This is a genomic window from Paenibacillus sp. PAMC 26794 (assembly GCF_000316035.1).
GTDB lineage: Bacteria > Bacillota > Bacilli > Paenibacillales > Paenibacillaceae > Paenibacillus.
The window spans coordinates 288,357-346,027 of the sequence record NZ_ANHX01000004.1; the positions used below are offsets into that span (position 1 = coordinate 288,357).

Genomic DNA, 57,671 nt, shown 5'->3' on the forward strand with positions numbered 1-57,671 from the left:
TCAAGTGATTCAACGAAATGGCTATACAGGTCATGATGAATGTTTTGGCTATGGAAATGCTGATCAATAGTCTGGAGAATGGGAAACGGTTCACAAGTAATGGCAAAGTGAGACCTGCTATTATGCGTGCAATGATCTGAATAAGTGGAAACATTGCAGCAGAGAGTACCGATCCAGTGAGACTGTATATATACGTAGTAATGACCATGATATATATGACATTAATAAGCGAGAGCAGCGTTTTGGCGGCCCAGTATGGATAAAATGCGATGTTCATGCCAATGGTGTCCTTTCCGAAACGATATATCTATATTACGGGCATTGTCATCATTGCACCACAAACAAAGTTATCATTTTCCCGTCATTTCACCACAAAAAAACTGCCCAACAGGGCAGTCATCTTCTAATGCCTATAGTTCATGCCATAGCGAGTGTGAAGGCGATAAGCAACATCAGCAAGCTGGTCGTTCTGACCATAGTCATATAAGGCCTGCTGGGTTCGTCTTTACCCCGGGAAATCCAGCCATAACGCAGATACCAGCCGAATTTTGGGAAACAGAGATTGATGATACAGAGTACCATGAATATAAAAAAGAGGGTTCTCATACCCATCTTCCTTTCTAACTTACATAACGGATCTTATCTTAACGTTTGCGTCTGGTAAAAAAGACTACAATCAAAATAATAATGATGATAACTAACAGAAATTTCATGTATGTTCCTCCTGATGAGTAGTTAGGTTATTGTTGAATGTTAGTTATCAACTATTACCCATGAACCACATGACTTGAATAACTATGTTACAATTAAAATATATTGAATTTATTTCAACACATTCCGTCTGGTTAGTTTTATCTCCTTATAAACGATTGCAGAATATATAAACATTAACGTGTGTGAGATGAGGGAGGAAGGCATGAGCCAACATAATCAACTCTCATTACAATGGGAATTTATCATCTCAAAAGTGAAATCCTCCGTGACGGTGGTCGATGCTACCTTGCCTGAGCTTCCGCTCATGTATGTAAACGAACACTTTACCCGGCTGACAGGATACACGTATGAAGAGTCTGTCGGACACAATTGCCGATTTTTGCAAGGACAGGATACAGACCCCGAAACGGTAATGCAGATTCGTGATGCATTAAAGAAACAACAGTCCATTAAGATTGATATCTTAAATTATACAAAAAATGGCCAGAAGTTCTGGAACGAACTGAATATTGATCCGATCTTTAATGAATCTGGAGAGTGTTTGTATTTTGTGGGGATTCAATACGATATTTCAGAACGGAAGTATGCCGATCAGCAGCTGAAGCTTGCAACTTCCATGGCTCAAATGAACAGCAGAGGGCAATTGGAATTCATCGGCAAGCTGAATCACGAGCTTCGTACCCCGCTTAACGGCATTATGGGCATGATCGAACTTGCTGGTATGGGTGAAACCACGGATGAGCAGAAAGAATATCTGGAGCTTGCACGTCAATCGAGTGAGGCACTGCTGAACATCGTTAACAATAGTTTGGATATGGCGAAACTGGGAAGAGGTAAAATGGGTGTTGAAAACATTGAGTTTCAACCTCTGAAGCTGATTCAACAGATTGTGAAGACACATGAGCCTGCGGCGCAGAGTAAACAAATACGGTTGCTCTGCCATGCTGATCTGAATGTTCCTGATGTACTGATGGGTGATCCGCTAAGACTTCGGCAGGTATTGGATAACTTGCTGAGTAATGCGATCAAGTTCACAGAACAAGGTGAAGTGCAGTTACAGGTGGATGTGAGGCAACAACTGATGGATACCGTTGTGTTGGTATTCTCTGTGCGTGATACGGGAATTGGCATTCCTCAGCATCAGATCGAACAATTGTTTGATGCATTTACCCAGACCGACATCTCCCATGCGCGCCGATTTGGCGGAAGCGGGCTTGGTCTGACCATCTGCAAAGAACTGCTGGAACTGATGAATGGTCAGATTTCGGTAGAAAGTACAGAGGGGAAAGGTACACAGTTTGAGGTGACACTGCCCTTGCTGCGCCAACAGGCCATTCCCAATGTAGGATAATTAAACAAGCAGGACAGCCGGGCGGTCTCGGCTGTTTTTTTATTGTATTGGATTGTTTTACGAACGGGCGTTCTGTTATAATGCAAGTGTTGAATGGGGGAGACACAGCATGAGTAAGAGACGCACAAGAAGAAAACGTAAAGGTAAGCAAGGTTTCAAGAAGCAGGTTCTGACGCTGGTAGCGATGCTGCTGGTAGCCCTCTATGCCTGGGCTGGGGGAGAATGGCCGGAGGAGATACCTAATCCATTCGGTGGGACTAATAAGAGTGTAGACCATACCATTACGTTCCCTTCAGAGCGTTATCCCGAAACAGCCAAACATATTAAAGCTGCTATCAAGGCAGGGCATTCGGATGTATGCACCATTGATCGTAGTGGAGCCGAAGGTAATCGGGATTTATCACTTAAGGGTGTTCCGGTCAAAAAAGGTAAGGATCGGGACGAGTGGCCCATGGCGATGTGCGCTGAGGGAGGAACAGGTGCAGATATCCAGTACATTACCCCGAAAGATAATCGCGGTGCAGGTTCATGGGTAGGGAATCAGTTAAGTACATATCCGGATGGAACACGAGTGAAGTTTGTAGTGAAGTAACAACAGGATATGGTTAGGCAGAAACAAGGATAGTAAGGCCTTTGTTGTGAGGTCAGTGGTAGCGTGGTACAGGATAAGTAGAAGAGAAAAACCAGACGTGCATGCGTCTGGTTTTTCTGGTATAAAGTGCTGCCATAAATAGATCTAGTTAACGTATCTATACGGGAACTGGAGTTTCTAGGATTACAGAGCCGACTAAACGAGTTGCATTCCGCTTAAATGATGAGACCGGATGCTTAACAGACGCGTAACATGTTCCACCTCATCAAACGGTATCCACAGACTTCCGTGAACGGTACGTAAGGAGAGAATGGATGTATCAGCGGTGCGCTCGGGAAAACCGGTTACCGTCTGACCGCTTGTATTACGAACCATAATCTGTTGTTTGCGCCGGATGGCAATTTCTACCTCTTTTTTCATAAGTCATTGCTCCTGATTATGAGATGTTAAATACATATGTCAATGTTTTCAATGGTTAATTTGTCTTCTTTATCTAGTCTATCAGAACTAGGTATAGATTTCCAGAAGAGAAATCAACATTCTTCTAGGTGATTTGTCTTAGCTGTGGACGATCCGTTTTTGAATGCGGATTACGGGGTTATATTAGGGTAAAAGGAGGGGAACGGAATGACACAATTGATTATTGGGCTGGCCCGTACCGAGAACGAGGCTATATTGATGCTGAATCAGGTGAAAGAGGAAGGTATTAAGGATAAATATTTGGGAGCGGTGGGGAAGGAGCAGCTTAATCTGGAGCTGGTGAGCGAAAAGACGGGGCTGCCCAAACCTTTGAAGGGTGCCGGAACAGATGGTGCCTTTGGCGCTCTGAAAGGCATATTGGCTGGTCTGGGGAAACGAATGGATCAGACGATGTCGATCGGAAATGCAGTGCGCAGGCTCGCTGGTAATGAGATTGGGAGTGAGACCGATGATTTGGTGCTTACACTGACTGAAGCGGGGATCTCGGAAGAAGACGCGCGGTATTACGAAGATTGGCTGTTAAAGGACCATATCTTGGTTATCGTGGAGTGCAGTGAGGAAGAAGCGGCTCGTGTTCGACCTATTTTACTTTTTTAGTTTAATTTAAGGCTGATTTTAGGTTTCTTTAATGTTGGGGAGGTATTCTTATCTCACACCTCCCTTAATATAGATTGGTTTACCGGAAGTCCGGGACCGCAACTCGGACTTTCTAGGCACTGTGAGCTGACGCTTGCAGTGCCTGTTTCATTTATATAAGTCGAACTAAAGATTATTTACACTGACACTCCGATGACAGAATAACCTTCTAAACGCTGTTATCACCAGATTTTTTCGATTTCCTTTTCTCAAGGGAAAATCCGGTGATAGCGTATGCTTCCGATGTAGCTTTCTTTCAGAAAGCTTTTAGGCGAACGCTTCGCTTTTTCAGTTTTTTCTGTCCTCTCCGTTATCGTGTAAATCATTAGTTAAACTTATAGTTGGATTATTTTATATAAAAAGTGTTGCAAAGTTAATTAGTTCATGGTAAGATATTTCTTGTCGCCAAGAAATACATAATCATGCCGGGGTGGCGGAATTGGCAGACGCACAGGACTTAAAATCCTGCGGTAGGTGACTACCGTACCGGTTCGATCCCGGTCCTCGGCATCTATGATTTATAAGGTTTTCTCGGAAGGAGAGAACCAAGAGAAGATCGCATGACTCTCATGAACTATTGAGGGTAATGTGATCTTTCTTTTGTTGAAAGATCAGAATCAGAATACCGCTCATTCAGATTGGCAGGTTTTTCTTTCTCATGTAAGAACGTAGCCCAAAAAGCCTGCACAATTGCAGGCTTCTTTAAATTAGGCAAACATATATGGGGAGCCCCGGAAATCAGAGGATACTTTGTTAGACTCCAACTTTATTGACTCCGCTGAACAACGGACTGGACAGCCCGCTTCCAGCCGGTGTAATAATTGTTTCGGGTGACTTCATCCAGCTTTGGTTCGTATGTTTCGTATAATATTAGATGGGCTGCAAGCTGCTCCGGGTCAGACCATAGACCTGCGCCGAGCCCGCCTAGATACACTGAGCCCATGGCCGATAGCTCAGCACAGGTGGAGCGGGCCACTACGCTACCCAGGAGATCGGCCTGAAATTGCATGAGCCAGGCATTGGAGGAGGCACCACCGTCGGTCCGCAGACCGAGCAGTTGAATGCCAGACTGCCGCTCAACGAATTCAACCGCATCTCTGACTTGATAAGCAATACTCTCCAGCGCAGCTCGGACAATATGGGCTTTAATGGTTCCGCGGTTCATGCCGGTAATTGCCGCCCTGGCAAACGGGTCCCAATAAGGCGCACCCATGCCAACAAAAGCGGGGACAAGATAAACACCGTCGTTCTCTGGAACGCTTTCAACCAGTTCCTGCATTTCCGCAAAGGTAGAGAAAAGCCCCAAATTATCCTGCATCCATTTGATGCTGTCTCCGGTGGACCGAATGACGGCTTCCAGCGCATACGTAACCTGTCCTCCGGCACCCCAGGCGATCGTCGTTACAAGGCCGTCACCACCATCAATCGGATGGTCGCCTACATTCATCAATACAGAGGTGCCGGTACCAAAGGTTGCTTTGGCGCTTCCGGGCTTAAAGCAGAGATGGCCATACAACGCGCCCTGGGAATCCCCGATCACCCCTGAGATCGGCACCTTTGCCTCAAAAAGGCTGTTATCCGCCGTATAGCCGAATATGACATCGGACGGCTTTACCTCGGGCAGCAGGGAAGAAGGGACGTCGAACATCAAGGCCAGCTCTTCGTCCCATTCCAAGGTGTGAATATTGAACAGCGAGGTGCGGCTGGCGTTTGTGTAGTCGGTAGCATGTGTGCTGCCCCCCGTAAGCTTCCAGATCAGCCAGCTGTCCATGGTTCCTGCGAGCAGCTTGCCTTCGGCGAGCAGTTCCGCGGCTCCTTTTGCATGCCTAATGATCCACCCCCATTTGGCGGCGGAGAAATATGGGTCGAGCATAAGTCCTGTTTTGGCGCGGATGGTGTTCTCGTGCCCCGCTTGCTTCAGCCCGGCGCATAGGTCCGCAGTACGCTGACATTGCCAGACGACGGCATTGTATACCGGCTGGCCTGTTGTCTTGTCCCACATCAGTGCGGTTTCGCGCTGGTTGGTAAGGGTCAGGGCAGCCAGTTCTGCCGGATGGATGCCGGTTTGCTCTAGCACACTGCGGGCCGCCTTTATGACATTGTCATAAATTTCGAGCGGATCATGCTCTACCCAGCCGGACTGGGGAAAGTACTGTTTATGCTCCATTCCGCTACGAGCGATGACTGTTCCTTCAGCATTTACAAGAAGTGCTTTGGTGCCTGAAGTACTCTGATCAATGGCCAATATATATTTCTGATTGTGGTCCATATGCTTCGCCCTTTACTTGTTGATCAATTCGAGTGCAACCTGTTTGATATTGTCGCCCGTAAGGCCGTAGTGGTGGAATACCTCCGCTGTTTTGCCAGCAATAGCGGGTTCATCTGGGATGCCAAGCACCTTCATCGGAACGGGATGGTGCTGTACGACAACCTCAGCCACAGCAGCGCCGAGGCCACCGTAAATGCTGTGCTCCTCAACCGTAATAATGCGCCCGGTCTCTCGTGCCGCAGCAATGATGGCCTCTTCATCCAAGGGTTTAATCGTATGCATGTTGATGACTCGTGCGGATACACCATTTTCGGCAAGTTCCTTGGCGGCATCGAGGGCAATGCGTACAGTTTCACCGGCGGCAATGATCGTAACATCGGAACCTTCCTGTACAATTACAGCCTTACCTATCTCAAACGGATAATCGTCGGATTCATATACGTCCTCGACCGGGTTACGTCCGATCCGTACATATACGCCGCCATCATATTTAACCAGCGCTTCGGTCAGCTTCTTCGTTTCGTGGCGGTCGGCGGGAAGCACAATAGCCAGTCCAGGAATGGCACGGGCCACCGCAATATCCTGTACAGAGTGATGGGACATGCCGAGCGCACCGTAGCTTACGCCGCCGCTAATCCCGATTAGCTTCACATTGGTCCGCGAATAAGCGACGTCAACTTTGATCTGTTCAATGCTGCGCATGCTCAGGAAGCAGGCAGGTGAAGTGACAAATGGTTTCTTGCCGCTGTGGGCCAATCCCGCCGACATGCCAACAATGTTCTGTTCTGCAATGCCAACCTCGACGAATTGCTCTGGAAATGTATTGGCGAATGGAGCCATCGCGGCGGAACCACGTGAATCACTGGCGAGCACCATAATATCCCGATCTTCTTTGGCCAGTTCCAGCAGTGTGTCACAGATGACTTGGCGGTTAGGAATTTTGTTCATGATTATTACACCTGTCCTTTCTGTGTCAATTCCTCAATGGATGCACTCAACTCAGCCAGCGCCAGCGCCAGCTCTTCATCGTTAGGAACATGGTGGTGCCAGGCGGGCACATTCTCGGCGAAGGATACGCCCTGGCCTTTGGTCGTATTGGCCAAAATGAGCGTAGGTTTGCCAGCTACTTCCGGTGCGGCTCGGAATGCTTGCAGCAGTTCTTCCATATCGTTGCCGTTGATGGAAACAACATTCCAGCCAAAGGCAGCCCATTTCTCATTGAGTGGTTCCAGGCCCATGACCTCTTCGGTAGTTCCGCTGATTTGAAGCTGGTTGCGGTCGATAATGCCGACCAGATTATCCAGTTTATAATGGGCGCCTGCCATGGCTGCTTCCCAGTTAGAGCCTTCGGCTTGCTCGCCGTCTCCCATCAGACAAAACACACGATAAGACCGTCCGTCCCGTTTGGCCGCCAGTGCCATGCCAACGGAAATGGGCAGACCATGGCCGAGGGCGCCAGTGTTCATCTCAATCCCGGGAACCTTGTTGTTCGGGTGGCCGATGAGCCGGGTGCCGAACTGGCTATAAGTTTCCAGTTCTTCGCTGGGGAAGAAACCGCGGTCAGCTAGAACACACCATAGTGATTCTACGGAATGGCCTTTGCTGGCAATGAAACGGTCACGATCTTCCCATTTTGAATGAGCCGGATCAATATTCATAATTTCATAATATAAGGCGGTTAAAATGTCCGTGTTACTCAAAGATCCCCCTGTATGCCCCGTTTTGGCGCGGTGAATAATAGTCAGCAAATCCATTCGAATTTGTGCGGCTTTGACTTTCAGTTCTTGAATATCCATAATATCCTCCTCTGATAGATGCCATTGAACTTGGCCTTGATCGAGTAGCTCTATTCTTTACACGTGCAGACCTGACTGATTAGTGCGGGCAAGATCAGAGCCTCTAAGCCAGCTTTGGATTTCCTTTTCCGTAGGGTCTACGGGGTCCGGCGTCAGACCGGGGATATAATTGCAGGCCTCATAGATGGCCGGAATAACATTGGCATGGATGCCTACGGAGTGATGAACATAAGGACCTTTGACGAGCTTTTCTTCCCACAGTGGCCAATCGTTCACTTCCACCCATACATAGGAGCCGCGAGTATAAGGGCCTTGTATGCCACGGGCCTTGCCTAGGAACATGGAGTATTCGCCGTTGTCGCCGTCAAATCGGGCAATGGTCATGCCGCCACCACGGATTTCGCCTTCATGAGTTCCGGGAGCATGGTCGTCAAAGAGAAAGTGCTTGCGCAGCTTCGGTTTCTGCTCCACAGAAAGCGAAACAGGGAAATTTCCACAGTGGAATAGTAGTTCCCCGTTGTCGTTTTCGGGATGGCGGATGGTAATGTCTGCAAAAAAGGTTGGGCATTCATTCATCGCGGCTGCTTGCACCATAATGGACGTAATGGCTCCATGGATGTCTGTTTCACAGGTGACCGGAATTTGTTCATCTGTCAGGATCGCATTGGCCAGACACGGCATGATCGACATGGCCTCTTGCAATGACGACCAGCACTGAATAGCGATAGCAGTGCTTCCCGTCTCATGGACGAAAGACTTCATAGCAACTTTTAAAGCGGCGATTCGCCTGATGTCGTCTTCGGTCACTTCGCTGTAGTCGAGCTTTTCTTTAATGTAATCCATCGTATCAAGTAGTTCGGCGCTGCTGCTGGCCGCAATTTTTCGAGTGCGGAGCTGAATATCGACAAGGGTAATCGGATGGATCTCAATGCCAAAGCGTTCAAGCAGTTCGCCCTCATTGCACATCATCGTCCAAAACGAAGCGGGACGTGGACCGATCTGGAGAATGCGCAGGCTTTTGAACTGGCGTACTACATTGGCAGCAGCGATAAAGTTGGTGAAGCCTCGCTCGAATACGGGATCATTCACCCAACTGTTGGTTACATAAGTGAAGGGAACGTTGAATCTGCGCAGCACTTTGCCTGTGGCGAAAATACCGCATTGAGTATCGCGAAGGCGCATACCGTCCGCAAGCGGAGCTTCATCCCGTGGCCCCCAGAGCAGAACAGGCTTGCCAAGCGCTTTGCCAACACGAGCTACGGTGTCTTCGGTGCCGAAGTTACAGTGTGGAAAAAATACGGCATCGACTTCTTCCTCTTTGAACCTCTTGGCTATCAGGTCGGCATTAATATGGTCGTCGTACAGCAACCCTTCCTCGTTAAGGCCTTCCAGGTCCACGATATCAATATCCATTCCAAAGCTCTCAATTTGCTTGCGAATTTCTACTTTGTACTTAAATGCATCCTCAGCGCTGAATGTAAAACGCCGTGTTGGGGCATAGCCCAACTTTAATTTCTTCATCATCATTTCTCCTCGGTATGGAATATTTCAGCCTTGTTGAATGAAAATAATAACTAAACAAAATGGGTATAGTTTAGTTATTTAAACTTAACTGAATATATTTTTCAGCTTTGAGGTCATGTTAACATTGCGTTTAAGTGGTGTCAATGAATAATTTAGTATTATTTAGCTATAATAACTAAACTTATAACTAAACAATTCAAACTTAATTCAGCTAAACATTGCATCGAAACCAGATTCGGTGTAAACTTCACGTATTACCTTGTTATGTTGTTACCTTATTAAGAAATGGAGAATCAAGGCATGAAGATGGAAGATATCGCTAAACTGGCTAATGTATCCAAAGCAGCCGTTTCGTTGGCCTTCAGTGGCAAGCCGGGTATCGGTCCGGATACGCGAGAACGCATTCTCCAAGTAGCCTATGAAGCGGGATACAGCCCCAAGAGCAGGGAAGTAGCGACTACAAAAGTAGATAAATCGCTGCTTTTTCTTGTATGTACTAATTCAGGAATTGTCCTTGAAGAATATTACCAGCAGCCATTTTTCAAAGAATTGATTCATTTTATTGAAGAACGCTGTCGGCAGAAAGGATATTCCCTAATTTTTTCAACGGTAGATGTAGAATTTTTCCAGCGGGATATCCAAGTGGTTGCTGATGAGAAACGCAGTGTTGGAACCATAGTGCTGGGCACTAATTTGACCCGCGAACAAATCAGGGATATTCATGCCAAACTGCCGAATCTGGTTGTGCTTGACACCTGCTTTGAGACGTTACCTGTACAATTTATTCAGATTAATAATGTAATGGGTGCCTATCAGGCCGGGGTCTATTTAAGCAACATAGGGCACACCTCGATCGGTTATATCGCTTCCAATGTGCGAATTCATAATTTTGATGAACGTAAACGCGGTTTTATGGCGGCGCTTACGGAGCGAGGGCTAATGGTGCCCGAGGCAGCACGTCTGTCCGTGGCGCCAACTATTCTTACTTCTCAGGATGATCTGAAACGGCAGTTGACCACCTATTTGGAGAACGGGCACAGTATGCCTACAGCCTGGTTTTGCGAATGTGACTATATTGCGATCAGCGCCATGAAGACAATGAATGAGCTGGGCATCCGGGTACCACAGGATACTTCTGTCATAGGTTTTGATAACATTAACGAATCATTGGTTGTCACTCCGGAGTTGACTACGATTCACGTGGATAAAGAAAGAATGGCCAGTCTAGCCGTTGATCTATTGACTGATGCATTGTCGCAAGGGACAAGTAAAATTATCGTAGACACCATTTTTGTGGAACGGAATTCCTGCGCGGCTCCTGTCGATCCCGGGCTTGCAGGACAAAAGCCTGATAACTCCGGGCAGGACTAAATTCGTATTGCATTGTATCAGAACAGGGGGGAGCTTGAATGAATTCACGCATGGTTTCGATTTTACAGCATCTGCTTGCTGCGGACATCCCTGTCAAGAGCGAGCATCTGGCAAAATTGATTCAGGTTACTTCACGCACCGTACGCAGTGACATCAGAGAGCTGGATGAGTTCCTGGCCAAGCATGGAGCATCGGTTCAACCTGTTCGCTCAAGAGGGTATGAACTGAAGATTACAGACGACAGCAGCTTTCGTATGCTTTTGCAGCAATTGTATATGAACAATGAACCGGAAGATTCGGGATCACCTGAATACCGGCAGCTTTACTTAATCAGACGCCTCCTGCTTGCCGGAGTGTATTTGAAGCTTGAAGAGTTGGCAGATGAGCTATATGTCAGCAAGTCCACGGTTCAGAACGATTTCAAGGGGGTTAAGCAGACATTGCTTGCCTACGGGCTTGGCGTAGACAAACGCCCCAACTATGGCATTAGGCTGAGGGGGGATGAAGTCCGGCTGCGTTTGTGCATATCTGAATTCGTTGTGAACCGCTCGGATGAAGAACGCACCGGAATACAGGATGCACAGCGTATTGTCTCTCCCCGCGAGATGACGCTCATACGCAGCATCATTCTGGAACAGATTCAGAAGCTTGGCGTGAGCCTGTCAGATGTTGCCTTCAGCAATCTGACTATTCATATTGCGATCGCCTGTAAGCGAATTCGTGACGGTAACCGGGTCGCGTTGCTCTTGGATGAGAAGGAAGAATTCCGGGCCGCTGAGGAATTTCAGGCTGCCGAGCAGATTGTCGCGTTGATTGAACGAGAACTGGACTTATCTTTTCCCGAAGATGAGGTTGCCTATATAGCCATGCATCTGGCTGGAAACAAGTGGTTTGCGGAGGTAAACGGGGAAGAGATGGAACAAGGCAGTCCCGAGAAGATGCTGGACCGCGGGATTTATGAGCTGGGGAAGGAAATTCTTGCTCGAATTGACAGGGACCTTAACCTGAGGATCAGCAGGGATCAAGAGCTATTATTGGGTATTTGCCTCCATTTGAAGCCTGCGCTGAACCGTGTCAGATACGGGATGAGTATCCGCAATCCGATGCTGGAGCATGTGAAGAGCAACTATCCCTTGGCTTTTGAGGCAGGGGTCATCGGAGCCAAATTGATTGAGAGTAAACTCAATCTGTTGATTCCCGAGACGGAAATGGGCTACCTGGCTATTCATGTCGGAGCGGCCATGGAAAGACAGCAGATGGATACCAGGCCCAAACGTTGCTTGGTCGTATGTACCTCGGGTGTAGGCAGTGCGCGTCTGCTATATTACAAGCTAAGGAGCAAGTTCGGCGAGAGACTGGAGGTTGTGGGAACGACCGAGCTTTACAATCTGCATCAGATTCCTTTGCATAACATTGATTTTGTGTTAAGTACAGTCCCTATCCCAAAGCCTTTGTCTGTTCCTGTGATTGTTGTGCAGACCCTCCTGGGCGGTGGGGATATGCATAACATTGAGGATTTGATTAATGGGGAGAAGGCGTATTCCTTCCGCTACATTATGGAAGAACTTGTGTTTCTGAGACAGCGCTTTACCTCGAAGGAAGAGATCATTACTTTTACGGGAACAAAATGTCTGAACTCGGGTTGATCCGCTCTTCCGAAGGCTTCATCGGTCTGGTTCTGGAGCGAGAAAATGCTGCGCCGACAGCCTATGGGAATTTGGTGGCCATTCCTCATCCAATCATTCCGCAAAGCAACCGCACGGTATGGGCGATATGTACACTTGAGTCTCCGATTGACTGGTCGGGCCGGCCGGTACAATTTGTCTGTCTCCTGAGTATTGACAAGAGTGGCGAAGAGCCTCAGGTGAGAATGTATCAACATCTGATGGGGCTGGTCGACGATTCCGAGATTATTCAGCAAATGCTGGAATGCAAAACGTATGGGGAGTTTGCCCAAATTATTGTCAGACATAAACTGTATTGATTGTCCAAGGCTCTGTATGGCGTTTGACCGGATTTTCGGCCAGACGGCGGTATGGAGTCTTATTCATTTTCCGGGAAATAGGGTATGGCATTCTGCTGTTGGCGTTAAGTACGTACGGATATAAGTTTTTCCGCTTGTAGTGGAAAAGGATTGCGTTTAGATGTGAGTTGTAATCGTATACACTGATCTTGTAAGACAAAGAAATGGAATGTAAGAGGTGGATGCAATGGATGAGTATCAGGAAATTATTATGGGGATTATAACCAATGCAGGGTTCGCCAAGAGCAAGGCTATGGAAGCCATTGCCCTTGCCCAGAAAGGCCATTCGGAGCAGGCGGCTGCATGTCTGGAGGAATGCAAGAAGGAACTGGTGGGTGCGCATAAATCGCAAACACGGTTGATCCAGCAGGAAGCGGGAGGAGCCACGCATGAAGTGACACTGTTGATGGTACATGCACAGGATCATTTGATGTCAGCCATTACGACGAAGGATTTGGCGGGGCATATTGTGGAGCTATATGACAGATTGAACCGCTATGAAGTGGCGGTTGGACATAACACTACAACTAGGGAGGACTAAGAATGAAACAAATTACTCTGGTATGCGCAGCAGGAATGTCAACAAGTATGCTGGTACAGAAAATGCAGAAGGCAGCCCAAGTCCAAAATATTGAGGTGGAGATCAGAGCCACCTCCGAGAGTTCTTTCAAGGAGTACGCAGACAAGACGGATGTGCTGCTGATTGGGCCACAGGTTGGCTATCTGGAAGGTGATTTTAAAAGCAAATATGAACCTAAAGGCATAAAAGTAAGCGTAATCAACCGAATGGATTATGGCATGATGAATGGTGAGAAAGTGCTTGCCGATGCTCTAAACCTGTAATCATTTTTTCATCAAATGGAAGCGTTCTCTAAATGGTGTTTATCGATGAAATTCTAAAGCAGGAGATGAACGGATATGGCAAATGAACAAAAGCTATCCCACAAGCTGCAAAGATTCGCAGGTAAAATTCAGCAAAATCGCTATATGAGCGCTATTTCGAATGGGCTGATGTCGACACTTCCTTTTCTGATTGTCGGGGCGTTCTCAACGCTGTTTTCCGCACTTGCCTGGGAGCCTTATCAGAACTTTATTGCGCCGGTAAAGGGAATTATTGGTTTGGCATCAACCATGACTACGGGGATTATCGCCCTCTATGCCGTATTCTTCATTGCTTACAGACTGGCGCAGTCCTTCGACAAGGACCCGTTGGTTCCCGCAGCGACTGCGCTGCTCTCCTTCCTAATCCTTACGCCGGTAGAGACTTTCGACAAAGTCCGGGCATTGCCGCTGCAATGGCTCGGCGCTCAGGGATTGTTTGTAGCCATGTTTGTAGGTTTGATCGCCGCGAGATTGTATATATGGATTGTTGACCGCAACTGGACCATTAAAATGCCGGAGGGAGTTCCACCTACGGTCGTCAAAACCTTTTCGGGCCTTATTCCAGCCATATTGGTCGCCGTTCTTTTCGTTGTCATATCCGGATTGTTCATGCAAACCTCTTTTGTTACAGTCCATCAATTTATATATACCTATCTGCAAGTGCCGCTGGAAGGGCTGGGCGGATCACTGGGGGCCCTGATTATTGCGCTGATCATCATGCAGGCACTCTGGATGTTCGGGATTCATGGAGCCATTGTCACTTTGGCTATCGTTAAGCCCATCTGGATGAGTCTGGATCTTGCGAACCTTGAGGCATTTCAGGCCGGTGCCCCGTTGCCAAATATTATTGGACTGGCGTTCTGGTACATCTATGCCAATTATGCACCCATGCTCGGATTCGCACTGTTGCTGGTCTTTCTCGCCAAGAGCAAGCAACTGCGTACGATTGGGAAACTTGGCCTGCCGGGGACGTTCTTCTCGATACATGAGCCCCTGATCTTCGGCATACCGGTCGTTCTAAATCCGCTTTTGGCGGTTCCGTTTATCGCTTCACCTATCGTTTGCGCAGTGCTGGGTTATTTTGCAACCACCATCGGCTTGCTGCCGGCACCTATCGGAATATATCCTGCATTCGGAACGCCGATATTTGCTTTGGGATTCATTGAGGGCAGTTGGAGGCTTGCTGCTGCACAGCTTGTGCTCATTCCCGTTTGTATGCTGATCTATTATCCATTCTTCAGAATACTCGACAGACAAGCGCTGGAGAGGGAATCTGAAGCACTGGAGAATTCGAAACAAGAAGGGACAGCCGGAATCAATGCCGGTGCAGTTACCTCATAAGTGCGCATTAAACTCGTAAAACGGCGTTTACAACGCCGTTTTCTGTTATGACTCGCGAGAGAGGAGAGGTTGTATGATCAAGCTTGAGATAGCGGAGAATAAACGTCATTTCATCAGCGGGGGGGCTCCGTTTTTCTATCTGGCCGATACAGTTTGGAGTGCATTTACCAATATCTCGATGGAGGAATGGAACTATTATCTGGACTACAGGAAAAGCCAGGGATTTAATGTCTTGCAAATTAATCTGCTACGGCAGTGGGATGCCAGTGGCAGTGACTTGAACCAGGAGCCTTTTGCCCGGTGTGAAGATGATGGTACTTATGATTTTTATTCGCTCAATGAAGAGTATTTCAAAAGAGCAGAGCAAATGGTGGAAAGAGCGGTGGACAAAGGGTTTGTACCAGCGCTTGTCCTGCTCTGGTGCAATTATATTCCCGATACCTGGGCGTCCAGAATCCGTGAAGATAAGAAGATGCCACTGGATGCTGTGGAGCCGTACGTGCGTTATGCAGCGGACCGCTTCTCCAAATACTATCCAATCTATATCGTGAGCGGGGATACCGACTTTCCGTCTGAACGGGCGAATGCATACTACCGGACCGCACTTCATGCTGTGAAAAAGTATAGCCCGGAGTGCTTGACCACCTTGCATATTCAAGGACGACTTGCGGAAGTGCCAGCCGAATTCATAAACGATGGTGATTTGGATTTCTATATGTACCAGTCCGGCCACAATTCCCAGTTTCAGCCTACGGCCTACACCTTAGCTATCGAATTCAGCAGCAAGCCGGTAACACGACCAGTGTTAAACTCGGAGCCTTGCTACGAAATGATGGGGTACAGCCGTCAGAATTACGGCCGGTTCAGTCGTGTCGATGTGCGCAAGGCTGCCTGGCAAAGTCTCTTATCCGGAGCGGCCGCTGGTGTAGCCTACGGGGCGCATGGAATCTGGAGCTGGCACAAAAAAGGCAAGCGATTCGGAGTTACAGGAGAAGGGTTTGACAGCCCTTATGATTGGCAGGCCTCCCTCAAGTTTGAGGGGGCGTGGGATTATGGATTTGCTAAATGGCTATTCCAAATGTACGGGCTGACTGATTTGCAGCCGTGGAACATTGTGCTTAAGAACACGGAAGAGATTCGGGCAGCGGCAACCGCCAGCATGTCCAAGGTCGCCATTTATATGCCTGTTAATACAGTGCTGAGGTTGGACGCGGACCTTGGTGAATACGAGTTTACGATTATCGACCTTGAACACCGCAGATTTGCGGCCGCTGTCATCACTGTTCAAGAGAAAACGACAGTTATAGATATGCATGATTTCGAAAGTGATGTTCTTGTAATGGGTGTGAAAAAATAATATGAGGTGATCTGGAATGGGGTTAGGTCCTAACTTTCTGTGGGGGGGCGCAAACGCGGCAAATCAAAGTGAAGGCGGATATAATCTAGGAAACCGCGGTTTAGCCAATGTTGATTTATTGCCTATAGGCAAAGATCGGGCAGGAGTAATGACCGGGAAAATAAAAATGATTGAACTGGATGATCAGCACTTTTATCCGGCTCATGAAGCTATTGATATGTATCATCAGTATATGGCTGACATCAAATTATTCGCTGAAATGGGCTTCAAAACGTATCGTATGTCGATATCTTGGACTAGAATTTTTCCCAATGGGGATGATGAGCAGCCGAACGATGAAGGTTTAACCTTTTATGAAAATATATTTCGGGAGTTACGAAAGTACAATATTGAGCCACTGGTAACGTTAGCGCATTTTGATGTACCCGTCACTCTTATTCAACAATACGGGTCATGGCGTAATCGTAAAATGATTGGTTTTTTTGAGAACTATTGTCGTACCGTATTTAATCATTACAAAGGGATGGTAAAATATTGGTTGACCTTTAATGAAGTGAATATGATATTGCATGCACCGTTTTTGGGCGCGGGCTTATGTTTTGAAGCAGATGAAAATGAAGAACAGGTTAAATATCAAGCCATGCATCATCAATTAATAGCCAGTGCAATTGCAACCAAAATAGCGCATGAAGTTGATCCGGAGAACAGGATTGGCTGTATGCTGGCAGGAGGAAATAACTATCCGTATTCTTGTCGTCCGGAGGACTATGCAAAGGCAGTCGAAAAGGATCGGGAAAATTATATGTTCATTGACATTCAATCCCGGGGAGCCTATCCGAGTTATGCATTGAAAAAATTCGAACGAGAACATATTCATATTGTTATGGAACAGGGAGACCAAGAGCTGTTAAGACAACATACAGTTGATTTTATTTCATTTTCCTACTACTCTTCCCGAGTTGTTGCTACCGATCCATCTGTTGCTCATGAAACGGCTGGGAATATATTTAAATCTATTAAAAATCCTTATTTGAAATCTTCCGAATGGGGATGGCAGATTGATCCCTTGGGATTGAGGTCAGCGCTGAGTATTTTATATGACCGCTATCAGAAACCATTATTCATTGTGGAAAACGGGCTTGGTGCAGTGGATACGCCTGATGAAAATGGCTATGTGGAAGATGATTATCGAATCGAATATTTGCGTGAGCATATTAAGGCATTTAAAGCGGCAGTCCTGGAAGATGGCGTTGAGTTGATGGGGTATACGACTTGGGGAAGTATCGATCTGGTGAGTGCGACCAAGGGCGAAATGAGCAAGCGTTATGGATTTATTTACGTTGATCGTGACGATGAAGGTAAGGGTACTCTGAAACGTAGTAAGAAAAAATCATTTTATTGGTATCAAAAAGTTATCCAAAGCAACGGTGAAGATTTAGATTAAATCGGATTCAAAACCAAGCCCTTTTATTAAAGAGGGAAAACCAAATAATAGTTTATATATAACGAACTGTTAATATAAGTTTAGTGTAAAGCAAATTTTGAGTTAACTAGTGTAAAGTTCAATGAGACCTTCTCCTTTATCGCTTTATCGGAGGGTCTTTTTTCATGAGTTAGATAGAGAAACCTAAGGCGGTTAGAGATCAAATGTTCAATCTCTTGGAAGGAAGTCTAATTTCAGAATTAGGCACTAGAAGAGGCCTCAGTTGGGCGAGTTATGAAGACATACAACGATGGTGTATACTATCCATAGGCATTAATTACCTTTACCTTGCTGAACGATATAGTCACAAAACCAATAAAACAATCTTATGGACGGAGGACTCAAGTTTATGTTGAAACAGCTTAAGCCATACAAGGTGTTACAGGAGCGCAGAATCGAAGAACTGAAATCGGATGCGTATCTGCTTGAACACCAGAAATCCGGAGCCAAAATTGTACTTTTGTCCAATCAGGACGACAACAAAGTATTCAGTATCGGTTTCCGCACACCTCCGGAAGATGATACAGGGGTAGCCCATATTCTCGAACACTCCGTGCTATGTGGGTCCAAGAAATTTCCGGCCAAGGATTCTTTTGTTGAGTTGCTGAAAGGTTCATTGAATACATTCCTTAACGCCATGACGTATCCCGATAAGACGATCTATCCGATCGCGAGTCGTAATGATCATGACTTCCATAACCTGATGGATATTTACCTGGATGCGGTATTGAATACAAATATTTATGAGAATGAAAAGATATTTCTACAAGAGGGCTGGAACTACAACCTGACCTCTGCTGACGATGAGTTAACCTACAACGGAGTTGTATATAACGAGATGAAAGGGGCCTTTTCTTCACCAGAACGAATGGTGCGCAGAGAAGTGTTGAACTCTCTTTTCCCGGATACCACATACTCCTCCGAGTCTGGTGGATTCCCGGAAGCTATCCTGGATCTAACTTATCAGGGGCTGCTGGATTTCCACACGAGATACTATCATCCTTCCAACAGTTACATCTATCTGTACGGGGATATGGATATGGAAGAGAAGCTGCAATGGCTGGATGAAAACTACCTGAGTGCATATGATCGAATCGAGATTGATTCGGCCATTCAACTTCAACCTGCTTTTGCAGAACGGGTAGACACAGTTAAGACATACTCTGCGGGAAGTACGGAATCGGAAGTGGATAACAGCTTCTTGACCTATAATGCGGTGATCGGCACAAGTCTGGACAAGGAACTGAACATTTCGTTCCAAATTCTGTTATACGCCCTTCTGAACGCTCCGGGAGCGGTATTGAAACAGGCTTTGCTGGATAAAGGAATTGCGAAGGACGTCTACGGTTCCTATGATGACAGTCTGTATCAGCCTGTGTTCACGGTTGGACTGAAGAAGAGTAATCTGGCGAGCAAAGAGGATTTCTTGGGAACGGTCAAAGAAGTGCTTGAGCGTGTGGTAAAAGAAGGCTTTGATCCAAAGGCGCTGCTTGCTGGAATTAACTCTTATGAGTTCAATCATAGAGAAGCGGACTATGGCAGAATGCCGAAAGGCCTGATTTACGGATTCTCCTCCCTGCAAAGCTGGTTGTACGATGAAGAAGCACCTTTTACTCATTTGGAAGCCAATGACGTATTTGCTGAACTGCGGACAAAAATGAACGAAGGTTACTTCGAGCAACTGATTGAGAAATATATTTTGCAAAACACACATACTTCTTTTGTGGCGCTTACCCCGGATAAGGGGCTGAACTCACGCAAGGAAGAAGCGTTGAAAGAACGTCTGAAAACTATTCAGGCTGGTCTTAGTGAGGAAGAAGTTCAGACGTTGATTCAGAAAACGGAGGCACTCGCCGAGTATCAGAATACACCTTCAACCAAAGAGCAACAGCAGGTCATTCCGACGTTATCGATTGAAGATATTGAACCAAAGGCCTCTACGTTGCATCAAACGGTGAACCAGGTCGACGGCACAACCATTCTCCATCATAACCTGTACACCAACGGAATTGGTTATCTGAGACTGCTGTTTGATATTAAAGAAGTGCCACGTCATCTCCTGCCGTATGCAGGATTGCTCAAGAATGTACTGGGTTACGTGGATACTCAAAACTACTCGTTTAATGAATTGTCCAATGAAATCCACATCCATTCAGGCGGTATTCATAGCGGGATTGGATCTTATGCTAACGCGCATAAGCACAATGAATTCAAGGCTACCTATGAGTTCAACGCAAAAGTGTTGTATGACAAGCTTGGATTTGCCTTTGATATGATCAAAGAAATCGTGTTCACGTCCCAATTCGATAATTCGAAGCGATTGTATGAGATCATCTCTCAGATGAAAGGTAACCTGCAACGTAATCTGATCAATAGCGGACATTCTGCGGGAATTGGCCGGTCTTCGTCCAAACAATCAGCAGTTGCCGATTTCAGGGAAGCTGTAAGTGGTATCGCCTTTTACCAGTGGTTAGAGGATCTTCAGGAGAACTTTGAGGCTAGAAAAGAAGAGTTATCTTCCAGCCTGCAAGAGTTGACAGGGTATATTTTCAGACCAGAGAACTTGCTTGTTAGTTATACGGCCGATGAACAGGGGTATGAAGGACTGGAGCAAAAGGTATCCGACCTGAAAGCGAAGCTGTTTACACATGAGGTTGCCAAGGAAGAATTTATGTTCACACCGGCTACTCATAAGGAAGGATTCCGTTCCCCTTCAGAGGTGCAGTACGTGGTGCAAACGGGCAATTATATCGACAAAGGATATCAATACACCGGTTCACTACGGGTCTTGCAGGGAATCCTGTCTCTGGATTACTTGTGGACCAATATCCGCGCCAAAGGCGGGGCTTATGGCTGTATGTCAGGCTTCAGACGGAACGGAGATAGCTACGTTGCATCGTATCGTGATCCGAACCTGGATAAAACGTACAAAGTATATGAAGAGATACCGCAATATTTGAAAGATTTCCGGGCAGACGAGCGGGAAATGACACGTTATATCATTGGTGCGATTCAGGATCTCGATACGCCGAGAACGCCTTATGGCGAAGGGGCATTCTCTCTCGAGTGTTATCTGTCGAATGTGACTGAAGCGGATCTGCAACAGGAACGTGACGAAGTGTTAAGCACGAAGGAAAGCGACATTATCGGTTTTGCTGAGCTCTTATCGGCCATACTTGAACAGCAGCAGCGCTGTGTGATCGGTAATGAGAACAAGATAGAGGAACAGAAGCAAATGTTTGACGAGACGCTGGATTTAATTAAAAACTAAGCGTTAGTCTCACTTATCTCCGATCGAATAGGTAGCAAAGCGAAAGGCACTTTTATGAGCTGGTTTCAACAGCTTATAGAAGTGCCTTTTCTAATGGGGAGGGACTGTCTCCATCCATATGATATGAGAATGTGTGACGCGCTGCGTTATTCAAGTGACAGCGAGCATGTTGTATATTTTCAGGGTCCGCAGATCTTCCTTTGAGATTTTCAATTCATTATATAACTCCTGATTCTCGGGCAGCGGGGTTCTGGAGAATAACATTTTGAGGGCGATAGGCATGAAAGGTCTGAAGGAGACACCAGCCATCAGTCCCCATTTTTTCTCCGATTCCTGAAAAGACGCCAGAATATTAATATATAGATTCTCCAGCGGCGTGGCCTGATTTTTCAAAATCAGCGTGGTGAGTGTATCATAATGCTCGGTGTGGCCCCAATACATATTCTCGCACTCTTGGTAGTTCTCAAAGTCCTTCACATTCATATACATCACGGTGCGATAACGGTTGGCATCCGACTGAGCCATCATGTCAATGACACAACGAATGAGACTGTTGTTCCGCCCATCATAGAAGTAAGAATAGAAACGTGTGGAGTTCTTGAAGAAACTGGACGGGACCGCATTCATCAGGGGAGAAGCATGTCTTGGTTCTTGGTACAAGAGTTGCTCCACCTGAATGTTGAGCGCGTTCGCAATATGATGTAACGTGACCAGATCAAGTGTAATATCTCCGCTCTCATATTTGGATAGGGTGCCTTTGCTCTTGAAAATCTGATCCGCAAGCTGTTGAATGGTCAGTCCCCGCCACTTCCGAAAGTTTCGTATTTTCTTGCCAACTTCCTGATTGATATTGTTCATAACCGGTTCTCCTTATGCCAATGTTTCTTGAGAGTACGTGAAAATGATGAAAGTCATTCATGAAAATGATGTTATATGAGAAATATATCACTTTTTCGTCGAAATACCTATTCTGGAGAAACAATAAACTTCATTTGTTTCGTCAGAATAGATTGTATTGCATTTGATGCAATTTCTACGTCATGGAATAATAGATATCATACGACACGAACCGACAATGAAAAGTTGAGCAGACAGAGGAGCAGAAGCTATGAAATATAACTTTGATGAGATTATTGACCGCACAGGAACAAATGCCATGAATACGGATGGTTTCCGTCAATATATTTTTAACGCCACAGAAGATATGACTTTTCCATTCAAAGATGAAGAATTCATTCGCATGTGGATTGCAGATATGGAGTTCGCCACACCTCCCGAGATTCTGGATGCAGTCAAGCAGCGTCTGGACCGTAGAATCATGGGTTACTCTCAAGTGTTCGATCCTTCATATTACGAAGCTGTTTCGAATTGGATGAAAAGATACTATGACTGGTCCTTCCCGAAGGAGCATTTGGAGACTTCGAACGGGATCATTCCCGCTTTATATGAATTGGTGGAATATATCTGTCAATCGGATGAGAAAGTACTGATCGTGACCCCGTCTTATGGTTTCTTCAAGTCAGCTGCGGAGCATAACAATCTTGAACTGGTGTGTTCGGATATGATCAACGAGCAGGGGCGTTACTCTATTGATTTTGAGGATTTTGAAGCCAAGGCCAAGGACGAAAAGGTAAGGGTATGTATTTTCTGTAACCCGCATAATCCATCTGGACGTGTCTGGACAACGGAGGAGCTGCAACGTGTGGGTGAAATCTGCCTGAGGAACAATGTATGGGTCATTTCGGATGAAATTCACTGTGATCTGCTGCGGACTGGCAAGAAACATACGCCACTCGCGAAGCTGTTTCCGGATACGGATCGAATCATTACATGCATGTCTCCGAGCAAAACATTCAATATGGCTGGTCTGATGTTCTCCAATGTCATCATTCCGAATAAGGAACTTCGAGACATCTGGCAGGCACGCCATTATGGTTTCAAAAACCCACTGAGCATCGCTGCCACTCAAGCGGCTTACGAAACAGGTGATGAATGGCTGAAACAATTAAAAGGTTATTTAGACGCCAATTTCGCCTGCGTAGAACAGTATTTGAAGCAGCATCTGCCACTGGCCGTCTTTCACATCCCGGAAGCCACATATCTGGCCTGGATCGATATTTCGGCATATGCTCCCCATAATGTAAGTTTACCTTTATTCTTCGCTGAGCAAGCGGGTGTATTGCTCGAAGATGGTCATATGTTTGTAGCCAATGGTGAGGGTTGCATTCGGTTGAATCTGGCTTGTCCCCGTTCTGTCCTTCAGGAAGGGTTGCGGAGAATTAGCAGTGTGCTTGTAAAAGAAGTCGAAGAGGTACCCGTTCAAGTCTAAATTCATCAAGTCATCACGCAACAGCGAGGTGGCTTTTTGTGATGAGTGTACGGAATGCAGCAAGAACAAGGTGTATTTCTAGGTGAACTTATACCCTGATGCGCAATTCTGGTCTGCTGTCCCCGGTTATGTTAAAATGGTGGATAGTCTATGAGTTGCATGACATGCGGCTCTCAGAAGGAAGAGCCCAGTAGTTGGGCTGCACGAAACTGCATTCACCAGGGGAAAGGAGCCTATACATATGTTTGGAAACGATTGGGATAAGGTGCTTCAGGAAGAGACGGAAGCTGAATATTTTAACAAGATTCGTTACACTCTCGCCGCCGAGTACAAAACGCAGACGGTCTTTCCGCCCAAAGAAGACCTGTTCTCCGCACTGAAGCTGACGCCATATCATCAGGTTAAGGCTGTTATTATTGGTCAGGACCCTTATCACGGAGCGGGTCAGGCTCATGGATTAAGCTTTTCGGTTAGACCGGGGGTGCGTGTACCTCCTTCTCTGAAAAATATCTATAAGGAACTTCATGCCGATCTGGACCTGCCGATTCCGAATCATGGATCTCTGGTTCATTGGGCGCAGCAGGGAGTCCTGCTATTAAATGCCGTTCTGACGGTCCGTGAGGGTCAGCCGAACTCCCATCAGGCATTGGGCTGGCAGACGTTTACGGATGCTGTCATCCGTGCGCTGAATGAACGTTCGGAGCCGATGGTATATATGCTGTGGGGGAGCCATGCCCAGAAGAAAGGTGCATTTATTAACAGGGACAAACACCTGGTACTGGAGTCTACACATCCCAGTCCGCTGGCTGCGCATCGTGGATTCCTCGGCAGTCGTCCCTTTTCCAAAGCCAATGACTTCTTGACCTCCAAAGGTATTGAACCGATCGATTGGAAGATACCTGAAAACTAGACAGATGGAGGTGAGAACATTGCGACATTGGATAGGGCGAAAAGTAGCGGTATATCGTGCAACAGGCATACGGGAGCCATTAAAGGGAACGCTGGTCGAGTGGGATGAAGAAGCGGAATGTGTACGAATCGGACCGAAACGGATTAAGGTATCGTTTGACAATATCGCAATGATCAGACCTCTTCCCGAAGAGAGTCTTCCCTTAAAGAAAGCACGTTCTGAAGTGCACAAGGTTGGATATGTGATGAAAAAGGCGATTCAGTTCGAAAATGCGATCTATTTCAAGTCACAGGTTATGATCTGGCGCCGGGCCAAAATTGTAGCGTTATCCACGACGATTCTGCGTCATGACGAGGATCAGGTTGAACTTGCAGATGGTCGGGTTCTTCGTAAAGACAAGCATATGTTTGTCGTACGTTCACGCCGTGGGATACGTTAGATATACGAAGATTTAATATTCATTTCATGCAAAAATCATACGGATTTAATGTTTGGTCTGTATATTAGGTAATAACAACCCCTTCTAAATTGATGTGTATTGATATGGGAGCCCGGCCGGCTGCAAACGGTCGGGTGTTTTTTTGTCCAATGGTTCTGTTAACCTGTTGTACATACCCATAACATTCATGTTATATATTATTAAAATAGATATATTGAACTAAACATTTACACGAGAACGTAGAGGGCAGAAATAACCTGAAGAAGCGGAGCGTTCGCCTTTATCAACAGATTTTCACCTTTGTAAAATTGAATCAAAAAATCTGGGGATAACAGCGATCGGAAGGTTGTTCTGTCATCGAAGTGGCAAGTGTAAATATTCTTTAGTTCAATCTAAAAGATCACGAGAAGGAGTGAAACCCAATGAAACGTATAGCTGTTTTTGCAGGCTCCAATCCGGGAAATCACCCCGATTATACAGAGAAGGCTGTTCAACTGGGCAAACAGATTGCCGATAGTGGTTATGCACTGGTCTATGGTGGTTCTTGCATGGGCTTGATGGGTGCAGTAGCCGATGCTGCTCTTGAGCAAGGGGGAGAGGTAATCGGGGTTATGCCTACCGGATTGTTCCGGGGCGAGGTTGTTCACGGAGGGCTCACACAACTGATTGAAGTGGGAACCATGCATGAACGGAAGGCTACGATGGCTGAATTATCCGATGGATTCATTGCACTTCCCGGAGGTATGGGTACATTTGAAGAACTATTCGAGGTACTGTGCTGGGCACAGATCGGTATTCATCGTAAGCCTGTTGGCTTATTGAATGTCAACGGATATTATGGACCGCTGATGAAGATGGTAGAACATAGCGTACAGGAAGGATTCTCCAACACCTCCCATCTCAGTCTGTGGAGTCTGGAAGCTGATCCGGCTGAACTGATCAAACAAATGTCATCCTATATTCCTGCAGAGTTGACTCAGAAGTGGTCACAACTCAACGGGAAATGAGTGCATAAGAAGACGGGCCTGAACCCACTCGTTCCTCGGGAGAATTTTAGATCTGCCCAAGCAAGTTACGCTTTTGGACATAGTCTATAGTGTACTTCGATGAAGAGGGGAGTGTCACTCATGAGCGAACTCAAAGGCACAGGTTACGGATACGGCGGAGGTTTTAGTGGTGGAGCATGGACATCGACAGGCGCAATTCTGGTGTTGTTCATTCTGTTGGTTATCATCTCTCGCACATTCATTCTGTAATTCGGTCAGTATCCCGGGACGGGGATCAAGCTGCAGAGGCAGCGCCCGAATAAAAAATGACCTTTCCAAAGAGACGCTGGTATATGCCGGCGTTTCAGGGGAACGGTTTTTTGACGTTTCCAGCATTCATTAAGTAATTGAAAAAGCAAAAACCTGCCCCTGAATAAGGTCAGAAGCAGGAGAGAGCCTCCTGAGCCATTAGCTGCGCAACAAGCAGCTTACACCACAACAGCGGTTTGATTCGGATTACTTAACGATTTCCAGGCGATATATAGCCCGATGGCGGCTGCAATTAAGGAGAGTATTGCTGCAACAATAGCCAGCTGATCCAGTGTGTTGGGTGAACTGGAGTTAAGAGAACGCTGATTAGCCGTTTTGCCGGATTTGTTTTTGATATGGACAGATGATCTGGAAAGCCTGGAAGCCGACTGTAACTGGGATGTGTGAGGACGCGTAGGTATCGATTTTTTCTTTGAGGGATTCAATAGTCAACCTCCTTATAACGGAGTTCAGTGCTTCCATCGTTCATACTATGTTATGTCGATTTTCAGATTGAGTTCGCAAAAATGAGTGAATCCCCAGCCCGTTAGATGTTGAACCCGGTCGCTAGTATCAGCGGAACAGGCAACCCATTATACGCACTGTTAATACAGGTCTAACAAACGGTGTTTATAGTGAGGATCATAGAGTGAAGCTTGAACACAGGAGGCGCTGGAATGAGGAACATGGAGATTATTGCCCATCGCGGTGCATCTGCCGTATGCCCGGAGAATACGATGAGCGCTTTTGAACGAAGTCTGGAGCTTGGAGCCACAGGCATTGAGACCGATGTGCAGATGACGAGTGATGGCAGACTGGTACTGATTCATGATGAGACGTTAAGCCGAACTGGCGGCGCAGAAGGTTGGGTTAAAGATACGACTTACGATCAATTGCGCACACGGGATGCGGGGTCCTGGTTCCATGCTGATTTTACCGGGGAACGTATTCCTTCTCTGGAGGAGTTATTCAAGCTCGTACAGGGGAAAGGAACACTGCTTAATCTGGAATTGAAAAATGGTATTGTGAGTTATAAAGGGATGGAAGAGAAGGTTATACAGGCGATCCGGGACTGGAATTTGGAGCAACAGGTCGTGCTGTCGAGCTTCAATCATGCTTCGCTCGTGAGATGTAAACGTCTTGCCCCGGAGATTCGTACAGCACTTCTATATATGGAAAAGTTGTACCGTCCCTATGATTATGCCGCCAAACTCGAAGCTTCCGGCCTTCATCCCTACAAGCTGGCGGTCACACAAGAAGATGTTGCTGCTGCATTGGCACATGGCGTTGTTACCTATCCATTTACGGTGAATGATCCTGCCGAGATGCAGGCCATGATTGACATGGGTGTGCAAGGGATCATTACCGATGTTCCGGATGTCCTGGCATCCTTACTTACGGTACATGCCCGTTAAACGAGTCTGTATTTTACATGTTCTACATATGCAATGATAAGGCTGTGTTCGAGCTTTTTGGCTCCTGCGCAGCCTTTTTGCGTGTGAAATTGTGTGCGAATCTTCATATATGCAATAAACATGTCCTATTTGTCCATTGCCAGAGCCCGTGGATTCACTTACAATGGTCTATGGGAATGAGAATCAATATCATTAAAGTTCGGTATTTATAGAGAGGTGATTGTTATGTACATAGGTTTGATCGACTCCACTCATAACGAGGGTGGGCGCGTATGAGTTCACAAGCTTCACCAGCAAACCATAATCCGGAATCACCCACAGCGAAGATACATACTCGTCCGTGGGCAGCCACACTTATTCTTACAGGGGGAGTTTTGCTACTCGCTCTGGGTATGGCGTTGTCCATTTCATTTGGCGCTGCTGATATTAAGCTTAGTGTCGTCTGGAAGGCTATCTTTGATTTCAATCCTGAATTGACTCCGCATCAGATCATATGGGAGATCCGGTTGCCGCGTATTCTTGGCGGGGCGATGGTAGGTGCATGCTTCGCTGTAGCTGGTGCGATCATGCAAGGTATGACTCGTAACCCGCTGGCCGATTCGGGTCTGCTTGGGCTGAATGCGGGCGCTGGATTTGCGCTTGCGATCTGTTTTGCCTTTTTCCCGGGCTTGCCGTTTATGTACATCATTATGTACTCATTCATTGGAGCAGGGCTTGGAGTCCTGTTAGTGTATGGTTTTGGTGCAGCTTCCAAATCGGGTCTTACACCACTACGCCTTGTGCTTGCAGGTGCGGCTGTCTCAGCGATGTTGTCGGCACTCAGTGAAGGGATTGCATTGTATTTCAGAATTGGACAAGATCTGGCTTTCTGGACAGCCGGTGGTGTAGCCGGAACGAAGTGGTCTCAACTTGAGGTCATGTTCCCGTGGGTACTCGCTGCACTGATTGCAGGTCTTCTCATCTCCCGTTCCATAACTCTGCTTAGCCTCGGAGAAGATATTGCCGTTGGCTTAGGGCAACGTACCGGGCTTATCAAGCTCGTGGGCCTGATTGTTGTACTGATCCTCGCGGGTACAGCTGTGTCCGTTGTAGGTGCGGTTGGTTTTGTTGGACTCATTATTCCCCACCTTACGCGAAAAATAGTTGGGGTGGATTATCGTTGGATTATTCCATGTTCCGCTGTGATGGGCAGTCTGTTGCTTGTATTTGCGGATCTGGCTGCACGAATGATTAACCCGCCGTACGAGACGCCAATTGGCGCATTGGTTGCCCTCATCGGGGTACCATTCTTCCTGTATCTGGCGCGTAAAGAAAGGAGGACTCTGTAACGATGGAATCCTCAACAATAATTGGAGCAGAGCGCAAAAAGAGAGCCAAGAGCACGATTGTCCTCATTGTACTTGCCCTATTAATTATTACGGCTTTTGTGGTGAGTATGAACACAGGTTTTACCAAGCTTTCGCCGCTTGAGGTGATGCGAACCCTGTTTGGTGGAGGAACGGCGAAGCAGGAATTGATCCTGTTTGAATTCCGTCTGCCGCGTATCGTTATTTCGGTGATGGTTGGTGCCGGACTTGCGTTATCTGGTTGTATTTTGCAGGGGGTATCGCGCAATGCGCTGGCAGATCCGGGTATCCTCGGGATTAATGCAGGTGCTGGACTTGTCGTTATGTTGTTTGTTTCCTTTTTCCCGACAACCACAGCGGCTCCGGTATTTCTATTGCCAATTCTGGCCCTGATCGGTTCAGGTTTTGCTGCATTTCTGATCTATGTGCTCTCTTACAAAAAAGGAGAGGGCATTATGCCTACTCGTATGCTACTTACGGGGATCGGGGTAGCAGCAGGAATCAGCTCGGTCATGATCGTGCTTACCTTGCGGCTTAGTCCAGAAAAGTATCAGTTTGTAGCTACCTGGATGGCAGGCAGCATCTGGGGTTCGAACTGGAAATTTGTAACGGCATTGCTGCCGTTTCTAATCGTTCTTGTACCGATTGTTCTGTATAAGGCACGTGTATTGAACGTACTTAATCTGGGTGACCAGACAGCGAGTGGACTCGGGGCTCCGGTTGAGCGTGAGCGGCTGATTCTGCTTGCGGCTGCGGTAGGGCTTGCCGGCTCATGTGTATCTGTGAGCGGGGGCATTGGTTTTGTCGGTCTGATCGGACCGCATTTGGCGCGTCGTCTGGTGGGTCCAAAACATCAGTTCCTGTTACCTGCATCTGCACTGGTCGGCTCATTGCTCGTGCTCGTTGCAGATACGCTGGGCCGTGTCATACTGCAACCTTCAGAGATACCTGCCGGTATCCTGGTTGCCATTATTGGTGCGCCATACTTTTTGTATCTCTTAAGCAAGACGAAATAGAACGTAATCATCATTGTGTGGTTGCATAAGGAGGAATTCAGTCCATGCTTCGCCGTTTTTTTGCCTATTACAGGCCTTACAAAAAGCTCTTTATTCTTGACTTTAGCTGTGCGATTCTGGTCGCGCTGCTTGAACTTGCTTTTCCACTGGCGGTCAACCGGGTAGTCGATGATCTGCTGCCAGGCGGCCGCTGGGACTGGATTCTATGGGCGTGTCTGGCATTGCTGGGCATCTACTTATTGAATTCATTCCTGAACTTCGTGGTTACCTATTGGGGACACAAGCTCGGTATTAACATTGAGACGGATATGCGTAAAAGTCTGTTTAATCATGTGCAGAAGCTATCGTTCCGTTTCTTCGATAATACGAAAACAGGACACCTCGTGTCCCGCATGACTAACGATCTGATGGATATCGGCGAGATTGCCCATCATGGTCCAGAGGATGTATTTATCGCGGTGATGACACTGATTGGTGCATTCAGCATCATGATGAGCATTAACGGGAATCTGGCGGTGTTAACCTTTATTATCGTGCCGCTGATTATTTATCTGTCGCTCTACTTTGGTAGCAAAATGTCCAAGGCATTCAGTCGAATGTTCGGAGATATTGCGGACTTCAACGCTCGCGTTGAGAACAATATCACAGGTATCCGTGTGGTTCAGGCTTTTGCTAATGAAGAGCATGAAAAAGCACAATTCGCTGTGAACAACGGCCGTTTCCGTCAGACCAAGTTAATTGCATACAAAATCATGGCCTGGAACTCTTCTGTCAGTTATATGCTGATGAAGTTGGTATCTCTCTTTGTCCTGGTATGCGGAACATGGTTTGTCATTCAAGGCAGTATGACCTACGGTCAGTTCATTGCCTTTATTATGTTGTCCAATGTGTTCCTGACACCGATCCAGAAGATCAACTCGGTTATCGAGACGTATCCCAAAGGGATTGCGGGCTTCAAACGTTATACGGAGCTGCTTGATATGGAACCGGATGTGGAAGATCGTCCAGGAGCCGTTACGGTATCTCAATTGCGTGGGGACATTCGTTATGAGCAAGTCACCTTTGGTTATTCGGATCAGGAACCTGTTCTCAAAGGTATCGATCTAAACGTGCGTGCAGGTGAAACCGTAGCGCTTGTCGGTCCATCGGGGGCAGGTAAAACAACGCTATGCAGTCTGCTACCACGGTTCTATGATGTGCTGGAAGGTCGCATCACGATCGATGGGCAGGAGATACAGGATATGACACTAGACTCCTTGCGTAGTCATATCGGAATTGTACAACAGGACGTGTTCCTCTTCGATGGAAGCATTCGGGAGAACATTGCCTACGGCAAGCTGGATGCATCCGAAGAAGAAATCTGGATGGCTGCCAGACGTGCACAGATGGAACCTTTGATTCAATCAATGCCGGAAGGATTGGATACGTTAATTGGTGAACGCGGTGTGAAGCTGTCCGGTGGACAGAAACAGCGTTTGTCTATTGCCCGTATGTTCCTGAAAAACCCACCAATTCTGATTCTGGATGAAGCCACATCCGCTCTGGATACAGAAACGGAAGCAGCGATTCAGCAATCCCTTGCGGAATTGTCCGAAGGACGGACTACCCTGGTTATCGCCCACCGATTGGCTACGATCAAAAATGCAGACCGCATTATTGTCGTTGCTGAACAAGGCATAACGGAGCAGGGGCGTCATGAAGAATTACTCGCAGCAGGTGGGGTGTACAGCCGCCTTCACTATGCGCAGTTTGGCGCGTAACCTGTTCGATGTGGATGTAACAATGTAAAATGAAATGTAAATATGAGAAGTAACGCCATCGTTCTTGACTTGGAAGGAGTCAGGACGGTGGCGTTTTTTTCTTTTTCATGATTAGGGTGTGAGTCTGAGGTGCAACGTTGTTGTCTGCCTGTGATCATGGATGTGGAAACGGGTAATGATAGTCAGGTCTTGAATTTCAATTTGGTTGATATGTTCATCATTATATATGAGGTAGGAGGCGAACGAGATGCAGATGAGCGATATGCTGAAAATTCTTATAACCTGTCTATTATTTATTCTGATTTGGTGGCTTCTGACTCAAGGGATTCGCAAACTTTCCAGTACTCGTGCGGGGTCCGGTTTCCGACTAGGGGGTGGATGGTCCATTGGACTTTTCGTTGTTGGCGCCGTGCCACTCGGTTTTTCGCTATACACAGAGATCTTTGATAAGCACCTGGATGCCAACATCGGGTTGGGGCTTGCCATGTTTTTTGTATGGGCTTATTGTGTGATCTTGTTGTGTGCGGCGTTGGTGGTATGGGGAAGGTACGTGTACAAAAGGGATATGAAAAAGTGAATATTTGGTTTGATCGTGCTGAGCCCGTCAGGAAGTTAAGGGTGAGCTAAAGGCTATATTTGCAACAATAACCTGACATGGAACGTTAAATTTAGAAAGAGGTGATGGTGCTCATCTAAGTGAGCCGGACGCAATTCGAGGTGGACTATATTCACCAGATGGAGAAAAAGTACGTGTTCCTGTGATTGAAGATGTACAATTCTATCAGGATGCAGGAACGTGGGCGATTCGCATAAGAGACGCGATGTCAACAACGAAGAATCAAGATGAAATTGAGATCAGAGTAGAGGATGTAGAGCCAGTAGAATAACAGAGGGAGTATATGATTTTGCACATAGAGATGAGGAAGTCTAAATGGATATTAGGGCGTGTCTTCCCCGCGATAAGTTTGATTATGAAGCGGTGCGTAAGTTAAGTGAGTTCAGTGATGTCGAATTAAAAGTTATCATCCCAGAGCTTATGGAGTGGTTACAAGACGGGAATTGGCCTATCTCTAAGCCGGTAGAGGATATACTATTGAGACTAGGCGAGGACTTAGTTCCTCATATTAAGGATGTATTGCAAACCCAAGATTCTACTTGGGAATATTTTATTTTGGTTGGATTAATTGATCGATTGCCTGTATCTCATCTAAGTATGTTACGTTCGGATTTGGTAAGGATACTTGAGTCTCCTACACATGATGAGATACTAGAGGGGTTGCATGAGGTTATCTTCGAGCTTTTGGAAAAGATGAAGGAGACCAACGAGAGGTAAGTGGAGATGGGAGTTTGGATACATAGAAACTCGTAATTAGCGTTCTAAGAAAGACTGAAATATTGAAGATGGAGTGATAAAAATGCTAAAATACCAACTTCTTTTCCCTACCTATTTGAGTTCGGAAATATATTGTTTGCACATTGTCCAACTATTAATTGAATTATTTGATATTTCAGAGAAGGAAGTTTTTCTCAGGATTAATTCTTTTTGGGAAGGCAATGATTTTTTATCAGAAGAAGACCTGATTTTTCATGAGTCCCCTGAATTTTGGGCAAAAACAATTTATTATGAGGAATGCAATTGGTGGAACTTCTCTGAGAACGAACTAATCCCTAGAAAAATAGATTGAAAATCCAGAACTATAATTAGTCTGTAATCTATATGATAAACAAGGAAAACGCCATTATGATTCTATAAAAAAAGGGAAAGGACTCCTCTGCCCATGGAACTATCAAGGTCTCAGCAATTAGCGCAAGAGCATGTAACCAATTATGCAAGAAGCCGCAAAAATGAGGCGGAGCAAACCATTAGGGAAATCCTTCGTATGTCCAACATCGAGCGGAAGACATCTGAAGATGCTATCACTAAACTAAAATCTCATGCAAGTATCGCGTTACACTTTCACCCAGATCGATTAGATCCGAATATGAAAAGCGTGGCTGAGGCACTACTTGAGCAGGGCGTTTATAAAAGTCAGTTTGAGACTTTCTTATCGAATGGAAGTGTATCCGCATTTTCAGGTGGTGAACGTGACGTTTGGGAGAATAAAATGTTTGGCGGAGCGTACCAAATAAATGGCTCAACCAATAGCGAACGTCCCAAGTATGGGGCACTCAATGTCATGTTACATCCCGATGGACCTGCTCCGCGTTTTGGATCATGTTATTTCATTTTATTCGCTGAGGTCTCTCATCGTTGCACGTATACATATTTGGATTCTCATCAAGCCCCCGAGGCAAAGGGAACGTATGAGGAATTTGACCTCATTTTGGCTGCTCTCATGAGGGATGTATTTTATAGTGGTTTTGCCATTGGTGAAAGAAATCTAACGGTTCAAAAGTTAATCAACCATATGCTCTTCAATCTTGAGAAACCATTCCAAGATCCATCAAACCAAGAGCCAAACCGAAATCTGGACCATTATATCGAAGCTCAGGTCCATGGTGACATTTCACTTAAAGAAGACGTCAAGATGCTTGTTGCCGATCCATCATTTAAAGGCACACATACAGGACGAATCTTAGAGCAGATATGTTTAAAGTATTCCATTGATCTCCGCTGGCACATGGGCTTTACACTATTAGTTGATGACGTTCCAATGGATTTTCGAGGTCCTTCGATGCCTTCACTAGCCAAGAGAATTGCAAAAAGTGATTTGATTGATGCAAATATTATTGGTTCTGCAGCTATGGAATTGAAACAAAATCCAAGTCATTGGAGCGATAGAGGAACCTACACAGAAGTTCTACAAGAGTTGAAATTACTCTGGCATGTCTTGGTGAGATATGGAAAGCCAATGGAAAAGTGAAAACGGTTTTCGAGATAAATATATTGAATACGTAGTGATGAAAATGCTAAAGCACCAAATTCTTCTTCGTACTTGTTTGCGTGTCTCCTGAATCTTAATGGTTAATCAATAATAGTACTCTAACGACCTTGAGCGCCTAGCCGTTCAAGGTTGTTTTTTATCTTTCAAACGGATTACAGACTATACATTTATCTATGAATCTGCTGTCACAAAAACGAACGTATGTTTTACAAATACATTGACTTTTTGTCCTGGCAATAATATATTGTTGTCAGGACAAAAAAAGAGGTGAAGCAAATGTCCGCCAAAAAGATGGGGCGGCCTAAATCTGACAAACCCAAAAGCAGAACGATTGAGATACGTGTTGACGAGGAAATTATGAACAAGCTCGATATTTCGGCTGAGAAGCTGAATACGAATCGATCAGACATCGTTCGCAAAGGGATTGAGAAGATTTACGACGAACTCCAAAAATAAAAAAGGAAGCAGCTTGAGTCCGACGAAGAACACCGCTGCTTCCTATCACGCAATCACTTGTTGAATGAGCGACTGCATAAATATCCTACCATGTGCAGAACGCTCATTCAAGTAGATGCCATTCTATTCTAGGAGGATGAACATGAATTCGATTTTGGAAGCAATTTATAACGGGCGACTTCGCCCGGATGAGACGATGATGCCGACACATCCTGAATACCAATTATTAGGGCGGCAAATTGCGGCTCTGACTGAACAGTGGAAGAATCGATTGAGCGAGGACGAATTCCGTGAGCTTGAACAGTTGTTCGACTTGTGTGGCCAATGTGATGGTATACACAGCGAAGCCGCTTTTGTCCAAGGATTTCGGCTGGGAGCCAACATGTTAATTGAAGTAATGAGTCAACGCGAGGAGCCGATCCTGATGACCTCATAGGCTTAATAAGTGACATGAGCTATGTTTATTTCTACACATCAGCATCATATATATAAACTATACGCAATAAAATAAGCCCTCGATCATGCTGCAATCAAAGCAGCATGATCGAGGGCTTTTATCTATTTTTCATGCCAAATGACTAACAATCAGTCACTCCATTAATCCATTTGAACTACAATACAACTTCGACTTAATCCGCAATATTCCCAGCCATCTTCAGACGACGTGCAATTTCCTTAAAGTCTTCTTGCGATATACCTGGTGCGAACTCTTCCTCGACCGCAGGAGCTTCTGGAATTGGGAATCCTTCAGGTATTCCTTGGATGACTTCCAGGGGTTGTCCATCTTCGGGATGAGTTCCTTTCCAGATCTGGCCGATCGTGTTGAAGTCTTTATCACTATAGGTGTACAGCTTGGTGTGTACCCCCTTTTCTTCATATTTGCGAGCCTCGTTGAAGGCTTTGTTGTTCAGTGAAGGAATAGGAACCAGCTTGGTCACATTTACGCCAGTTGCAATCTCAAGCGCCTTTGCATAAGCAACCACATGCACACCACCGCGGACAAGCAGGTAACCAACCACTTCCCGGGCTGCGGGGTGATCCGTCATCTCATATACTTTCATCTTATGGGTACGGGCGCCACATTCTAGGAAGAAGTTATGCAGCAGATCCTCGACCAGGTTGCCACTATTGAAGACGTTTGCTCCCGTCCATGGATTACCCATAGAGTCGAAAGGCATTGCGCCTTGTGCTCCTGCAAGATAGTGATAGGAGAGACGCGCGTCTTTGACCGAACCCAGCGGTGTATCGTCCGGTTCTTTGTATTCTGTAGAACCCCGCAGACAGTGATTGATGCCATGAGACACGAGCTCAACATGACCCAATTCTTCGGCGGTAATACTCATGACGAGGTCATAGAAGGGCTTCAGCTTTTCTTTGGATCGAAAATTAAACGATTGATAGAGGTAGTTGTTCAACGTTGACATTTCTCCGAATTTGCCGCCGAGTAATTCTTGTATAGCTGCCGCAGCATTCGGATCTGGCTTCTCGACATTGGGAATCTCAATCAGGATTTCATCCAAGCGTTTGAACATTCGGGTGTAACCTCCTCAAATTGGTATTGCAGATCGTGTAGGGTTTCAGATCGTGAAGTCACTCTGTCATGGCCCATTACACGTCTATTGGGTTACTTAAACAAAAAATCAACCAAATGTGACTTAAGCATCGCATAACGCATGCCTCAACTCTTCTCCCATTTGTTATTTCCAATACGGTCAAATTTATGTATAATCAAACATTCAAACGAGTCTTCACGTACAAGAGAAGAGAGTCATGAATCCATAAAGGAGTAAGAGATGAACAAGCGTTGGATACAAATAGTTGGGTTTGTGATGTTTCTAATGATTCAGATGTACATAAGCAGCGAGCCTGCCACAGCATATGTCGTTACGAATGAGGTTCAGGTGGATGAAGAAACACGGCAGTTACTTGAAAAGAAATACGGGTTGGAACGTCCTGAGGAGCAGAAGACACAACAACACTTTTTATCGGGTGACTGGGGAATGAGTTTCCGGACCGAGCCTCCTGATTCGTTTGACCGGCTTGTTCATGTGGTTCCTTTTTCCCTAAGGCCACTGGCCTGGATCTTTCGTTTATTCGTGTAAAATGAAACCCGGACGGGCAATATAACAGAAACATATTGTCCCAAGGAGTGAGTGAAATGAGAATGCTCATCGTTACCGTCATGTCGGTAGTTCTGAGTTTAGCCGGAATTACATCAGGCACAGGCGCCGCCATCCCTGATTATGCGAAGTGGGGAATTATTGCGGTCAAAGAAACACAGACCAAGTATAATGTGGATATTTTGGACTATAAGCATATCGGTCGTACCTCTCTAACAGCGGATCAATCACGGGAACAGTTCAAGCTATGGGTTCGTGCTAAAGACGGCAAACAATTCGCAGTCTGTGTGAATGTTGATTTTAATCCATCTACACAGCAGTTAAAGAAAGTACAATTCTCGGAATCGGATCGACACTGATCCGTTGCTGAACTTAGTCATTACAAGCCATGTTTTCATATTAGCTACACTTTGGGTTGAACCAGACTGCCTTAATCATTAAGGCGAAAGTCTGGTTTTTTTATTTTACAAAATCCTTTTTTTACTATTGAATAAAGAACTTATGTTCGCATATAATATGAAATACAAACAAACGTTCTTATTGGAGGGATGATTATGCTAGGGAAATATATTGGCCAGATGGTGGAGCTTGTCTACATGGATCGTGCAGGGCAGATTACGCAGCGACAGATTCGAATTAACAGTGTACGTGGCGGGATGATTAGAGCATCAGCTGGAAAAGAAGGCTCGCCCCGAACATTTCTGGAGCAAGGTATTCTGGCATGGCGTCCTGTTACCGATCTGAATGGGGAGGTAAAGTATGCTGAACGACTTTGAACGCAAGATTTTACGTATTATGGTGAACTATGCAGGACAACGGCGCAGGTTGCCGCGAATGGATGAACTGGAGAACAAGACGGGACGAAGCAAAGCATTCATTCATGAGTCTTTGCTGGAGCTTGAACGCACCGGGCACATCGCGTGGGAGAACCGTTCTACTCTCGAAGGGATACAGATTTTGCAGGCATGGGAACAGGTACAACAGCCGATTCGCAAAAGCCAACCTTCCGGGGATTCCGTAAAATATTTTACGGACTACTAGGATGTGTTTTCAAACTTAACAAATTATACGTTGATGGATGTCAGCATCTAAACAGTCTGGGAGTCCAAGTTGGCTGATCCTGGCGAATGAGTAGATGATTTCTAAGGAACACAGGACGTCTTATTTGGCCTTCCGCTCCTCTTTTTAAATTGTAAGCAACATCAGACACCTTATTTCCCCAAATCCCCTGACAAAAACGCTATAAAGGCCAAAAATTCTGATATAGCGTGTCTCAGATTCCTTCAATTTCTAAGGGGGCTTCAAATTCTTGAATAAGACGCCTCAGATTCGTTACCACTCGTGGGCCTGAGTTCGGCTTTCAGTAGGTTTGAAGACACCCTCTAGTGAACATAAGAAAACGCCAACCCGGATATCCGGATCGGCGCTTACTGTGTCACACATACGACGTGTGCATCTATTTTAGAAATGGGGAAGTTGGTCCAGGTTGTTGGTTGGGTCACCGTCGGCATCGCCGCGAATGTACATTTCTCCATCTTTACCTTTAAATACATTCACGCCGGCAATAGCGCCAGCCTTTACTTCTGCAAGTGCCTGCTGATAATCCAGTACACGTCCTGCTGAAGTTTGAAAAGCTGTCAGGTCACCGTCACCATTTTTCTGTACTGCTGTGAAACTCTCGCGTGTCGTTTGATCCATGATGTCACACTCTCCTTATATGACGAGATAGGAATCTGTCTACCTGATTAGTCTATCCGATTTCCTCGGAAGTATGCATCATATGCTGATAAGACCTGCCAACGCCGAGGTTTTACAGATTCTTTCTCATACGAACATGCAGAATATCTGCATCATAAAAAGGTTCTTCCGAAATCACTTCATAACCCAGTTTTTCATAGAATTTCTGTGCCTGACATTGCGCATCCAGTACAGAATAGGATAAGCCGAGTTCACGTGCCAGCTCCTCCATCGCGAGTAGAAGCACACGTCCATAACCAAATGAACGATGAGACTCAAGCACTGCGATCCGCTGCATCTTGGCCGTATCCTTGCTGTAATAGATCAGACGTCCTGTGGCTACAGCTTGGCCATCCGTACTTAACAATACATGATGCACATCCGGACTGATGACATCATATTGATCAATCTCAATCTCGGCAGGCACCTGTTGCTCGATCACAAAAACGTGATGGCGAATTCCCAGGGCTTGCTCCAGTTGTTCTTCTGTTGATACATAACTAATCTCAGCTGCCAATTCCATTCCTTCTTTCTGCTCTTGCGCGACATATCAGACTGAATTATACAAAAAAATGTTTTTCCTGTATAGTGAAGTCTGGAACATATTGGGAGAGGAGGGGGTAGTGATGGGCATGACAGGCATCATGTTAATTACATTGCTAATGTCGGCGGGAATGATTACTCTGTTGTATTACGTGACGAAGAAAGCATACTCACGCAAGTGTGATGAAGACGAGTGATTCACCTGTTAACCTTCACGGCAAGACTTCACTGCTTCCTCGCGGAGAATATACATCTTGAATTACAGATTTGGAGTATACGTCCAGCCAAACGGGCAGAGATTCACCATTTTCATTGGGCTGTTGTAATTGTTGGAATTGAACTGTATGTTCATCCCTCTCTAAGCTGCAACCAGTAACGGTTGTACTGAGAATCACAAGCCCAATCAAGGGGAAGAAGCATTTGGTAAATGTATATTTATTGGATTTTGACCGTTTTGTTATGTTTCTCATAGGGAATTCACCTCGTTGTAGAAATGGTAATCTTTCCTTTATTGTGCACCATTTCGGGTGAATTATAACCAAATAAATCATTGACAATGAACACGGTTACTTGATATGATACTGTTACTTGATTGGGAAACAATTATATATCATGATCTGTTAGCTCAGCTGGGAGAGCACTATCTTGACAGGGTAGGGGTCAGTGGTTCGAGCCCACTACAGATCATACATGAGAAGCCTTACAATGTAAGGCTTCTTTTCTTTTTTACATACAAACATGAATGCGATTTGCGATAGTTTCAGTTTCTCTTCCTCTTTTTAAACAAAACTTAAATAAAACATAAATTCAGCGTAAGGTTCGTCTTCTATACTTGGTTCTGAGGTCAGGTCAATATAGAACAGGAGAAGGAGAGAACTTATGAATTATTCAAGTCCATTTACATCAAAGTTAGCCAGAGTAGGGATCGCGGGTACACTGGCTTTAATACTGGCAATAAGCCCACTTGCCAACATGGGGGTTGTTGCCGCGGAAGAAGGCCCAGCGCCCCCAGCGCCTGTATCTACGAAGATATATAACACACAGAAAGACTCTCTAGAGCAGACGCCTATTCAATACCAGATCCAGGCTCGGCTGAATGAGAAGGACATGACGATCCAGGGGAGGGAGAAGGTAACGTATCACAACACAAGCAAGGATACTCTCCAGCAGCTGGTCCTTCATACATATGCTGATGCAAACCTCTCCAAGTCTACACAGGCGAGCATGTACCAACAGCATAATGAAAAGATTAGTGAAGATCACCCGGAGAAGACAGCGGAGGACTTTCTGGGTGGCATCGATATTCAGGCTGTAAGCGCAGATAGCCAATCGCTGGATTTCCATAAGGAAAACCAAGCGTTGACCATGCAGTTGAAGAAGCCCGTTCAACCAGGCGAATCGGTATCATTCCAACTGGAGTTTCAGTTGAATATACCCTATGGCTCACAGCGAGTTTCCTACTACAAAGACATGATCAATGGTGCACACTGGTTCCCGGTGATGTCTGTATACGACGAGGTTAAGCATCAATGGAACAAGGCACCGTATAGTCGAACATTTGAGAGCGATTATTACACCTCATCGGACTTTGAAGTTCAATTCAATGTTCCTGATGAGTATCAGGTAGCCATGCCGGGCACGATCACCACTCAAGACAGTACAGAACATGGACGTAAGATTGTGTCTGCTGTAGCCGAGAATACGAGGGAGTTTGTTTTCTTTGCAAGTCCTAATCTTCAAGTGGAACGCGCTACCCGTAACGGTCTGACGGTGGAATACTACTATTTTAACGATGATCCATCCAAGAAAAAGATAGTTGACCGCTACATTAATCAGGCATTCAAGGTCATCGATTTCTATAGTGAGAAATATGGCAAGTATCCCTATCCAGAGTTCCGAATTGTCGAGACGTATGTACAAGGCGTTGCCGTGGAGTATGCGAGGCTCATCCAGATGGGACAGATTCAAAATGGTGCTGTTCCAGAAGAAGACACTACATTTGTTCATGAAATAGCGCATCAGTGGTTCCATGCATTGATCGGTAATAATTCGGAGACAGAATCCTTCCTGGATGAAGGCTTTGCTGATTTCTCCATGGTGTATTTTGCCGAGAAACAGGGAGACAAGCTAAATGGGTTCAGATCCATACAGTTTGATACTGCGCCTGTAGATATGGCGATTGCGTCAACAAACGATGAAGCTGGGGATTTGGCAGGTTTGGTATATTATCAGAAGGGGCGACAAGCGATCTATCAGCTGTACCGTTCCGTCGGTGAAGAGAAATTTGACGAGTTGATGAGGACATATTTCAAACGCTACGTGTACCAAAATACAACGGTAGAGGGGCTGCTTCAAACCATTGAAGATGTGCTTGGTAAAGAAATACGTTCAGAGATGCAGATGGCCCTATATCAGCCTGATTTTGTCTTAAAGCCGGAATACCAATTATCACAGGAAGAGACCGCCGCCTATGTACATGACATGTTACAACAACAGTATCAGGCTGTCATGGGCATGATCCCTAATCTGCTTTATGAAGTGATGAATCGATTGATGGACAAAGTCCTTCAAGGCGAGGAATTAACCATTGTGCTCAGCGATCAGGTGAGTAAGCTTGCAACTAAACAGCAGGAAGATATGGTTAATCAGTTGACCGGATTCCTTGATATGACAGGTGTGAAGTACGACATTATAAGGGATCGCAAGGAACTGAAGCAAAAGATGAAAAAAGAGATCGGCAACAGCAACCTTATTGTCATTGGCAATGCCAAGTCAAACGGATTTGTGCAGGCTTTAAAACTTAACATTATTGATCGAACGAAACAGACAGGTTTTCCTTGGAAAAATACCATGAATCAACCTCTCTCCGCGGGTGCATATGTTATCAAACATCCCTATAACCAGAATCGATTGATGCTTCATTATTTCTGGAATGAGGATCATCTGAGTGATGCGGCATTTGAAGCTTTTAAGCTGAAAATACAGGAGTCTATCGGATTCGCTAACGACTTTTACCAGTACTATGTAATGGATAACCAAGGCAAGGAGAAATCCAATAAAAAAGTTGCGAATCCCATATCTTCACTTTTTGCGGAGTAATAAGGAATTGATTTTGCAGTTTCATCGTTCAAACAGGTTAGCCAATTCGTATTGGTTAGCCTGTTTATGTTTTATATGAAAACCAGACTTAGAATAATAGGCTGTAAGATGGGCATAATGCTTTAACACAAAGGCAACTTCATGAATATACTTATTGAGAGAAAACAATAGGAGGGATTAATATGAAGGATCAACATTATCCGTGCGTACCAATGAAAGGGACAGTTGCTGATTACAACTGTAAAGGAAATAAAGGAATGAACAAAATGAAAGCGTATTCATATAATGCTAGAATTTGTCCTATCATTTGTATTACTCAAGAGCCGGCTACGATTGAGGGTAATGTTGTTGATTTTTCAATCCTATTAAAGGACACTTCGGATGTTTTATATTCGCGACCGGTACATGGTAATACCCTGCTCACGAAGGAGTTGATTTCCCATGTCTATGACTGAAAATATTGCTCAGGCAGCACTTGATGCAGCGATGAAGGCAGACAGGGCCGTTGCGCCTTATGATTATTGCGATGCAGAATCCAGACGGATGTACACGCCTCAATTTGATAAAAAAATGGACAATCCTATGTATACCGCTGCAATGGCAGGTCTCCAATCGATCTATTGGTTTCGGGCGATCAAGGTAAAGGGGCTTATCCCTGATGCAAAAGCAAATTATTATGCCACGTATTCTACCAACCATAATCGTATCGGGGGAATTGGACTTGCGTATTCTAACAGCCCGACAGGGCCATGGACCAAACATGGACAGGTGTATCTGGATACCGTAGTTGGGAATTCAACGGAAACGCCATTTGTGATCTGGAACGATGAAGAACAATTGTTCTTTATGTATTATCAACAAAACGGACTGGGGATCAATCAATCAACGGCACTTGCGACCTCTGTAGACATGATTAACTGGACAAGAGTGGGTTTGATTTTGGACAAACCTCCCGGTTTCCCAGGTGATGGTCATACCGGATACTTCTCGTGTTTTAGAAATGGCGGCAAATGGATTGGTTTCTCGGTGATGGGCGGCGGTGACTTTGGCCGTAAATGTATTTGGTATTCTCATGACGGACGTAGCTGGTTAGCTGATCCAAGACCATTAATGGGTGGTAATGATGCGACTTTATCAGCGGGAGAAAACATTTCGAGACCCAATGCTGGTGTATTTATGTACAAAGGCAGCATGTGGTGGCTGGGTATGTTATCGGCTTATGCTTCCGGTGGGGTTACGACAGTAGCTCGGCCTGCCATTGCCAAGATCAGCGCAGACTTTCGTCAACTGCTGGACAAACCTACAGATATATATTTTCCGGCATTGAATTGGGAAACGACTAACATGCAATCCTTGATGGTGTCCGTTATGGACGGCGTAGTGTACGTGTATTACAATACCGATCATAATATCGGTGTAGCCTATTCGGTGGGGGTGTAGAGATGGTTATACGTGATGCAGCGGGTCAGATCGTGCCCTTTGGAAAGGTCCACAAACAGCTTGTGGCCGATTTTCTTTACGGAACGTTACCGGATTGGGTGGAGGTGGTGGGCACCCCTACGTTTGAGCCTTTGCCCGACAGAGGGACCATAACCGTTACAACACCGACAGCGGCAGGAGCCACGGCAGAGTTGAAAATGAAACATCTGATTGACAGCTCGAAAGTAACAGCAATTGCAATCACTTTGGAAGCGTTACAATTAAACGGAAACATTGGGATCTCAGTTCAGGTTGGCATTAAATCGAAGGATAGCAAGGCCGGAATCACCTTTTTTCAAAACGTAAATCAGAAGTATGGCATGGTCCGTGCCTATAAAGCAGATGGAACGTACACGGATTTTAATCAAAACATGGTGTTCTTCACCACACATGGCGTAGCAGGAGATGAAGCACAGAACCGTAAGAATCTCACTGTGTTGCTCTGTACCGGATTACAGTTCTCAGCTGGGTTCGAGAGACCGTCCGTATGGCTTGGTGCGAATGATCAATATGGCGGTGTTGCTGCTGACCTTAGCGGTGGGTTGTTCCAACATGGAGAACTGCAATGTCTTTTGAAACTGACTACAAGTAAGGCCGAGGCCAAGTATTTCAAGTGTGCACAGATGAAAGTGGATATCTGGAGTAACTGATTGGAATGACGGAGGAGTCGTCTGGTAAGCAGCTTCTTTTTTTTATTTTAATAATAATGTTTACAAACGCAATTAAATTGTGTACAATCAAATTGTTAGCAAAACAAAAAAAGAAATTCTGTATAACCAATAAAAAAAAATTAAATGATGAAGAGGAGTTTTCACAAATGAAAACATTATATGAAACAACAGTCATCAATACAGGCGGACGTCAAGGCATCGTACAATCCCCAGATAACGTGTTTATGTTGGATGTTGCTGCACCACCAGAACTCGGAGGACAAGTGACGACAGCTACCAATCCGGAGCAGTTATTTGCAGCAGGGTATAGTGCTTGTTTTAACTCCGCACTGGAGTTTCAATTGAAGAAACACAAAGTTGAGATTGAAAGAAGTACTGTAGCTGCAACGGTAATGTTGGTGACGGACTCTGAGGATAACGGCGTGAAGCTTCAAGTAGATTTGGAAGTTAAAATTCTTGGTCTGGATGAGGAGACAGCACAGAAGTTTGTGAAACTTGCCCATGACTACTGCCCATATTCCAAAGGAATTAAAGGGAATGTGAATGTTAACGTGGAACTGGCGTAATCATTAATACTATTTGTTGTTGATAAGAAGCCTCCGAGAAAACGGAGGTTTTTGGTTTTTTATGCAGAAATCAATTTCATACTCAATTGTTGGTTATAATGGTATTAAGTTTACATAAAACTGCTGAAAGGGGAATGTACTTATGATGGATTTTAGCAAACCACCCCATGGCTCTGAGACCGATACCCACCGTCAGCGTCATCAGGAGAATGAACAGAAATATCTCTCCGGAGGCAAGAGCATTTGGTATGAAATCAGCAACTGGCTCATTCTCGGAGGTATCCTCCTTGTCATATTTTTATTATTTAAATACGTTTTTTAAATAGACACACAACCGGGCGAATCCCCATATGATGCATTACATTAGTAAGCACTTGGGGAAATGGGGAATCCGGGATGGCAAAGGCAAAGGGTAAGAAAGCTCCCGCGTTAAAGAGTGACAAAATTCGTGTATCCATGAAGTTGGTCACTTCGGATGTATGTGAGAGATGCAAGACACCGTGTACGCGAGGCATGGATTACGCTGCACGTATGAGAATTGAAGGGGCATCAGGCAAGGGCGTTCCCTGTATTCTGACCCGCCATACTACTTCATAACTCTTCGTATAATCCCGTATATATAACAATTATAGATCAGGGGCATCCTTTAATGAGGATCGCCTCTTTTTGTACATTCCAAGGGGTGGAAAAAATTCTGGATAAAAAATGAAAAATGATGAAAAACAGCGCAACTTTGTGGATGAATCTGCAGTATAAATGTACAACAGCTAGCAGCAGGGGAGGGAACATTGACGGGATGAAATGGAAACGAATATTGCTTTGTGTCACGGTATTCTCCTTGCTCGGCGGGTCTTTATTGTTTGCAGATTCGGTGAACGAGAAGATTCGTGTTTTCATTAACGGCAAGGAAGCAGCTGATGGAGGTTATCTCATTGATGGAACGACCTATGTACCTGTAAGGGAAGCCGGAGGCGTCGTCAAATGGGACAGCAGTAACAAGAGAGTAACGGTGATCAAACCGAATGTACATATTTTTCTCTTCAAGGGAGACACTGTATTTGGCAACGTTAACGTAGGTAAGCTGAAATTCAATGTATTTTCACAAGTGGACAGTCTGACAGCAGATGTAGCTGCGGTGAAAGTAACGATTACCAATCCAAGCGGTCAGGTGAAGGATATCCAGTCACAGGAGCTTACGACCCAGAAGGATAACTTCTGGTTCCGCACATATGATTTTACGTACGATTTCAGTCGTGCCGGCAAGTATCAGGTTGGCTTTCATATTAAAGAAAATGCAAACAGCAGCTACGTCCTGGTAGCGGAGAAAATCATTACAGCGCTGAACGATTGAAGCGAAAATAACCCTGTGAGTTAAATTGACCTGGGTCATTGAACATGTTACGATATGCAAGGTTACACAATTTCTATTTATAAAGCGAGGTATTTCAATGAGCGATCACACACATGAACACGGCGATGGCTGCGGATGCGGGCAAGACCACGACCACGACCACGACCACGAGCATGAAGAAGTCCTTCTCACATTAACAGACGAGAACGGCCAAGACGTGGAGATGGTTTTGGTGGAGACGTTTGACGTGGAGAAGCATGTTTATGCGCTCCTGCTGGAACGTAACAATCCTGAAGCTGACGGCATCATCCTGCGTATGGAAGAAGAAGACGAGGAAATGGTGCTCTACAATATTGAAGACGAAGAAGAGTGGAACCGCGTTGAAGCGGCTTACAACGAACTCGTTGCATCACAAGAATAGTCATTCTTTTGGAACATAACATGAAGGCTCCTTGATTTCAGGGGGCCTTTTGTTTGTTTATTAAGAGGTATACGAGCATTTACACCACCGGTTTGAACGACGAAATAGACGGGAAAATGCAAACTCGCTTGTCCCATAAAATAAAAACGGACCAAGCGTATGGCTTGGTCCGTTAAGTTTATCCCCTGCACAGCGCAAGGGGGTTGTTTTAGAAAATGGCATCGGCTTCCACGATCACTTTAACGTTGGTTACGCTGCGATCTTCGGGTCCTTTGACGGGCAATCCAACTTCGACATGATCGATGATGTAGTCGATGTTTTCCTGGGTGATAACCTCACCCGGTAACAGGATCGGAATTCCTGGCGGATAGACATAGATGAATTCCGAGATAATACGTCCTGCGGATTCTTTAAACGGAATCACTTCGGTATCACCGTAGAATGCATCACGTGGAGTCAGCATCAACTGTGGAATATCCGGAACTTTTACTACCAGTTCATGGGCCGGGTTCACTTGATAATAGGTACGGGAGAGATCCTGCAAAGCGTTCAGCAAGATATCCACACTGTTATCCGTATCTCCTGGCGTAATGAGACACAGAATATTGTACATATCACTAAGTTCAACCTCGATGTTGTAATGTTCACGCAGCCAGTTCTCTGTCTCATACCCTGTAATACCCAGATGGCGAACATGGATCGTTACTTTGGTTGGATCATAGTTGAAGGTCGCTTCTGTACCCAGAAGCTCTCTACCGAAGCAATACAGGCCATCCATATCGTTAATCGAACGTCTGGCAAACTCAGCTAGTTCAATCGCCTTCTGTGCAATCTCACGACCGTGGAGTGCCAGGTTACGTCTTGATGTATCGAGTGAAGCAAGCAAAATGTATGAAGTTGATGTTGAAGTGAGCAGACTCAGGATCGTCTGTACACGCTGTGGATTCACGAACCCATTCTTCGTGTTCAGGTTGAGTACGGAACTCTGTGTCATGGAGCCACCAAGCTTGTGAACACTGGTTGCAGCCATATCGGCACCTGCTGCCATCGCAGACAACGGCAGATCCTCATGGAAATGAATGAGTACACCATGTGCTTCATCAACAAGTACAGGGACTTGGTAGCTGTGTGCCAACTCAACAATCTCTTTCAGATCTGTAACCACGCCGTAATAGGTCGGGTTAATTACAAGCAATGCCTTGGCATCTGGATGACGCTCAAGTGCACGACGGATAGACTGTGTAGTCACTCCATGGTCAATGCCCAGATTGGCATCTTGTGAAGGAGAAACAAATACGGGTTTGGCGCCTGAGAAAATAATGGCGGACAGAACCGATTTATGCACATTACGGGGCACAATAATTTTGTCACCCGGTGAACATACAGACAGAATCATGGTCATAATGGCACTGCTTGTGCCTTGTACACTAAAATAGGTATAATCGGCTCCGAAGGCATCTGCTGCCAAAATCTGTGCTTCCTGAATGACACCGGTTGGCTGATGCAGATCATCCAACGGTGCGATGTTAATCAAATCTATGGAGAAGGCATTATCGCCAATAAATTCACGGAATTCGGTATCCGCTCCCAATCCTTTTTTATGGCCCGGAATATGAAACTGTACCGGATTGAGTGCCGCATGATTTTTTAAAGCGGTAAACAGCGGCGTACGGTGGTGATTCATCAGTGCTGTCACAACCCTTCCTAATAAAATTGGTAAACAAAGATGAGTATAGCAAATTAAGAACCGAATGCAACAGTATAAATCGACAATTTTTTAAATTGCCTAGATTTGGGCACATTCCCCACGGTTACACTAAGGATAGGGAATAGGCAAATGAACACCGAAAGGGGAAAAAGAATGCAAACCGATACAAAACCAGCCAAAATTTTGCGATCACCATTTTTTATCGCGATGTGGCTGACACTTTTTCTAGTTGAAATTATCAAAGGAGCCCTGTTGGTAGCTGTTTTGCCCGTGTATATGGACAATATACTGGGTCTGTCTGCAGGCGTCATTGGTGTGGCATTTGCTCTTCAATATCTGGGAGATAATCTGTTCCGGGCGCCTTCCGGCTGGGCAGCAGAACGGATCGGATTCCGCGCAACGATGGTTACAGCATTAATCTGTACCTTAATCGCTGTTATTATGATCCTTTTTCTCAAAAGTGCCGTTGGACTGGCCATGGCCTGTCTGATTCTTGGCATTGGTACGTCACCGCTCTGGCCTTGCGCCATGACAGGGGTGACGGCGATGTCAGGCCCACAGAACAAGAATGGTACAGCAATGGGGGCGCTGGAGATGGCTGCTCTCGGCGGAACGGGGCTTGGACCTATAGGCATGAACTGGCTGCTGGAGCGCACGCATCATGATTATCGCACCATTTTTCTTGTGCTGATGGGTTGTGCCATTCTGGTTATTCTGGTGGCCATGATTCTTCCTGGACGTGTCATTGTTGAAGGAGAGCATGCCGAGCAAGCGGCGAAGAATAGAGATGTGAAATATCCAGCCAAACCGAATCTGCTCACGCCGTTCATCCGGCTGCAAAAGAGTGTTAAGGACACACTGCAGCGGGTTCGCAGTACGCTGAATGTTAATCCACTGGTGTATCCTGCCTTGTTTATGCAGTCGTTTGTCATCGGGCTGCTCAGTCCGGTAATCACGCTATATACACGCACAGACCTGCACATTTCACCAAATCTATACAGCTTGTTGCTGATTGCAGGTGGTGGAATAACGGTCATTGCCTTGCTGCCTGTTGGTAAAATGGTAGACAGGTTCGGCACCAAGCCGTTCCTGAACGTTGGTTTTTTGATGGCGGCGGCGAGTCTGTTCGCGTTTTCCTCCATAACATCCATTCCGGTGGTGTTTGGTGTTGTCATGCTGGTGGGAATCAGTTATGCCATGATTTTGCCCGCCTGGAATGCTTTTGTAGCCACTCTGATTCCCAAAGGAGAGCGGGGAGCGATCTGGGGATTCTTCCTCACACTGCAGGGATCAGGCATGGTTGTAGGACCTATTGTTTCCGGACTGCTGTGGGACCACGTGAGCCATCCGGCACCATTCATCGGCAGTGCCATCGTCATGGCAGGACTTGCCGTTGTGCACTTTGTGTTATCCCGCAATCCGTTTCGCACCGCTCCGGCCAAATAAGCAAAAGAAAAGGGAGTTCTACCAACCGTCTAGGTTGTGGAACTCCCTTTTTCGCGTCCATTATATCACGATAATCGGGGGCTTGCCCCTGTGCGTCTGCGGAAAGCTGTAATCCTGGGGCCCTTTCGGTGAAAAATAGTCAAATAACCAAGTACCCTTACATAAAATGAAGTATAAAATAGGGTAAGCCGATTGAGTAGAAGCGATTGAAGACGAGGGCCGGAGTAATCCGGTACAGATGGAGGGAGTGCCGTGAATAAGAGTTATGAAGTTGAATATTGCAATCTGGAGCTGCGGTTCAACCGTCGGCATATCCAAAATTTGATCAGAGACCTTATTCGTGAGGGGTATTCACTATATTGGAGCGAGGACGAAACCTTTTTTATCCTGTCAGTCCGGACCGGCCGCAAGCTGGTAAAGCTCCGTTTTCAACAGACACGCACGGGGAACTACAAGATGACTGGGGATTATATTATCAAGGACGCCAAGCTTGCAGAGTGGCTGGAGAAACTGATTGGAGATACACGCGGGCATGCGGTTGTGAAGCGGTTCAAGGATCAGCAGATGACCGTGGAGAACATTTTATTCGGTGAAGTGATTCGGCTCGTGGAAGTTTCCGGATTCAAACAGCGTGTCATTTTTCAAAAGGAACCTGCGCCGACGGCGGAAGAGATGGAAGAAATGTTCCTCTCGCGTGAAGGCGAGGAAAGGCTCGTGTTGCTACGCATGGAAGTGGACGATGAACTGGAGCGCCTCTACACGGCAATGCAGATGGATAATATCGAAAAAGCAAATGCTTGCCGTCAAGTCTTAAAACAGTTGTCTGGACATCTGTTAATGTTGGAAGGATGACAAGATAAGGCCGTATTTATGAAAATACGATGAACACCTCAGCAGATTGGGGTGTTTTCTCGTTGCGTAGCTGTGCCACGGGGTTCACTTCTATACATAAAACCGTTAAAATGGGAGTATTGTTGAGAATTTATTTCAATAAAATTAATTGGAGCAAAGGATGGAGGACCAGATGACAAAACAACAAATCGGCGTAATTGGCCTGGCTGTCATGGGCAAAAATTTGGCCCTTAACATTGAAAGCAGAGGTTTCTCAGTATCGGTATATAACCGTTCCCCGGAGAAAACCAATGATCTACTGAAAGAAGCTGAAGGTAAAAACCTGACAGGCTCATTCTCCATTGAAGAGTTCGTAGCATCCCTGGAATCCCCGCGTAAAATTTTGATCATGGTACAAGCCGGCAAAGCGACCGACGCTACCATTGAACAACTGCTTCCTCACCTGGATGAGGGCGACATCATCATTGATGGAGGGAACGCATACTTCCCTGACACGCAACGTCGCAGCAAAGAGTTGGAAGACAAAGGCATTCGTTTCATCGGTACAGGTGTATCCGGTGGTGAAGAAGGCGCACTGAAAGGCCCTTCCATCATGCCAGGTGGACAGGAAAGTGCTTATAAACTGGTTGAACCGATCCTGACGGCGATTTCGGCCAAAGTCGGTGACGATCCATGTTGTACATATATTGGACCTGATGGTGCCGGACACTATGTGAAAATGGTGCATAACGGTATCGAGTACGGAGATATGCAGTTGATTGGTGAAGCGTACCACTTGCTCAAATCCGTATTGAACGTTTCCGTTGAAGAGTTGCATGCGATCTTTACAGAATGGAATCAAGGAGAGCTGGATAGCTACCTGATCGAAATCACAGCAGATATCTTCTCCAAATACGATCCAGAAACAGGAAAACCAATGGTTGACGTCATTCTGGATGCTGCTGGACAAAAAGGAACAGGTAAATGGACAAGCCAAAGCGCGCTGGATCTCGGCGTACCATTGTCCATGATTACGGAATCCGTATTCTCCCGTTTCCTCTCTGCCATGAAAGACGAGCGTGTGGCAGCTAGCAAAATCCTGAATGGACCAGCGACTGAAGCATTTTCTGGCGACAAAAAAGCGTTCATTGAGAACGTGCGTAAAGCCCTCTTTGCAAGTAAAATCGTATCCTATGCACAAGGATTTGCACAAATGCGTGCAGCTTCCGATGAGTATGGCTGGGATCTGAAATACGGCAACATTGCCATGATCTTCCGCGGCGGATGTATCATCCGTTCGCAGTTCCTGCAAAATATCAAGGAAGCTTATGATAAAGACGCAGCACTGAAAAACCTGCTCTTGGATCCGTACTTCCAAAACATTGTTGAGTCTTATCAAGGCGCATGGCGTGAAGTTGTAGCAGCTGCTGTAAAACAAGGTGTTCCAGTACCTGGATTCTCCAGCGCATTGTCTTATTACGACAGCTACCGTACGGAGCGTTTGCCAGCCAACTTGCTGCAAGCACAGCGTGACTACTTCGGTGCTCACACATTCAAACGTGTGGACAAAGAAGGCAGCTTCCACCACAACTGGATGGAATAGTACCACCGCATATACGAGTCAATGAGATTTGGCTAAAGCGCCTTTAAGTGGTAGCTTTGGCCTGTTAAAAGGCTCATTAAGAGGTTTGGTGTTCCGGTTATTGCCGGTTAACGCCAGGCCTCTTTTTGTTCTTTCCCAGTCCGCAGGGCTGTGTTATGATAGGACAAAAGTGCTCACGAATTGCTTGAATTAAAGGAGTGTACACCTTGAGCAAGTCTAACAATATTATTCTCATCGGCATGATGGGAACCGGCAAATCAACCGTCGCTGACATGCTTGCACGCGAGCTTGGTTACCGATTGATTGATGTGGACGCCGCGGTGGAAAAAGAGGAAGGCTGTACGATTCCCGAACTGTTCACTGGCAAGGGAGAGACGTATTTCCGTGATGCCGAGAGCCGCATGTTGTGCTCGGTATTGGAGAAAAAGTCACAGGTCATAGCGACCGGAGGTGGCGTGGTGCTGCGTTCGGATAATTGTGACGTGATGTCGAATAATGGCTGGGTTGTTGCCTTGACTGCTGATCCGGCAGTGATTGTAGAACGTGTTAGCGCCTGCGACAATCGTCCGCTTCTTGCAGGCAATGCAGAGGAACGCATCAAGACGATTATGGAAGAACGGAAAGACGCATATCGGTTCGCGCATTATACGGTGGATACAACCGAGTTATCCGCTGCTGAAGTGACTCGTTTAATTTTAGTGCATTACCGCGTCTAAGCTTGTGATCATCGAAGTTTGTTGGTTGATAGTTGGTGGCAGATAGAACAAAACGGGCCATATAGGCCCGTTTCTAGGAGTGGAGCAGAGCAGAAGTCACAAGGTTACAAATGACTTCGCTTCTCTCCGGGTTTCTCTAGTCTTCTTGTTGCCACTGAAGCATACCGCCGACCATGTTTGTACAGCCTTCATATCCCAGTTGCTGCAGATATTCACAGGCACGCTCACTGCGGTAACCGCTACGACAGATGATCACGATCTCGCCTGATTTCTCAATCTCAGACAGTCGGTCCGGAATCTGTCCAAGCGGAATATGCTTGGCTCCTTCGATCATGCCTTGCGCGACTTCATCGTCCTCGCGGACGTCTATCATCTGCAGCTTCTCTCCCGCCTGTAAACGGCGGCGCAGCTCAGACGTTTCAATTTCAGCTATTTGTGTCATATTCAGGTCCTCTTTTCTGTATGGACTTAACGCTATAATGATACCCAAGCGATGCACGGAATGTCAATTTGGCCACAATATAATCAATGAAGGAGAATTTCATCCATGGACGTTATTGTTAAACCAACCCCCACGCTGAACGGGGAAATCGGGGCTCTGTCCTCCAAAAACTACACGACTCGCTATTTGCTGGCTGCTGCGCTGGCAGAAGGCACAAGTACCATTCATTTCCCGGCACACAGTGAAGACAGTGACGCCATGCGCAGATGTATTCGCGATCTGGGGGCAGTGCTTGAAGAAGACGACAGCAAGATTGTGATCCAGGGCTTTGGCAGTCATCCCCGTGATGTGCGTGAATTGAATGTTGGGAATGCGGGTGCTGTACTTCGTTTCCTGATGGGCGTTACAGCGCTCTGCCCTGAAGTTACATTTGTGAATACGTACCCGGATTCACTGGGCAAACGCCCCCATGATGATCTGATCGATGCGCTTGGTCAATTGGGTGTAGATGTACAGCACGAACAAGGACGCTTGCCGATTACAATCAAGGGTGGCAATGCCAAGGGTGGACACATTCGTGTATCCGGCTCCGTCAGCTCCCAATATCTGAGTGCATTGTTGTTTGTAACTCCGTTGCTTGCAGAAGACAGCACCATCGAAGTGCTGAATGACCTGAAGTCCAAGGTCGTTATCGGACAGACGCTGGAAGTGCTGGAGCAGGCAGGCATCGTTATCCATGCAAGTGATGATTACATGTCCTTCCGTGTACCAGGTGGACAGGCTTACCAGCCGACGACCTACACGGTTCAAGGGGACTACCCCGGCTCGGCAGCCGTTCTTGCCGCAGCAGCGGTTACACAGTCTGATGTGAAAATTCTGCGCCTGATGGAGCAGAGCAAACAGGGTGAACGTGCCATCGTTGACGTGCTGCGCATGATGGAAGTGCCATTGACACATGAGAACGATGTCGTACACGTTCAAGGTAATGGCAGATTGAAAGCGATCGAATTCGACGGGGATGCCGCGACGGACGCCGTTTTGGCTATGGTAGCCGCAGCAGTGTTTGCGGAAGGCACGTCACGGTTCTATAATGTAGAGAACCTGCGTTACAAGGAATGTGACCGAATCACCGATTACTTGAACGAACTGCGGAAGGCAGGAGCGAACGTTGAAGAGCGTCAAGCTGAGATTATCGTACATGGACGTCCAGAAGGCGTTGAGGGCGGCGTTGAGATTAACGCTCACTACGATCATCGCGTAATTATGGCGCTCACTGTCGTTGGTCTGCGTTCCAAGGAGCCGCTTCGTATTCGGGATGCACACCATGTAGCCAAGTCTTATCCGCAATATTTCGATCATTTGCAGGCGCTTGGCGCCTCGGTTCAATGGGTAAAAGAGTAAATAACTGAAAACCTGTCTTTTGAACACGCACTTTAATCAGAAAAGGATGGTGCTTGAACATGGAATTTAACAACCCTACTCGTGAAGAAATTGGACAACTTTTGCGCAAGGCAGGCAACATCGCAGTCGTCGGCTTATCAGACAAATCGGATCGCACTTCCTATATGGTGGCAGAAGCCATGCAGAGCAGAGGTTATCGCATCATCCCGGTTAATCCACAGGTGCAAGGTGAAATCCTTGGCGAGACGGTATATGCCACACTCGCGGATATTCCAGAGCCGGTAGACATTGTCAATGTGTTTCGTCGCGAAGAGTTTTGCGCGGATGTCGCTCGTGACGCCGCTGCCATCAAAGCAAATGTGCTGTGGCTGCAGCTTGGCATCCATAGTGATGAAGCGGTCCAGATTGCTGCAGAGAACGGCATGACAGCGGTAACGAATCGTTGTATCAAGGTAGAGGATTCCATCGTTCTGCGCGGCGCTGGACGCGGCTGAGAGGCTCGTTCACCTGTGATCGGATGATCTCCTGATCTGTCCCAATTGAATGAACATAGGATGAATCCCGTTAACTTGAAGTTGACGGGATTTTTTCTGTTCTATTTTTGCCGTTATTAATGACCAATTGGTTACTGTTTTGCTTTGACAAAACGTTGCGTAAAGCTTACCATCTAGGATAGAAAGGAGAGGTCGCCATGAATTGGCTCGGATCCTTGCAGCAGCTCGGACGAGCGGTAATGCTGCCTACAATGGTCCTGCCCGCCGCCGCAATTTTGCTCAGTGTTGGCAGTCTGCCTTGGGACGCCTGGGGATTGGGTATTGTCGGTGAAGTGTCTACTGTGGCCGGACACGGTATTTTTTATTTCTTACCGTATTTGTTCGCTGTCGGTGTAGCACTGGGACTCTCCAACCAGGCCGGACAAGCGGGACTTGCTGCTCTGGCTGGTATCGTGATATATGATCAGGTGACTCGGAACTTCGGGGATGGCACCGTTCAGCCCGCTTCCTTAATCGGAATCATACTCGGCGCGCTTGCCGGTGGGATGCATAATCGGTTTAAAAGCATTAAACTGCCTGAAATTTTACAATTTTTTGGAGGTTCAAGGTTTGTTTTGCTCATCGTCGGACTCTGTTCGGCATTGTTCTCCTGTTTTATGTTATGGCTCGCTCCGATCCTACAGCATGGATTGAACGGCATTGCTACTTGGGAATACAGTCTCGGGGGTTTTGGACTGTTCATTTACGGGGTGTTATACAGGGTGCTGGTCGCTTTCGGGCTTCATCACCTGCTTAATAATGTGTTTTGGTTCCAGTTAGGGACGTTTGAAACGCCTGATGGTAACATTGTGCAAGGGGATTTGCCCCGATTTTTTGCAGGTGATCCAACAGCAGGATTCTTTATGGCGGGTTTGTTTCCCATCATGATGTTTGCCATTCCGGCAATAGCCTTTGCTATTATTCAGGAAGCCAGGGAAGATCTGAAACCGAAAATCAAGAAAACTTTTCTGACATCGGCACTCGTTTGTTTTCTAACCGGGGTATCGGAACAGATTGAGTTTGCTTTTTTGTTCGCGGCACCTTATCTGTTCATCGTGCATGCAGTGATGTCCGGCGTTGCCATGTGGATTAGTTACTGGCTCGATATCCGGCATGGATTTTCTTACTCCGCAGGTATTATTGATTACATACTCAATTTCCATCTATCGGAGAATGCTTGGAAGCTCATTCCGATTGGCATACTATATGGGCTGGTTTACTACTTCCTGTTCCGATGGGCGATTCGTACGTTCAAGATTCCAACACCAGGACGTGAAGAGGGCTCCATGCTGGAAGATTGGGTAGGTAACATTCCTTATCAGGCACCTTTAATTCTCGAAGCATTGGGTGGGAAGAGTAACATTGTACAGGTTGAAGCGTGTATTACACGCCTTCGCCTGACTGTGCATGATGACCGCCTGATTGACACGGGTGCCATGAAGAGTATGGGGTCCGCTGGACTAATCAAGCTGGGTGGCGGTAACGTACAGGTGGTATTCGGGACCTACTCGGAATTGATTCGGGAAGAAATCGCGAAGCTGCTGGAAAGAGACCTGCAACAGGTTCTGTTCTGTGCCCCCGTTCAGGGCAAAATGCTCCCGATTGAAGAGGTGCCAGATCAGATCTTTGCAGCCAAGCTTGTCGGTGATGGTGTAGCCTTTGTACCGGAAAAGGGAGAGCTGGTCTCACCCGTGTACGGAACGATTATGCACATGTACCCGACCATGCATGCCTTGGGTATTTCTACCCGTGAAGGGCTTGAGGTGTTACTGCATATCGGCATCGATACCTCTCAGTTGAAAGGCCATTTTGAAGCTTTTGTTCAGGAGGGCGATACGGTGGAGCCAGGGCAGTTGTTGATCAAGTTTGATCTGGCAGTACTTCGCGATCAAGCGGCGTCACTGACAACACCCATGGTAATTACGAATCCGGATCGTATAAAATCATGGAGTTTTGCTCCATTTAAGCAAGTTAAGAAAGGTCAGGCATCCGTTATGTCCGTGGTGCTCTATGACAGGAACGTTGGAGGGGTAGAATGAAGATACAAGGCATCAACGCAGCTG

61 protein-coding genes and 2 tRNA genes (2 of these 63 cut by a window edge) are annotated in these 57,671 nt (G+C 46.1%); 49 read left to right on the forward strand and 14 right to left on the reverse strand.

Annotation, left to right across the window (positions count from 1 at the left end; genetic code table 11):
• Positions 1-277 carry the 5' portion of an MFS transporter gene (locus tag D829_RS0102965; RefSeq protein ID WP_017687349.1) on the reverse strand. Its footprint begins 947 nt before the window's first position, so the window shows 277 of its 1,224 coding nt (coding positions 1-277); its start codon is at positions 275-277; the stop codon falls past the left edge of the window.
• Between the two features lie 140 nt (positions 278-417).
• Positions 418-612 carry a DUF6199 family natural product biosynthesis protein gene (locus D829_RS34360; RefSeq protein ID WP_346773274.1) on the reverse strand — a complete coding sequence of 65 codons (195 nt, stop codon included), beginning with the start codon at positions 610-612 and terminating at the stop codon, positions 418-420.
• 304 nt (positions 613-916) lie between these two features.
• On the opposite strand from D829_RS34360, the gene D829_RS0102975 reads away from it, so the two are divergent.
• Both D829_RS0102975 and D829_RS0102980 read left to right on the forward strand, forming a co-directional pair.
• On the forward strand, positions 917-2,065 hold the full coding sequence (locus D829_RS0102975; RefSeq protein ID WP_017687351.1) for an ATP-binding protein: 1,149 nt from the start codon (positions 917-919) through the stop codon (positions 2,063-2,065).
• 109 nt (positions 2,066-2,174) lie between these two features.
• Complete coding sequence (locus D829_RS0102980) at positions 2,175-2,657, forward strand: NucA/NucB deoxyribonuclease domain-containing protein (RefSeq protein ID WP_017687352.1); 483 nt, start codon at positions 2,175-2,177, stop codon at positions 2,655-2,657.
• A 195-nt stretch (positions 2,658-2,852) separates the two neighbouring features.
• Here the strand turns inward: D829_RS0102980 and D829_RS0102985 are convergent, their stop codons facing one another.
• Positions 2,853-3,077, reverse strand: coding sequence for a hypothetical protein (locus D829_RS0102985; RefSeq protein ID WP_017687353.1), 225 nt, complete (start codon positions 3,075-3,077; stop codon positions 2,853-2,855).
• Positions 3,078-3,284: 207 nt separating this feature from the next.
• Here D829_RS0102985 and D829_RS30280 point away from each other — a divergent pair, with 207 nt between their 5' ends.
• Complete coding sequence (locus D829_RS30280; RefSeq protein ID WP_017687354.1) at positions 3,285-3,734, forward strand: general stress protein; 450 nt, start codon at positions 3,285-3,287, stop codon at positions 3,732-3,734.
• 463 nt (positions 3,735-4,197) lie between these two features.
• Positions 4,198-4,283 (forward strand) — tRNA-Leu (locus tag D829_RS0102995).
• A 256-nt stretch (positions 4,284-4,539) separates the two neighbouring features.
• Here the strand turns inward: D829_RS0102995 and glpK are convergent.
• From glpK to D829_RS0103015, 4 genes are read right to left on the reverse strand one after another with little or no spacing between them, the layout of a single operon-like run.
• Positions 4,540-6,042, reverse strand: a complete 1,503-nt coding sequence (glpK, locus tag D829_RS0103000) for a glycerol kinase GlpK (protein ID WP_017687355.1) — start codon at positions 6,040-6,042, stop codon at positions 4,540-4,542.
• A 12-nt stretch (positions 6,043-6,054) separates the two neighbouring features.
• Positions 6,055-6,990: a transketolase family protein gene (locus tag D829_RS0103005; protein ID WP_017687356.1), complete on the reverse strand. Its 936-nt coding sequence runs from the start codon at positions 6,988-6,990 to the stop codon at positions 6,055-6,057.
• A 5-nt stretch (positions 6,991-6,995) separates the two neighbouring features.
• Positions 6,996-7,838: a transketolase gene (locus tag D829_RS0103010; protein WP_017687357.1), complete on the reverse strand. Its 843-nt coding sequence runs from the start codon at positions 7,836-7,838 to the stop codon at positions 6,996-6,998.
• Positions 7,839-7,895: 57 nt separating this feature from the next.
• Positions 7,896-9,359 carry an L-fucose/L-arabinose isomerase family protein gene (locus D829_RS0103015; RefSeq protein ID WP_017687358.1) on the reverse strand — a complete coding sequence of 488 codons (1,464 nt, stop codon included), beginning with the start codon at positions 9,357-9,359 and terminating at the stop codon, positions 7,896-7,898.
• A 303-nt stretch (positions 9,360-9,662) separates the two neighbouring features.
• Between D829_RS0103015 and D829_RS30285 the strand changes: the two genes are divergently transcribed.
• From D829_RS30285 to D829_RS0103055, 9 genes are all read left to right on the forward strand, one after another.
• Entirely contained in the window at positions 9,663-10,733 is a 1,071-nt protein-coding gene (locus D829_RS30285) for a LacI family DNA-binding transcriptional regulator (RefSeq protein WP_017687359.1), read from the forward strand.
• A gap of 38 nt (positions 10,734-10,771) precedes the next feature.
• The gene (locus D829_RS30290; RefSeq protein WP_241230729.1) at positions 10,772-12,379 is read left to right on the forward strand and encodes a transcription antiterminator; all 1,608 of its coding nucleotides are present in this window, start codon (positions 10,772-10,774) and stop codon (positions 12,377-12,379) included.
• Positions 12,361-12,717, forward strand: coding sequence for a PTS sugar transporter subunit IIA (locus D829_RS33965; protein ID WP_241230730.1), 357 nt, complete (start codon positions 12,361-12,363; stop codon positions 12,715-12,717). The genes D829_RS30290 and D829_RS33965 overlap by 19 nt, the downstream gene beginning before the upstream one ends.
• A 226-nt stretch (positions 12,718-12,943) precedes the next feature.
• A complete protein-coding gene (locus D829_RS0103030; RefSeq protein WP_017687360.1) occupies positions 12,944-13,297 on the forward strand; it encodes a PTS lactose/cellobiose transporter subunit IIA in 354 nt (117 codons plus the stop codon).
• Positions 13,298-13,299: 2 nt separating this feature from the next.
• Complete coding sequence (locus tag D829_RS0103035) at positions 13,300-13,599, forward strand: PTS sugar transporter subunit IIB (RefSeq protein ID WP_017687361.1); 300 nt, start codon at positions 13,300-13,302, stop codon at positions 13,597-13,599.
• A gap of 75 nt (positions 13,600-13,674) precedes the next feature.
• The gene (locus D829_RS0103040; protein WP_017687362.1) at positions 13,675-14,979 is read left to right on the forward strand and encodes a PTS transporter subunit EIIC; all 1,305 of its coding nucleotides are present in this window, start codon (positions 13,675-13,677) and stop codon (positions 14,977-14,979) included.
• A gap of 73 nt (positions 14,980-15,052) precedes the next feature.
• Positions 15,053-16,336, forward strand: coding sequence for a DUF4038 domain-containing protein (locus D829_RS0103045; RefSeq protein WP_017687363.1), 1,284 nt, complete (start codon positions 15,053-15,055; stop codon positions 16,334-16,336).
• A 16-nt stretch (positions 16,337-16,352) separates the two neighbouring features.
• A complete protein-coding gene (locus D829_RS0103050; RefSeq protein WP_017687364.1) occupies positions 16,353-17,780 on the forward strand; it encodes a 6-phospho-beta-glucosidase in 1,428 nt (475 codons plus the stop codon).
• Positions 17,781-18,168: 388 nt separating this feature from the next.
• On the forward strand, positions 18,169-21,090 hold the full coding sequence (locus D829_RS0103055; protein WP_017687365.1) for an insulinase family protein: 2,922 nt from the start codon (positions 18,169-18,171) through the stop codon (positions 21,088-21,090).
• A gap of 150 nt (positions 21,091-21,240) precedes the next feature.
• On the opposite strand, the gene D829_RS0103060 is transcribed toward D829_RS0103055, so the two are convergent.
• A complete protein-coding gene (locus D829_RS0103060) occupies positions 21,241-21,948 on the reverse strand; it encodes a helix-turn-helix transcriptional regulator (RefSeq protein ID WP_017687366.1) in 708 nt (235 codons plus the stop codon).
• Positions 21,949-22,198: 250 nt separating this feature from the next.
• Between D829_RS0103060 and D829_RS0103065 the strand changes: the two genes are divergently transcribed.
• The 5 genes from D829_RS0103065 to D829_RS33615 all read left to right on the forward strand — a co-directional run bounded on the left by D829_RS0103065 (position 22,199) and on the right by D829_RS33615 (position 26,024).
• Positions 22,199-23,419, forward strand: a complete 1,221-nt coding sequence (locus tag D829_RS0103065; protein WP_017687367.1) for a MalY/PatB family protein — start codon at positions 22,199-22,201, stop codon at positions 23,417-23,419.
• A 241-nt stretch (positions 23,420-23,660) separates the two neighbouring features.
• A complete protein-coding gene (gene ung, locus D829_RS0103070; protein WP_017687368.1) occupies positions 23,661-24,329 on the forward strand; it encodes a uracil-DNA glycosylase in 669 nt (222 codons plus the stop codon).
• 19 nt (positions 24,330-24,348) lie between these two features.
• Entirely contained in the window at positions 24,349-24,768 is a 420-nt protein-coding gene (locus tag D829_RS0103075) for a hypothetical protein (RefSeq protein ID WP_017687369.1), read from the forward strand.
• A gap of 422 nt (positions 24,769-25,190) precedes the next feature.
• Complete coding sequence (locus D829_RS0103080; RefSeq protein WP_017687370.1) at positions 25,191-25,775, forward strand: TIGR00730 family Rossman fold protein; 585 nt, start codon at positions 25,191-25,193, stop codon at positions 25,773-25,775.
• 120 nt (positions 25,776-25,895) lie between these two features.
• Entirely contained in the window at positions 25,896-26,024 is a 129-nt protein-coding gene (locus tag D829_RS33615) for a hypothetical protein (protein WP_017687371.1), read from the forward strand.
• A 218-nt stretch (positions 26,025-26,242) separates the two neighbouring features.
• On the opposite strand, the gene D829_RS0103090 is transcribed toward D829_RS33615, so the two are convergent.
• Complete coding sequence (locus D829_RS0103090; RefSeq protein WP_017687372.1) at positions 26,243-26,509, reverse strand: hypothetical protein; 267 nt, start codon at positions 26,507-26,509, stop codon at positions 26,243-26,245.
• 231 nt (positions 26,510-26,740) lie between these two features.
• Here D829_RS0103090 and D829_RS0103095 point away from each other — a divergent pair, with 231 nt between their 5' ends.
• The 9 genes from D829_RS0103095 (at position 26,741) to D829_RS0103145 (ending at position 35,377) form a co-directional block, all read left to right on the forward strand.
• A complete protein-coding gene (locus D829_RS0103095) occupies positions 26,741-27,478 on the forward strand; it encodes a glycerophosphodiester phosphodiesterase (RefSeq protein WP_017687373.1) in 738 nt (245 codons plus the stop codon).
• A gap of 272 nt (positions 27,479-27,750) precedes the next feature.
• Entirely contained in the window at positions 27,751-28,806 is a 1,056-nt protein-coding gene (locus D829_RS0103100; RefSeq protein WP_017687374.1) for an iron ABC transporter permease, read from the forward strand.
• A gap of 2 nt (positions 28,807-28,808) precedes the next feature.
• Entirely contained in the window at positions 28,809-29,840 is a 1,032-nt protein-coding gene (locus tag D829_RS0103105) for an iron ABC transporter permease (RefSeq protein ID WP_017687375.1), read from the forward strand.
• 44 nt (positions 29,841-29,884) lie between these two features.
• Positions 29,885-31,600: an ABC transporter ATP-binding protein gene (locus tag D829_RS0103110; RefSeq protein ID WP_017687376.1), complete on the forward strand. Its 1,716-nt coding sequence runs from the start codon at positions 29,885-29,887 to the stop codon at positions 31,598-31,600.
• Between the two features lie 247 nt (positions 31,601-31,847).
• A complete protein-coding gene (locus D829_RS0103115) occupies positions 31,848-32,177 on the forward strand; it encodes a hypothetical protein (protein ID WP_017687377.1) in 330 nt (109 codons plus the stop codon).
• 354 nt (positions 32,178-32,531) lie between these two features.
• Entirely contained in the window at positions 32,532-32,933 is a 402-nt protein-coding gene (locus D829_RS0103125) for a DUF5071 domain-containing protein (protein WP_017687379.1), read from the forward strand.
• A 445-nt stretch (positions 32,934-33,378) separates the two neighbouring features.
• Positions 33,379-34,464, forward strand: a complete 1,086-nt coding sequence (locus D829_RS0103135; RefSeq protein ID WP_017687381.1) for a DUF3626 domain-containing protein — start codon at positions 33,379-33,381, stop codon at positions 34,462-34,464.
• A 297-nt stretch (positions 34,465-34,761) separates the two neighbouring features.
• Positions 34,762-34,941: a ribbon-helix-helix domain-containing protein gene (locus D829_RS0103140; protein ID WP_017687382.1), complete on the forward strand. Its 180-nt coding sequence runs from the start codon at positions 34,762-34,764 to the stop codon at positions 34,939-34,941.
• 142 nt (positions 34,942-35,083) lie between these two features.
• On the forward strand, positions 35,084-35,377 hold the full coding sequence (locus D829_RS0103145) for a DUF6809 family protein (protein WP_017687383.1): 294 nt from the start codon (positions 35,084-35,086) through the stop codon (positions 35,375-35,377).
• 193 nt (positions 35,378-35,570) lie between these two features.
• On the opposite strand, the gene D829_RS0103150 is transcribed toward D829_RS0103145, so the two are convergent.
• Complete coding sequence (locus D829_RS0103150; RefSeq protein ID WP_017687384.1) at positions 35,571-36,473, reverse strand: manganese catalase family protein; 903 nt, start codon at positions 36,471-36,473, stop codon at positions 35,571-35,573.
• Between the two features lie 261 nt (positions 36,474-36,734).
• Here D829_RS0103150 and D829_RS0103155 point away from each other — a divergent pair, with 261 nt between their 5' ends.
• The 4 genes from D829_RS0103155 to D829_RS0103170 all read left to right on the forward strand — a co-directional run bounded on the left by D829_RS0103155 (position 36,735) and on the right by D829_RS0103170 (position 38,102).
• Complete coding sequence (locus D829_RS0103155; RefSeq protein ID WP_017687385.1) at positions 36,735-37,043, forward strand: hypothetical protein; 309 nt, start codon at positions 36,735-36,737, stop codon at positions 37,041-37,043.
• 56 nt (positions 37,044-37,099) lie between these two features.
• Positions 37,100-37,420, forward strand: a complete 321-nt coding sequence (locus D829_RS0103160) for a DUF3889 domain-containing protein (RefSeq protein WP_017687386.1) — start codon at positions 37,100-37,102, stop codon at positions 37,418-37,420.
• 195 nt (positions 37,421-37,615) lie between these two features.
• Positions 37,616-37,837 (forward strand): hypothetical protein, encoded by a 222-nt coding sequence (locus D829_RS30300; RefSeq protein WP_017687387.1) that lies wholly within the window; start codon positions 37,616-37,618, stop codon positions 37,835-37,837.
• Positions 37,821-38,102 carry a hypothetical protein gene (locus D829_RS0103170; protein ID WP_017687388.1) on the forward strand — a complete coding sequence of 94 codons (282 nt, stop codon included), beginning with the start codon at positions 37,821-37,823 and terminating at the stop codon, positions 38,100-38,102. Before D829_RS30300 ends, D829_RS0103170 begins: the two co-directional genes overlap by 17 nt.
• 420 nt (positions 38,103-38,522) lie before the next feature.
• Here the strand turns inward: D829_RS0103170 and D829_RS0103175 are convergent, their stop codons facing one another.
• Positions 38,523-38,759: a DUF3892 domain-containing protein gene (locus tag D829_RS0103175; RefSeq protein WP_017687389.1), complete on the reverse strand. Its 237-nt coding sequence runs from the start codon at positions 38,757-38,759 to the stop codon at positions 38,523-38,525.
• Positions 38,760-38,871: 112 nt separating this feature from the next.
• Positions 38,872-39,315 (reverse strand): GNAT family N-acetyltransferase, encoded by a 444-nt coding sequence (locus D829_RS0103180; protein WP_026080975.1) that lies wholly within the window; start codon positions 39,313-39,315, stop codon positions 38,872-38,874.
• Positions 39,316-39,955: 640 nt separating this feature from the next.
• On the opposite strand from D829_RS0103180, the gene D829_RS0103195 reads away from it, so the two are divergent.
• From D829_RS0103195 to D829_RS0103235, 10 genes are all read left to right on the forward strand, one after another.
• A tRNA-Val gene (locus D829_RS0103195) sits at positions 39,956-40,028 on the forward strand.
• A 192-nt stretch (positions 40,029-40,220) separates the two neighbouring features.
• Positions 40,221-42,440: a M1 family metallopeptidase gene (locus D829_RS0103200; protein WP_017687393.1), complete on the forward strand. Its 2,220-nt coding sequence runs from the start codon at positions 40,221-40,223 to the stop codon at positions 42,438-42,440.
• Positions 42,441-42,622: 182 nt separating this feature from the next.
• Complete coding sequence (locus tag D829_RS0103205) at positions 42,623-42,895, forward strand: hypothetical protein (RefSeq protein ID WP_017687394.1); 273 nt, start codon at positions 42,623-42,625, stop codon at positions 42,893-42,895.
• Positions 42,882-43,880: a hypothetical protein gene (locus D829_RS0103210; protein WP_017687395.1), complete on the forward strand. Its 999-nt coding sequence runs from the start codon at positions 42,882-42,884 to the stop codon at positions 43,878-43,880. Before D829_RS0103205 ends, D829_RS0103210 begins: the two co-directional genes overlap by 14 nt.
• 2 nt (positions 43,881-43,882) lie before the next feature.
• Positions 43,883-44,569 carry a hypothetical protein gene (locus tag D829_RS0103215; protein ID WP_017687396.1) on the forward strand — a complete coding sequence of 229 codons (687 nt, stop codon included), beginning with the start codon at positions 43,883-43,885 and terminating at the stop codon, positions 44,567-44,569.
• Positions 44,570-44,736: 167 nt separating this feature from the next.
• A complete protein-coding gene (locus D829_RS0103220; RefSeq protein ID WP_017687397.1) occupies positions 44,737-45,156 on the forward strand; it encodes an organic hydroperoxide resistance protein in 420 nt (139 codons plus the stop codon).
• 142 nt (positions 45,157-45,298) lie between these two features.
• The gene (locus D829_RS33620; RefSeq protein WP_017687398.1) at positions 45,299-45,478 is read left to right on the forward strand and encodes a hypothetical protein; all 180 of its coding nucleotides are present in this window, start codon (positions 45,299-45,301) and stop codon (positions 45,476-45,478) included.
• 74 nt (positions 45,479-45,552) lie between these two features.
• On the forward strand, positions 45,553-45,753 hold the full coding sequence (locus D829_RS32775) for a hypothetical protein (protein ID WP_081594931.1): 201 nt from the start codon (positions 45,553-45,555) through the stop codon (positions 45,751-45,753).
• Positions 45,754-45,952: 199 nt separating this feature from the next.
• Positions 45,953-46,507 (forward strand): hypothetical protein, encoded by a 555-nt coding sequence (locus tag D829_RS0103230; protein ID WP_017687399.1) that lies wholly within the window; start codon positions 45,953-45,955, stop codon positions 46,505-46,507.
• Positions 46,508-46,604: 97 nt separating this feature from the next.
• Positions 46,605-46,928, forward strand: coding sequence for a DUF1292 domain-containing protein (locus D829_RS0103235; protein ID WP_026080976.1), 324 nt, complete (start codon positions 46,605-46,607; stop codon positions 46,926-46,928).
• Between the two features lie 208 nt (positions 46,929-47,136).
• Here D829_RS0103235 and D829_RS0103245 read toward each other — a convergent pair whose 3' ends face one another.
• Entirely contained in the window at positions 47,137-48,612 is a 1,476-nt protein-coding gene (locus tag D829_RS0103245; RefSeq protein WP_026080977.1) for an aminotransferase class I/II-fold pyridoxal phosphate-dependent enzyme, read from the reverse strand.
• Positions 48,613-48,789: 177 nt separating this feature from the next.
• On the opposite strand from D829_RS0103245, the gene D829_RS0103250 reads away from it, so the two are divergent.
• The 4 genes from D829_RS0103250 (at position 48,790) to D829_RS0103265 (ending at position 53,232) form a co-directional block, all read left to right on the forward strand.
• A complete protein-coding gene (locus D829_RS0103250) occupies positions 48,790-50,082 on the forward strand; it encodes an MFS transporter (RefSeq protein WP_017687403.1) in 1,293 nt (430 codons plus the stop codon).
• Positions 50,083-50,334: 252 nt separating this feature from the next.
• Positions 50,335-50,934, forward strand: a complete 600-nt coding sequence (locus D829_RS0103255; protein WP_017687404.1) for a hypothetical protein — start codon at positions 50,335-50,337, stop codon at positions 50,932-50,934.
• Between the two features lie 172 nt (positions 50,935-51,106).
• Positions 51,107-52,516, forward strand: a complete 1,410-nt coding sequence (gene gndA, locus D829_RS0103260; protein ID WP_017687405.1) for an NADP-dependent phosphogluconate dehydrogenase — start codon at positions 51,107-51,109, stop codon at positions 52,514-52,516.
• A 206-nt stretch (positions 52,517-52,722) separates the two neighbouring features.
• On the forward strand, positions 52,723-53,232 hold the full coding sequence (locus D829_RS0103265; protein WP_017687406.1) for a shikimate kinase: 510 nt from the start codon (positions 52,723-52,725) through the stop codon (positions 53,230-53,232).
• Positions 53,233-53,368: 136 nt separating this feature from the next.
• Here D829_RS0103265 and D829_RS0103270 read toward each other — a convergent pair whose 3' ends face one another.
• Positions 53,369-53,674, reverse strand: a complete 306-nt coding sequence (locus tag D829_RS0103270; protein ID WP_017687407.1) for a rhodanese-like domain-containing protein — start codon at positions 53,672-53,674, stop codon at positions 53,369-53,371.
• A 105-nt stretch (positions 53,675-53,779) separates the two neighbouring features.
• Between D829_RS0103270 and aroA the strand changes: the two genes are divergently transcribed.
• The 4 genes from aroA to ptsP all read left to right on the forward strand — a co-directional run.
• On the forward strand, positions 53,780-55,075 hold the full coding sequence (aroA, locus tag D829_RS0103275) for a 3-phosphoshikimate 1-carboxyvinyltransferase (RefSeq protein ID WP_017687408.1): 1,296 nt from the start codon (positions 53,780-53,782) through the stop codon (positions 55,073-55,075).
• 59 nt (positions 55,076-55,134) lie between these two features.
• Positions 55,135-55,569 carry a CoA-binding protein gene (locus D829_RS0103280; RefSeq protein ID WP_017687409.1) on the forward strand — a complete coding sequence of 145 codons (435 nt, stop codon included), beginning with the start codon at positions 55,135-55,137 and terminating at the stop codon, positions 55,567-55,569.
• A 197-nt stretch (positions 55,570-55,766) separates the two neighbouring features.
• The gene (locus D829_RS0103285; protein WP_017687410.1) at positions 55,767-57,647 is read left to right on the forward strand and encodes a glucose PTS transporter subunit IIA; all 1,881 of its coding nucleotides are present in this window, start codon (positions 55,767-55,769) and stop codon (positions 57,645-57,647) included.
• On the forward strand, positions 57,644-57,671 hold the start of the coding sequence (gene ptsP, locus D829_RS0103290; RefSeq protein WP_017687411.1) for a phosphoenolpyruvate--protein phosphotransferase. The gene runs 1,733 nt beyond the window's last position; the window shows 28 of its 1,761 coding nt (coding positions 1-28); the start codon lies at positions 57,644-57,646; the stop codon falls past the right edge of the window. The genes D829_RS0103285 and ptsP overlap by 4 nt, the downstream gene beginning before the upstream one ends.

Bases quoted from the DNA above. Each gene is read 5' to 3' on its own strand.
- D829_RS34360 (WP_346773274.1), bottom strand. From the start codon at position 612: ATGGGTATGAGAACCCTCTTTTTTATATTCATGGTACTCTGTATCATC.
- D829_RS0102975 (WP_017687351.1), top strand. From the start codon at position 917: ATGAGCCAACATAATCAACTCTCATTACAATGGGAATTTATCATCTCA.
- D829_RS0102980 (WP_017687352.1), top strand. From the start codon at position 2,175: ATGAGTAAGAGACGCACAAGAAGAAAACGTAAAGGTAAGCAAGGTTTC.
- D829_RS0102985 (WP_017687353.1), bottom strand. From the start codon at position 3,077: ATGAAAAAAGAGGTAGAAATTGCCATCCGGCGCAAACAACAGATTATG.
- D829_RS30280 (WP_017687354.1), top strand. From the start codon at position 3,285: ATGACACAATTGATTATTGGGCTGGCCCGTACCGAGAACGAGGCTATA.
- glpK (WP_017687355.1), bottom strand. From the start codon at position 6,042: ATGGACCACAATCAGAAATATATATTGGCCATTGATCAGAGTACTTCA.
- D829_RS0103005 (WP_017687356.1), bottom strand. From the start codon at position 6,990: ATGAACAAAATTCCTAACCGCCAAGTCATCTGTGACACACTGCTGGAA.
- D829_RS0103010 (WP_017687357.1), bottom strand. From the start codon at position 7,838: ATGGATATTCAAGAACTGAAAGTCAAAGCCGCACAAATTCGAATGGAT.
- D829_RS0103015 (WP_017687358.1), bottom strand. From the start codon at position 9,359: ATGAAGAAATTAAAGTTGGGCTATGCCCCAACACGGCGTTTTACATTC.
- D829_RS30285 (WP_017687359.1), top strand. From the start codon at position 9,663: ATGAAGATGGAAGATATCGCTAAACTGGCTAATGTATCCAAAGCAGCC.
- D829_RS30290 (WP_241230729.1), top strand. From the start codon at position 10,772: ATGAATTCACGCATGGTTTCGATTTTACAGCATCTGCTTGCTGCGGAC.
- D829_RS33965 (WP_241230730.1), top strand. From the start codon at position 12,361: ATGTCTGAACTCGGGTTGATCCGCTCTTCCGAAGGCTTCATCGGTCTG.
- D829_RS0103030 (WP_017687360.1), top strand. From the start codon at position 12,944: ATGGATGAGTATCAGGAAATTATTATGGGGATTATAACCAATGCAGGG.
- D829_RS0103035 (WP_017687361.1), top strand. From the start codon at position 13,300: ATGAAACAAATTACTCTGGTATGCGCAGCAGGAATGTCAACAAGTATG.
- D829_RS0103040 (WP_017687362.1), top strand. From the start codon at position 13,675: ATGGCAAATGAACAAAAGCTATCCCACAAGCTGCAAAGATTCGCAGGT.
- D829_RS0103045 (WP_017687363.1), top strand. From the start codon at position 15,053: ATGATCAAGCTTGAGATAGCGGAGAATAAACGTCATTTCATCAGCGGG.
- D829_RS0103050 (WP_017687364.1), top strand. From the start codon at position 16,353: ATGGGGTTAGGTCCTAACTTTCTGTGGGGGGGCGCAAACGCGGCAAAT.
- D829_RS0103055 (WP_017687365.1), top strand. From the start codon at position 18,169: ATGTTGAAACAGCTTAAGCCATACAAGGTGTTACAGGAGCGCAGAATC.
- D829_RS0103060 (WP_017687366.1), bottom strand. From the start codon at position 21,948: ATGAACAATATCAATCAGGAAGTTGGCAAGAAAATACGAAACTTTCGG.
- D829_RS0103065 (WP_017687367.1), top strand. From the start codon at position 22,199: ATGAAATATAACTTTGATGAGATTATTGACCGCACAGGAACAAATGCC.
- ung (WP_017687368.1), top strand. From the start codon at position 23,661: ATGTTTGGAAACGATTGGGATAAGGTGCTTCAGGAAGAGACGGAAGCT.
- D829_RS0103080 (WP_017687370.1), top strand. From the start codon at position 25,191: ATGAAACGTATAGCTGTTTTTGCAGGCTCCAATCCGGGAAATCACCCC.
- D829_RS33615 (WP_017687371.1), top strand. From the start codon at position 25,896: ATGAGCGAACTCAAAGGCACAGGTTACGGATACGGCGGAGGTTTTAGT.
- D829_RS0103095 (WP_017687373.1), top strand. From the start codon at position 26,741: ATGAGGAACATGGAGATTATTGCCCATCGCGGTGCATCTGCCGTATGC.
- D829_RS0103100 (WP_017687374.1), top strand. From the start codon at position 27,751: ATGAGTTCACAAGCTTCACCAGCAAACCATAATCCGGAATCACCCACA.
- D829_RS0103105 (WP_017687375.1), top strand. From the start codon at position 28,809: ATGGAATCCTCAACAATAATTGGAGCAGAGCGCAAAAAGAGAGCCAAG.
- D829_RS0103110 (WP_017687376.1), top strand. From the start codon at position 29,885: ATGCTTCGCCGTTTTTTTGCCTATTACAGGCCTTACAAAAAGCTCTTT.
- D829_RS0103115 (WP_017687377.1), top strand. From the start codon at position 31,848: ATGCAGATGAGCGATATGCTGAAAATTCTTATAACCTGTCTATTATTT.
- D829_RS0103125 (WP_017687379.1), top strand. From the start codon at position 32,532: ATGGATATTAGGGCGTGTCTTCCCCGCGATAAGTTTGATTATGAAGCG.
- D829_RS0103135 (WP_017687381.1), top strand. From the start codon at position 33,379: ATGGAACTATCAAGGTCTCAGCAATTAGCGCAAGAGCATGTAACCAAT.
- D829_RS0103140 (WP_017687382.1), top strand. From the start codon at position 34,762: ATGTCCGCCAAAAAGATGGGGCGGCCTAAATCTGACAAACCCAAAAGC.
- D829_RS0103145 (WP_017687383.1), top strand. From the start codon at position 35,084: ATGAATTCGATTTTGGAAGCAATTTATAACGGGCGACTTCGCCCGGAT.
- D829_RS0103150 (WP_017687384.1), bottom strand. From the start codon at position 36,473: ATGTTCAAACGCTTGGATGAAATCCTGATTGAGATTCCCAATGTCGAG.
- D829_RS0103155 (WP_017687385.1), top strand. From the start codon at position 36,735: ATGAACAAGCGTTGGATACAAATAGTTGGGTTTGTGATGTTTCTAATG.
- D829_RS0103160 (WP_017687386.1), top strand. From the start codon at position 37,100: ATGAGAATGCTCATCGTTACCGTCATGTCGGTAGTTCTGAGTTTAGCC.
- D829_RS30300 (WP_017687387.1), top strand. From the start codon at position 37,616: ATGCTAGGGAAATATATTGGCCAGATGGTGGAGCTTGTCTACATGGAT.
- D829_RS0103170 (WP_017687388.1), top strand. From the start codon at position 37,821: ATGCTGAACGACTTTGAACGCAAGATTTTACGTATTATGGTGAACTAT.
- D829_RS0103175 (WP_017687389.1), bottom strand. From the start codon at position 38,759: ATGGATCAAACGACACGCGAGAGTTTCACAGCAGTACAGAAAAATGGT.
- D829_RS0103200 (WP_017687393.1), top strand. From the start codon at position 40,221: ATGAATTATTCAAGTCCATTTACATCAAAGTTAGCCAGAGTAGGGATC.
- D829_RS0103205 (WP_017687394.1), top strand. From the start codon at position 42,623: ATGAAGGATCAACATTATCCGTGCGTACCAATGAAAGGGACAGTTGCT.
- D829_RS0103210 (WP_017687395.1), top strand. From the start codon at position 42,882: ATGTCTATGACTGAAAATATTGCTCAGGCAGCACTTGATGCAGCGATG.
- D829_RS0103215 (WP_017687396.1), top strand. From the start codon at position 43,883: ATGGTTATACGTGATGCAGCGGGTCAGATCGTGCCCTTTGGAAAGGTC.
- D829_RS0103220 (WP_017687397.1), top strand. From the start codon at position 44,737: ATGAAAACATTATATGAAACAACAGTCATCAATACAGGCGGACGTCAA.
- D829_RS33620 (WP_017687398.1), top strand. From the start codon at position 45,299: ATGATGGATTTTAGCAAACCACCCCATGGCTCTGAGACCGATACCCAC.
- D829_RS32775 (WP_081594931.1), top strand. From the start codon at position 45,553: ATGGCAAAGGCAAAGGGTAAGAAAGCTCCCGCGTTAAAGAGTGACAAA.
- D829_RS0103230 (WP_017687399.1), top strand. From the start codon at position 45,953: ATGAAATGGAAACGAATATTGCTTTGTGTCACGGTATTCTCCTTGCTC.
- D829_RS0103235 (WP_026080976.1), top strand. From the start codon at position 46,605: ATGAGCGATCACACACATGAACACGGCGATGGCTGCGGATGCGGGCAA.
- D829_RS0103245 (WP_026080977.1), bottom strand. From the start codon at position 48,612: ATGAATCACCACCGTACGCCGCTGTTTACCGCTTTAAAAAATCATGCG.
- D829_RS0103250 (WP_017687403.1), top strand. From the start codon at position 48,790: ATGCAAACCGATACAAAACCAGCCAAAATTTTGCGATCACCATTTTTT.
- gndA (WP_017687405.1), top strand. From the start codon at position 51,107: ATGACAAAACAACAAATCGGCGTAATTGGCCTGGCTGTCATGGGCAAA.
- D829_RS0103270 (WP_017687407.1), bottom strand. From the start codon at position 53,674: ATGACACAAATAGCTGAAATTGAAACGTCTGAGCTGCGCCGCCGTTTA.
- aroA (WP_017687408.1), top strand. From the start codon at position 53,780: ATGGACGTTATTGTTAAACCAACCCCCACGCTGAACGGGGAAATCGGG.
- D829_RS0103280 (WP_017687409.1), top strand. From the start codon at position 55,135: ATGGAATTTAACAACCCTACTCGTGAAGAAATTGGACAACTTTTGCGC.
- D829_RS0103285 (WP_017687410.1), top strand. From the start codon at position 55,767: ATGAATTGGCTCGGATCCTTGCAGCAGCTCGGACGAGCGGTAATGCTG.